The organism is Shimazuella soli (genome assembly GCF_022511585.1).
Lineage (GTDB): Bacteria > Bacillota > Bacilli > Thermoactinomycetales > Thermoactinomycetaceae > Shimazuella > Shimazuella soli.
On sequence record NZ_JAKWBN010000001.1, the window covers coordinates 802,663 to 860,333 of the forward strand.

The following is a 57,671-nucleotide window of genomic DNA, read 5'->3' on the forward strand; positions in this document are numbered from 1 at the left end:
AGCCACATGATCAAGGAACCAAGTGCGTTCCCGAAGCTGCTGTAGTCAATCTTCATGCTGATCTCCTTCCACGAACTTTCGTTACTTCTATCTTAAGATAGGGAATGGATAAAAGTAAATGTTAAAAATAAATAATTTTATAGAAATCTTTAATACTCACGCCTTTTGGAGATCACACTAGCCTTTTGCCACAAAAATGGATATGATAAGGACGTAATGTTTTCAAGGAGGAAAAAGGCACAATGACATTAAAAATGCATGAAATACGTGAACTTATTCGTTTAATTGATGAATCTTCTATTGATGAATTTGAGCTTGAAAAAGATGGAGAGAAAGTAGCGATCAAGAAAGCGAAAGCGGAAGTGATCACCCAGCAAGTGACCGCACCTGCTCCTTTTGTTCCGCAAGCAGCTCCACAAGCTGTTGCCCCAGCACAAGTAGCAGAGACAGCGCTACCTGCTGCATCTACCCCTGCTGAGGAATCAACAGACAGCAACTTACATAAAATTGTTTCACCAATGGTAGGGACGTTTTATCGTGCGTCTTCTCCAGATGCTGATCCATATGTTAAAGAAGGAGATACCATCAATAGCAATACAGTAGTTTGTATTGTGGAAGCAATGAAGTTGATGAATGAGCTGGAAGCAGAAGTAAGTGGTACCATTGAGAAAGTACTAGTGGAGAATGGACAGCTAGTTGAGTATGGTCAACCCCTATTTCTCGTGAAACCTTCTTAGGGAAGGAGGAGACAATGATGTTTAAAAAAGTATTAGTAGCCAATCGTGGAGAGATTGCAGTTCGAATTATTCGGGCATGCCGTGAACTTGGGATTGCGACTGTTGCGATCTATTCTGAAGCAGATCGAGAAGCCCTCCATGTTACCCTTGCAGATGAAGCATATTGTGTCGGTCCAGCTATGTCCCGTGACAGCTATCTGAACATGACCAATATTATGAGTGCGGCAACATTGTTAGAAGTTGATGCGATTCATCCAGGTTACGGATTTTTGGCAGAAAACGCTGCTTTTGCAGAGTTATGTGCGAGCTGTAATATTACCTTTATCGGCCCGTCTCCAGAAGCGATTGTGAAAATGGGAGACAAAACCACTGCACGTGAAACGATGATGGAAAGCGGTGTACCAGTTGTTCCAGGTACAGAAGGTGTCATCGAAGATATCCAAGTAGCATTAGAGACAGCCAAAGAGATCGGTTTTCCTGTTATCGTCAAAGCGACAGCTGGCGGTGGCGGTAAAGGAATGCGTGTTGTGCACAGCGAAGAAGAATTAGTGAATGCAGTTAATCTCGCGCAAAAAGAAGCAGAAGCTAATTTTGGAAATCCCGGTGTATACTTGGAGAAATTCCTTGTGGAACCCAGGCATATTGAGATTCAAGTCTTAGCCGACAATCATGGCAATGTCATTCATCTTGGAGAACGAGATTGTTCGATCCAACGGCGTTACCAAAAATTGATCGAGGAAGCTCCATCTCCTGCTATTTCTCCCGAAATAAGAGAAAAGATGGGTCAGGCAGCGATCGCAGCAGCAAAATCAGTGAATTACTCCGGTGCAGGTACCATTGAATTTCTATTTGATCGTGACCAAAATTTTTACTTTATGGAGATGAATACACGAATTCAAGTAGAACACCCTGTTACAGAGTTAATTACTGGTGTAGACTTAGTAAAAGAGCAAATTTTAGTTGCAGCAGGGCATCCATTATCTGTGACTCAAGAAGATATCCAAATCAATGGTTGGGCTATCGAATGTCGTATTAATGCGGAACGGCCAGAGAAAAACTTTATTCCTTCTCCTGGGACGATACAATTTTATCTGCCTCCTGGCGGAACAGGCGTGCGAGTTGATAGCGCATGTTATCCGGGGTATACTATTACCCCCTACTACGATTCAATGGTTGCAAAATTGATCGTTTGGGGTAAAGATCGAAATGAAGCTGTGGCGAGAATGAGCCGAGCACTTACTGAATTTGCTATTCAGGGAGTGCATACCACCATTCCTTTCCATATCAAAATGATGTCTCAACCTAACTTTGTAGAGGGAGATTTTCATATTCAGTTTTTGGAAGGGATAAACTTGTTCGAAGAAGGTGAAATATGATGGAACGTGTAGGGCCTTTAGGAAAAGTGGAGATTGCACCAGAAGTGCTTGAAATAATTGCTGGAATGGCGGCTTCCAAAGTGGAAGGTGTCAGTGGCATGAAAGGTGGAGTAGTCGGGGATATCAACCAACTACTCGGACGCAAAAACTTACGACAAGGTATTCAAGTAGCTTTAAACGAGCAAACTGCAATTCAAGTATCGATTATTGTTGAATATGGATACCATATTCCTAACGTTGGTCAAGAAGTACAAGAGCAAGTGAAATCGGCGATTGAAGCGATGACAGGTATTGTTGTGGATCAAGTTATCGTGCAAGTAGAAGGAATTCGTGTTCCGCAACCTGAGAAAACGAAAGAGAAGCAAGAGAAGCCAAATCGTTTAAAATAAGTATCGTTATGCAAAAAAGTGTTGGTTCTTTTGTACTATAAAAGATTGTCATAAAGATACCGAGCCTTTTGGCTCGGGATTTTTTTGGAGGTGAAAGACCTATGAGTCGTCGGTTAGTTCGTGAGCTTGTTATTCAACGTCAATACCAACAATTAGTACACCCCGAAGATCAAGGGGATATCTTTGCACCAAATGAAGCAAAGCTTTCGGCTGAAGATAAAAGTTACTATGAGATCGTGCGAAATGGATTAGCAACACATTTGGAAGAGATCGACCCTTACATCCGTCGATATGTAAAAAGCGGATGGTCACTCGATCGTCTTTCTATCGTTGACCGAGCAGTTCTCCGCTTGGCAGTTTATGAGCTGCTCTATCAAAAGGATATCCCATCCAAAGTCGTTGTCAATGAAGCAGTTGATTTGGCAAAAGCTTTTAGTGGAGAAGAAGCTGGGCGTTTTGTTAATGGTATTCTTGGCAAGATAATCGCCGAGTTACAGGTGAAGAAATAACTTTTCCATATGTTCCGCCTCCCCCTTTTTCTACTATTAAGTTATTTTTACGGGCTCGATCGATATAATTTGCTAATGTTTCATTTGTTACCTTAGCAATTTCCTCAATCGGAGCATGATGCAAAATATTCATTTCTGACCCAAAATGCGATATAAGCTTGGAAATAGTCTTGTTTCCAACTTTCGGGATAAAATCTAAAGGTATTTGGTGAATATAGGATGGACGGTTGTTGGGAGATGTAGAAGGTTGATCTTTTATCATGGCAATACGATCTTTTACTCCTGTTACTTCTTTGATGCTGCCGCAGGCGGGACAAGTCTGTTTCGCTTTCTCTTTTTGAAGTTCACAGACCAAGCAAAAAGTTTGATAATATTTTCCTAGTCGTGGATTTAGTCCATAATTGGCAACAATTTTTCTGTCTCTCTTTTGTTTGAGCACATGCGTAAACTCTTGGAAACTAGGTTCTTCTACCAAAAATTCATTGTACTCTCTTCCGATTTTTGGTAAGGAATGAGCATCAGAATTTGTTAAAAAGGGCAGTGTTGCTAACTCACTGATCTGATCTGCCATATAGGTATCTGCACTCAGTCCTAATTCAACTGCGTCTAGTAAGGATATATCCAATAGGTTTCGGATTGAAGTTGTCGCACTTCCATATAGACTTTTAAATGGAGTAAAAATATGTGCAGGTACTACTAAACCTTGCAAGCTTTTTACTTTCTTCATAAAAGCCAATACAGGTTGATAGAGCCGCTGGGTGCTAAGTTGGACGTTTTTCATATGCAGTTGCAGCCATGCTGTAAACTGTTTGATTGCCTCTAGAGTCGGAAAATAAGCCAACATGTGAAAAGGTCCAGTATTTGGTTCCCTGCATTCTACTTCGACCCCTAACAAACAGACAGTATTTTGATATATTATCCCGCCATTTGGATGTTCTTGATAAATACCTTGGGTAATGCCAGCTTGGATCTCTTCTTGAACAGGTGGAGAATGTGCATCAATGATACCAATCATAGATAAACCTTTATTTCCACTGGCCTCTTGTACGACATGGTGAAATGTCATATTACGGGCAGCAGTTATTTTTACAGGTAAATTGCTTTCAGTTCTTCCTAGGTGGATATGAAGGTCAGCAAATATCCGGTTCATCTTCTACTCCTCCTAGCTAAATAGTTACACGTTTTCCAAACAAATGGTAAACTATAGATATTATTCTACTTAAACAAAAATAGATACAAAATTCCCTGTGAAGACATGCATATCGAGCGTTTAACATGAAAGGTTAGTGGATTTGCTCATATGGAATTATTATATAAAGAGGTGGAACGAGAATGCCAGCAAAAATTATTAGCGGAAAACAAATAGCAGCAGATATTCGTCAAGAGTTAAAAGCAGAAGTAAGTGAGTTGAGGAGAAATCAGATTTTTCCTAAATTAGTAGTCGTTTTAGTAGGAAATCACCCTGCATCTGAATCTTATGTAAAAGGGAAAATCCGTGCTGCCGAAGAGATTGGCATGGAGTCTGTCTTGATTCGTTTAGAAGATACAATCAGTGAACAAGAACTATTGGATAAAGTAGATGAGTTGAACAAAGATACTACCGTTCATGGGATATTGGTACAACTTCCGTTGCCAAAACAAATTTCAGAGCAGCGCATCATTGAAGCTATCGCTGCGGAAAAAGATGTGGATGGTTTCCACCCAGAAAGTGTTGGCCGGATGGTGATAGGATTAGAAACCTTTTTGTCTTGTACACCACAGGGAATCATCGAGTTACTTCAAAGATCTGATGTGCCAATTCAGGGAAAACATGCTGTCGTAGTAGGCAGAAGTAATATTGTAGGAAAACCTGTTGCCTTGCTGTTATTGCAAAAAGATGCAACAGTGACCATTTGTCACTCCAAAACAAGCGATTTAGCAGCTATTACAAAACAAGCAGATATTTTGATCGCTGCAGTGGGACGTGCAGAAATGATCACACGTGATCATGTAAAACCTGGTGCAGTTGTTATTGACGTGGGGGTAAATCGTACAGAAAAAGGATTAGTTGGGGATGTAAAGTTTGATGAAGTAAGTGAAATTGCATCTGCGATTACACCAGTTCCAGGTGGAGTGGGCCCTATGACGATTACCATGTTAATGGCGAACACGATTGAATCTGCAAAAAGGCATGCACGATAATGGCCAAAGAGGTATGGACGGTACGTCAGTTAGTAGCCCATCTTACCTCACTTGTTACAAAAGATCCAAAGTCGCAGTCCCTTCGGGTTGAAGGTGAAATTTCTAACTTTACTCATCATGCAAGTGGGCACATGTACTTTACTTTAAAAGATGAATCAGCAAGAATGCGAGTTGTCTTTTTTGCCCGGTTTGCAAGATATTTGTTATTTAAACCGAAAAATGGAGATAGAGTTACGATTCGTGGACAGCTCGATGTATATGATCGTGATGGACAAGTGCAGATTCGGGCCTTGGAAATGCGAAACAGTGGTCAAGGAGATTTATTTACTCGGTTTCAATCTCTCAAAGAACAGCTGGAGAAAGAAGGGGTTTTTCAGCGTGAAAAACTTCCTCTGCCTTCTCATCCAAAGCGGATTGGCTTAATTACATCTCCATACGGAGCGGCTGTCAGAGATATAATCACTACTTTGCAACGCCGATATCCACAAGCAAATGTTTTACTCTATCCTGTACAAGTTCAGGGCGATGTGGCAGCTTGGGAAATTTCTCAAGCTATTGAAGAAATGAATCGACGGGTTGAAGTGGATGTGCTGATTGTTGGGCGTGGTGGAGGCTCGATAGAGGAATTATGGGCTTTCAATGAGGAAATGGTCGTAAGGAGTATTGCTAATTCCACCATCCCGATTATTTCTGCCGTTGGTCATGAAACAGATACGACACTCAGTGATTTTGCAGCAGATGTACGGGCTGCTACTCCAACTGCAGCAGCAGAGTTAGCTGTACCAAATCAGGAAGACTTAAAGATGAGATTTTCCTCTCTTGCTTCGAGATTAGCTCTGCTACCTAAAAAACTGCTAGATTCTCGTCGTACTGAGGTTAATCGATTAATAGAACGACCGATTTTCCAGCATCCCAATCGTAGATTGATCCCTCACCAAGAGAAATTTCAATACTTGACAAAGCGTTTGAACCAAGGATTAGCAGCAAATTATTCGAGAGAGGAACGAAGATTAGAACGATTTATTCACCAACTGGAGTCTCGCCAGCCTCGAACACAAGTTACAAATGCTAAGGCTAAGTTGGAACGAATATCCAGGGAGAAAGACTTTCTGTTCCAGCAATCACTGGAACAAAAAGAAAAGCAGTTTGAAAGACTGGTTACACGCTTAGAATCTGTAAGCCCTCTTGCTGTAATGAAACGGGGATATTCATTAGTATATCGTTTATCTGGAAATAAGTTAGTTACCTCTGCTGAACAAGTGAACCCTGGCGATTTAATAGATGTACAACTCGCAGAAGGGAAATTAAAGTGTCAAGTATGGAAGAAGGAGGAAGAAACGTGAGCGATTTAACTTTTGAACAAGCAATGGAGCGATTGGAAGAAGTTGTAGCCCGATTGGAACATGGTGATATCCCTTTGGAAGAGGCGATTAAGCTATATGGAGAAGGTACAAAGTTAGCAGGCATGTGTCGCAAGAAATTGGATTGGGCAGAGCAGCAAGTGGAAATATTGGTAGAAGAGAACGGTGAATGGACGAAAAGGCCATTTCAGCCTATTCGAGAAGAAAACACATAAAATGAGTAAGTGAAGATGTTTTTTGAATGATGCGGTGAGGAAGGAAGATTATGATCATGACAGAGGCAAAAACATACATAAAAAACATGGCAGAAATAGTGCATCAAGAGCTGGATGTCATTAGTAAGGAATGGACAAGTATTCCTGCTACGCTACAAAAAGCAATGCGTTATTCCTTACTCGCAGGTGGAAAGCGGGTTCGTCCTGTTCTTACCATTGCTACAGCAGAAGCACTAGGTGGAAGCATAAAAATGGCTTTGCCTTTTGGCTGTGCAATTGAAATGATTCATACTTATTCTTTAATTCATGATGATTTACCAGCAATGGATGATGATGATTACCGTCGGGGAAAGTTGACGAATCATAAAGTATTTGGGGAAGCAATGGCTATTCTAGCAGGAGATGGTTTATTGACCGAAGCTTTTGGATTGATTGCAAAAGGAGCAAGAGAAGCTCATTTACCTGCCGCGGTTTCACTCGATTTGATTCAAGAAGCAGTGCGGTATGCAGGGACACAGGGCATGATCAATGGTCAGGTACAGGATATGGAAAGTGAATCTAAATCCATTACATTAGATGAATTGGAAGAAATACATCGTCGGAAAACAGGTGATTTAATTACTTATTCTATACGGGTTGGAGCATTGATTGCTGGAGCAAATCAAGAAACATTAGAAGCATTGATGACTTTTTCCTATCAGTTGGGATTGGCATTCCAAATCCAAGACGATATATTGGACGTGGTTGGAGACCAAGAAATCATCGGAAAACCTGTTGGCAGTGATGAACATAATAAGAAGGCTACATATCCTTCCTTACTTGGATTGGATGAATCGAGAAAAAGATTACAAGATTGTATACACATAGCGCGTGAATCGATCCTAAATAGAGAAGACTTAGATCCGACTCGGTTATTGGAACTAGCAGATTATTTACTCTTGCGGGACAGGTAAGGTTCACCTATGCTATAATGTATTTCAAAATCTAGTAATTTGAACACCTTTTTGTGACCAAAGATACATAGAAACGTTCTTCGTTACCGGTCTTCAAATAGACCGGCATTTTTCTGAACGAATATACAACTTTGAAAGCGAGGCGGTCTTTCTTGCTCCTCGAGCAGATCCAAACACCTACAGACTTAAAGAAATTATCGGAGGATCAACTTCCCCAGCTGGCGGAAGAGATAAGGCAGTTTCTCATTAACAGTCTGTCCAGTACAGGTGGACATTTAGCATCAAACCTTGGTGTAGTAGAATTAACCATTGCTCTGCACTATTTATTTAACAGTCCAGAAGATAAGTTTTTATGGGACGTAGGTCATCAAGCCTATGTACACAAGTTATTAACTGGCCGAGGAGACAAATTCTCTAGTCTTCGGCAGTACAAAGGTCTTTGCGGATTTCCTAAGATGAGTGAAAGTGAGCATGATGTTTGGGAAACAGGGCACAGTAGTACTTCTTTATCTGGAGCGATGGGAATGGCTGCTGCTCGAGATATCAAAGGGGAAAGTAACAAAGTAGTGGCGATAATTGGGGATGGTGCGTTAACTGGTGGTATGGCTTTAGAAGCACTTAACCATATCGGTCAAGAACAAAAAGATTTAATTGTCATTTTAAATGATAATGAAATGTCTATTAGTCCTAATGTAGGTGCACTACATAACTACTTGGGAAGACTGCGTACGCATCGTCATTACAATAAAATGAAAGCAGAAGTAGAACAAGTCCTGAAAAAGATCCCTACTATCGGGGGGCCAGTGGCGAAAACACTGGAACGAGTAAAAGACAGCATTAAATTTTTATTGGTTTCTGGTGTGCTGTTTGAAACACTTGGTTTTACTTATTTAGGCCCAGTTGATGGACACCATATGGATGAACTAATGGAGTGTTTGCGTCAAGCCGAACATACAAAGGGACCAGTACTTGTGCATGTTATAACGAAAAAAGGTCAAGGATATAAACCAGCAGAAGATGATTCAGTCAACTTCCACGGCGTAGGGACTTATAAAATTGAGTCTGGTGCTTTTCAAAAGAAAAAGGCGAATGCTCCAGCTTATCCAGCTGTATTTGGAGAGACGATGGTCAAACTTGCTGCAAAAAATCAAAAGATCGTCGCTATCACACCAGCTATGATCACAGGTTCCAAATTGGACAAGTTTCAGCAAACCTATCCAGATCGTTGTTTTGACGTAGGAATTGCAGAGCAGCATGCCACAACATTTGCAGCTGGGTTAGCAACACAAGGGCTGAAGCCTGTGTTATCCATTTATTCGACTTTTTTACAGCGTGCTTATGATCAATTGATTCACGATGTTTGCCGCCAACATTTAAATGTTGTTTTCGCAATTGATCGAGCTGGATTTGTAGGGGAAGATGGCGAGACACACCAAGGTGTATATGACATCAGCTTTATGCGCTCTCAACCTGGACTAGTCATTATGATGCCAAAAGATGAAAATGAATTGCAGCATATGCTTTATACAGCAACTCAATACGAATCAGGCCCGATTGCGGTGAGATATTCCAAAAGTGAAGGCGAAGGAGTCCCCATGGATGAGGATTTTCAATTAATCCCGATCGGAAAATCGGAAATGATTCGAGAAGGGAATCATGTGGCAATTCTTGCCTTCGGAAACATGGTTTCTTTGGCAGTACAAGCAGCAGAGCAATTGGCCCAAGAAGGAATTCAAGCGAAAGTAGTCAATGCACGTTTTGCAAAGCCTTTAGATGAAGAACTGTTGCTTTCTATCCATCAAGAGGGATTACCTATCATTACAGTCGAAGAGGGAACCAAAATTGGTGGTTTTGGCAGTGCTGTATTGGAGTTTTTTGCGGAACAAAACAAAAATCAACGAGTGTCTATCCTCGGTGTACCCGATTACTATGTAGAACATGGTAGTGTCAATGAACAACGAGCCGAAGTTGGTTTGACAGCTGAGGGAATTTGCGAGGTTGCAAGAAAAAGTTGTGTCCCTGATATTCAAAAGATCTGAGGTAATCGAATGGCTAAGGAAAGATTAGACATTCTCCTTGTACAGAAAGGATATTATCCCAGTCGGGAACAAGCCCAGCGGGCCATTATGGCTGGGCTTGTTTTTGTAGACAACGAGCCTTCGACCAAAGTGGGTACGAAGTATCCAGTGGATAGTTCGATTCAAATAAAAGGAGAAACCCATCCTTATGTAAGCCGTGGAGGCTTAAAACTGGAAAAGGCTCTTCACGTTTTTTCTATTGATATGAATGATAAAGTGGTATTAGATATAGGTGCATCTACTGGCGGCTTTACGGATTGTTCCCTGCAAAACGGAGCTTCCTATGTATATGCAATCGATGTTGGCTATGGTCAGCTTGCTTGGAAACTTCGTACAGATGAACGAGTAAAAGTGATGGAACGTACGAATTTTCGCCATGTACAAGCCGAAGACTTAGAAGGACCAATTCCGAATTTTGCAACTATTGATGTTTCTTTTATCTCCTTATCGAATATCATGCCAACTTTAAAGCGTTTATTACCTGATGGAAGTGAAGTAGTAGCTTTGATTAAACCGCAATTTGAAGCGCAAAAAGATCAAGTAGAGAAAAAAGGAATAGTGAGTGATGCAGCTGTTCATCATGATGTATTGAAAAGAATGATGGAAATGTTCTTTCAGGAAGGGTATGGAATCGCAGGTCTTTCTTCCTCGCCGATAAGAGGAGGAAAAGGAAATATTGAATTTTTAGCGTATCTGATAAAAGGGACGGATGAACGTTCTTTTTCTATAGAGGATCAGATCGAGCTGGTTTTACAAGAAGCTCATCGAACCCCCATGTTGGAAGAATAGTTTTCTTATGGAGAGAGGGAGGGAGCGTGTCACAATCAGGTGATTCCATTGTTTTAGTACTTATCATTCTATTAATTTTGTTTTTGATTCTAAGAAAATGGGTTTCTTTTCAATTTGCCAAAGACATACTATTGAACAAAGCACAAAAAGAACCTAAACAGATAAAAGGAGAAGTAGCAGATTTACTTCGAGAATATGGTTATGAACCCATTGAGGGAAAGAAAAAAATCCCTATCTCTATCGAATTGGATAAAGAGCCCTATGAGAGTAGAATGTTTATCGATTTTTTGGCGATGAAAGAAGATTTATTATATGTGGTGCTTGTAGCAAAAGAGAGAAAACCACTGCGTAAGACAGGAGCAGCCATCCGTGATCATCTTTTCCCATTTTTTTTGCTCTATCGACCAGCAGGAATTGTATATATCGATAAAGCAAAAAATAAAGTGTCGCTTGTACAGTTTTCTCATCCGGCGTTATTGGAATCACAAAAAAAATTTCCAATGGGTTATGTGATTACTTTTTTAATTGGTATGATTTTTATGTGGATAATACAAAAATGATAAGCGTAACCTTGGGGTGGACAGATGAAAACAATAGGCATCATGGCTAATCAAACAAAACCTACCGCACTGACGGTTGCAAAAAAGCTGACAGATCTGATTGAATACAAAGGTGCTACGGTATGTCTTGATACAGATTTGGCAAAAGTACTTGGTCAAGAAAATAAAGGAATTCCGTTGGATGACTTTCCGATCCATGTAGACTGTGCCTTTGTGCTCGGTGGAGATGGTACACTACTTGGAGTGGCAAGAAAATTAGCTGGTTCCCGCATTCCTATATTAGGTATTAATTTGGGATACCTCGGTTTTTTATCCGAAGCAGAACCAGAAGACCTCTCTGCATCCGTTGATCGAATATTAGCGGGAGAGTATTGTGTCGAAAAAAGACTCATGCTAGAAGCAGAAGTGATTCGCCAAGATGAAGTAGTCAAAAGAGGAATTTCCTTAAATGATATCGGAATAGCAAAAGGTTCTTTTAGCCGGATGATTACGTGTACCGTAAAAATGGACGGAACCTTTGTCAGTACTTACTCTGGGGATGGGGTTATCATTTCTACCCCAACAGGTTCCACTGCTTACTCCCTTTCCTGCGGAGGTCCTATTGTTTGGCCGGGTTTGGAGTGTATTTTACTTACACCAATCTGCCCACATACATTAACTTCACGTCCTATGGTGCTTCCAGCAAATAGTATTTTAGAAATCGAGGTTGCAGCCAATCATAACGAAATTGGTGTTACAATAGATGGTCAAGAAGGATTTACGTTAGAACGTGGAGATATTGTTCGAATTGGGAAATCACCTTGTTCCACACATTTGATCAAATGGAAAGAGCGTACTTTTTTTGAAGTAATCCGCAAAAAATTGCAAGAGCAGTAGGAGCGAATTTCATGAAAGCACAACGTCATATTCGTATTCGGGAAATTATTACAAGCAAAGATATTGAAACGCAGGATGATCTAGTAGCAGAGTTAAAAAAAGCTGGCTATAATGTCACACAAGCGACAATTTCCCGTGATATCAAAGAATTGCATCTCGTAAAAGTTCCACTTAGCAATGGGGCTTACAAATATTCTTTGCCTGCCGATCGTCGCTTTAACCCATTGCAAAAATTAAAGCGTTTATTACAAGAATCTTTCGTTGGGATAGATTTTGCGGAAAATCTTGTCGTCATGAATACATTGCCAGGTAATGCACATGCCATAGCAGCCTTATTGGATAATCTAGACTGGGATGAAATATTGGGGACGATTGCTGGAGATGATACGATATTGATCATTTGCCGATCCAAACCAATAGCGGAAGAAATAGTTCAACGGTTCTTAGACATGTTGTAGGGGAAGATGAGTTTATGCTAAAAGAACTGTCCATCCATCAATTTGCCATCGTAGAAAATATAAACCTGACTTTTGATCAAGGTTTCCACGTCTTGACGGGGGAAACTGGGGCAGGGAAATCCATTTTAATAGATGCTCTAGGACTGGTCATCGGAGGCAGAGCTTCTAGTGATTTTGTTCGTCATGGTTCTTCAAAAGCAATTATTGAGGCTAGTTTTGACTTCCCAGCAGATCACCCTGCTATCACATTGTTAAAAGAATGGGATATTGAGGCAGAAGAGGAGTACCTCATCATTCGCAGAGAGATTGCAATAAGTGGGAAGAGCACTTGTCGAGTAAATGGACGTATGATCACTTTAGCCATGTTAAAACAATTAGGGAATCACCTCATACATATACATGGTCAACATGAGCATACGGGATTGCTACAAGTAGAAGAGCATCTTGTCTGGCTGGATCAGTTTGGTGGATCTAAAATCTTAGATAAACGTAAAGAATACCAAAATGTATATCGTCAATATCAAGAGATAACAAAACAAATCGCACAGCTCGATCTCGATCAGCAAGAAATGGAACGGAGAGTGGATATGCTTCAGTTTCAGGTATCTGAAATAAAAGATGCCAGATTGGTGGCTGGGGAAGAAGAAGCATTACAAGAAGAAGAAAAGCGGTTAGCCGGCGGGGAAAAACTAATTTCCCGGGTATCAGGAGCCTATCAGATTTTATCGGCTGAAGGCGGTGGAATCACTCAGCTGCGTCGTGCGGTATCCTATTTGCAAGAAGTGGCAGGATTAGATTCCACAATCCAAAGCATTTTAGAAAATATAGAAGCAGCTACTTTCCAATTAGAGGAAGCTGCCCGGGATTTAAGCAGTTATCAAGATAGTTTAGATTTTTCACCGGAGCGGTTATATGAAGTACAAGATCGAATTCATACAATCCGGCAATTGCAACGAAAATATGGAGAGACCACTTCTGATATTTTGAGCTATCTGGAGCGTGCAGAAGAAGAATTAGAGCGGCTTTTGAATGTAGAAGAAAATAAAGAACATCTATATGTGAAACAAAAACAGTTGAAAAATGAACTATTGCAAAAAGCAGCAGAGTTGACGCAGTTAAGAAAACAAGCAGCTTCCGAACTGGAAGTACAAGTTGAAGCGCAACTAGCTGATTTGATGATGGGTTCTAGTGTTTTTCATGTCTCCTTTTTTCCTGATCCTTTCCAGAAAGCAGCAATTACTGCTACTGGGATGGATCAAGTTGAGTTTCAACTTTCTCCAGGTCCTGGAGAACCCCTCAGGTCCTTAACCAAAATTGCCTCAGGTGGGGAGTTATCTCGGATCATGCTGGCATTAAAATGTATATTTAGTGGGCGTGATCAAGTACAGACTCTAATCTTTGACGAAGTAGATACAGGGGTGAGTGGCCGGGCAGCTCAGGCGATTGCAGAAAAAATAGCCTTACTTGCTTCCGAAAATCAAGTATTATGTGTTACCCATTTGCCGCAAGTAGCATGTATGGCGGATGTCCATTTTTATGTATCCAAACAGATCAGTGAACAAAAGACGAGTTCTGGGGTTGTAAAGCTAGATAAAGCAGGGAGAATCATGGAATTATCTAGAATGCTCGGTGGGGCTGAAGTTACAGCTAGAACAAAGCAACATGCTGCCGAAATGTTATTTTTAGCGAATAAGGTCAAAACAAGACAGTAACAAAAATGTTCCGAACTGTTTAGGGGCTAGGAAGCATTTGTTACTTATAAGGCAACAGCATTGCGGGTAAATTATTCACAAGCCTCTCAAGTGCGAAGGAATAGGTAGAACTCGCAGGAGAGTGGTAATGTGCAGCAAAAATGGTTGAAGCGATGTCTAGGCCTTATTTTTGTCCTTCTCCTAACCGTTGTCAGTTTGTCGCCGACTTGGCAAGATTTCATGGCATTTCCAAGTAAAATTCGGATGGTAAATGGAAAACTTTTAATAAAACCTGCTCATTTACCGATCCAATATAGTACCGATGAAGAAGGTATTCATTATGCTACCCTAAACATTGGAAAAATACCCGTCAAACGCGCAACTGTCCAGATAGTTCCTCCTGTGAAAGTAATTCCAGGCGGTCAATCCATAGGGATTAAATTGAAATCCAAAGGGATCATGGTAGTAGGACATAATTTGGTTCAAACATCTGCTGGCAATGTTTCTCCTGCTGAAAGAGCTGGGATTCAAGTAGGAGATACCATTTTACGTGTCAATGGTCAAGCAGTTACAAGTGTAAAGACACTTGGTCTGCTTGCTATGGAAGCAGGAAAGGCAAATAAGTCCTTACATTTTATTGTATCGAGAGAAAACAAACAGCATCAAGTTAGTTTAAAACCACTTATGGATCAAAAAGAACAGACCTATCGAATGGGGATGTATGTACGCGATACAGCAGCTGGTGTCGGGACATTAACCTTTTTAGATCCAATTGCGCACAAATATGGGGCGCTTGGTCATGTGATATCGGATGTGGATACAGGACAACCGATCATAGTAGGACAAGGAAAAGTACTTCGTTCTCATGTTACTTCCATTCAGAAGGGTGAATCAGGCGAACCAGGTGAAAAGCGTGCGATCTTTACAGATGAAGATCAAATACTTGGTAATATTGTCCGGAATACTCCCTTTGGAATATTTGGGGAGATGCGCGAATTACCAAATAAAGGGTTATATAATAAGCCGATAGCTGTTGGATTACAAGAAGAAGTAAAAGAAGGTCCAGCAAACATATTAACAGTGGTAAATGGACAAAAAGTAGAATCTTTTAAAATTCAGATCGTGAGTGTGAATAAACAGCGCTCTGCTTCTACAAAAGGTCTTATTCTAAAAGTGACAGATCCACGACTCTTGAAACTAACTGGGGGGATAGTTCAAGGGATGAGTGGAAGTCCGATTATACAAAATGGTAAAATAATAGGTGCGGTGACTCATGTTTTTGTTAATGATCCTTCTGCTGGATATGGTACTTTCATCGAATGGATGCTCAAGGATGCGGGAATACAAACCATTGCGGATACCTTAACAGGTGCCGCTTTTTTCTGTAGGTATTCCATTTTTTGAAATGATAGCTTTTTATGGTAATTATAGGAAGAAGGAAAGAAGAATTCATTTGTCGAAAATGTTAAACAACAGTTTTGATAAGAGAAGGGGGAGAGTGATTTGATTAAATTGATTATTGCGGATGATAATCGGGAGTTTACGCAATTATTAAAAGATCATTTTAACAGTCAAGAAGATATGGAAGTATTAGGGGCAGCTCATAATGGTGGAGAGGTGCTGGAACTGATAAAGGAGCAAGTTCCAGATGTACTCGTATTAGATATTATCATGCCTCATTTGGACGGATTAGGGGTATTGGAACAACTCCAACAAATGAATTTGTCACCGGCACCAAAAATTGTCATGTTAACTGCTTTTGGCCAAGAAAATATTACCCAGCGTGCCGTGGAATTAGGAGCATCTTACTACATTTTGAAGCCATTTGATATGGATGTGTTGACGGAGCGAATTCGCCAAATGATTGGACAATCTGTCTCAACAACTCCCCGGGTACGTGCTGCGATTCCTGTACCATCGCGCCTTGGCAACTTAGATGCAAATATCACCACTGTCATTCATGAGATCGGAGTTCCAGCTCACATCAAAGGCTATTTGTATTTAAGAGAAGCAATCACCATGGTGTATAATGAAGTCGATTTGCTCGGAGCGATTACAAAAACGTTGTACCCTCGAATTGCCAAAAAATTCAATACTACCCCTAGCCGTGTGGAGAGAGCAATCCGTCATGCTATTGAAGTTGCTTGGAGTCGCGGAAATATGGATTCCATTAAAAATTTATTTGGTTATACGATAAATGTTACCAAAGCAAAACCTACCAATAGCGAATTCATCGCGATGGTAGCCGACAAATTAAGGATTGAACACAAAATGGCATAGCTGAGTAATAACGTGATTTTTGGCAAGAAACATTATTAGAATATTGGCGCAAGTATAGCAACAAATATTCTATTGTTTCCAATCAATATATGAAAGCGGTTCAACTATACACCAACCTTTCTGGAATATCCGGTAAAAGGTGGTGTATTTTATTTTGGATAATTTTAGCTTTATTAAATTCCATAATGAAGGATGGTGCTGCTTTGAAAGACCTAGAGTTCTTTTTAAAAGGATACAAACCGAGCTACTACAATACCGAATTAGATGAAGAGTTTACAAAACACTTACCAGAGCTTATGAAATCGTATCCTTATATTGATAAGGGAATAGAATTAATGGATGATGTTCAGTACTATTTGTTTTTTCAAAATGATGATTTAAAAATGGAATTTGAAGATAAGATGAAGGGTGTTCTAGTTCGTTCTCCTGAGTTTCATGAGATATTAGGGAATGCTCTTGGATATCCACCAAAAGCAGTACGTTTTTATGGACAAGCACAGAGGGATACAAGCCTTAAAAAGAAAAAAGTAGGTCTTCACTATGCCAGTATTTCTTGTTCATCGAGTATTGATGATATTGTTGAAAATGCATTCTGGCTATGGAATACATATTTTTTTGAGGATTCACAACAGAAATCTTTAAAGGTAAGAATTGATACGAAAATGCATAAGGTTTCTTATAGAGACAAGGAAACATTAATCAAATTACAAGATGCTTTCTTTGCGTCAGCTATGTAGCCCCTTTGAGGGTTTTTTTATTGTCTCTATTATGTCCTTCGATCAATTTTGAAAATGCAAATAATAATTAAATATTAGGAGCTATTCCAATAAATGTTGGATATAGTTTTCTCAAGCAATCCGCCATGCGATCGAAGCTGCTTGGAGTGGCGAAATATGAATTCCATTAAAAATTTATTTGGTTATACGATAATGTTACCAAAGCAAAACCTACCAATAGCGAATTCATCGCGATGGTCGCCGATAAATTAAGGATTGAACACAAAATGGCATAAAATTCGAAAAGTAAAATCGAAATATTAGGAAATGTATCCCCTTTCAATTTTGAAAGGTTTTTTTAAATTTTTGTTAATAGCGGGAAAATAAATTTGCTTTATCATAATGAATGGAACTATAATCAGATTAAGCAAGACAGGTACCCGAGAGAAAGGAAAAACATGGGTATTCCTGGCGCAGTTGAGCCCGACAAGCGGGAACTCTGCATCGAGTCGTGGCAGGGTGTCCTCGATGGGCTCACGCTCGTTGACGAGAAGCTCAGCGGACACGACATCATCGACCTGTCGATCTACCTCAACAAGAAGCGCTACGGTTACTCGGCCAGCGAAGGCAAGGAGAACCGAGGTGACTACGAGGAGGCGCTGCAGGTCGTCACCAGCCTCTTCGAAGGCATGGCGCACATCGACCGAGACATGATGCTCGACTTCATCGGTCGTCAGAAGGAGATCTACAGCCATCTGATGCCGAAGTACGGGTCCATCGTGCTGGCGATCCAGTCGGACTGTGGCACCGCAACCATCGACGAGAGCGGTTGCTACTTCGTTCTCACCTTCTTTGGTGAGGACGCGCGACGGGACTTCGGGTACATGGACACCCACAAGGGTGAGTTCAAGCTCCTCGACCTGATCGACAAGGCGAAGGACTGCTTCATGCACTTGGATGACTGGGTGGCGGCCATCGCTGCTGCAGTCGCCAAGCTCGTCCGCAAGAAGCACGAGGCACTGAAGAAGCGCATTCAGCACTTCGTGACTCGGGAGGTATCGGAAAGGTGGCTGGCGCATCAGCTGAAGAAGCTGAAGCGGAGGATTCCCAAGGAGTCCAAGGAGTTCACCCAGATTCTCGAAACCCCGAGCAAGCTCGGCTTCGACCGTCAGAAGGGCTACAACCCCGATCTGGAGCCCGAGGAGGGGATGGAAAAGTACCAGCGGATCTTGGCTCGCGAAGAGGTGGCCAAGCGGGTGCTTTTCTACCTGACACAGGATATGCTCTACTGCAACAACCCGTTCGGCAGGGCATACATGAAGTGCTTCGGCATGAACGAGCTGATCCCCGAAACCTGCGAGAAGCTGTCGTCCATGCGCGGCATCATCTCGATGACGGGAGTCGCCGCATTCGATGGTGAGATCGGTGAGCACTTCGCCGGGATCAAGAAGTACAAGCATCTTCAGGAGATCGTGTATGCGACTCAGGGAGGTCTCGTCGGAGCAGGTCTGGCCTTCGGTCCCAAGGAGAGGATCCCCATGGAGATCCTTCTGCCTCCGCGACCCGAGGGTGCCGTCGACCTGAACGTCGAACTCGCCGCGTAAGCGGGGAAACAACTAAACAGAGATAAAACAACTAAAAAACAAAAAAATAGGGATAGAAATATCCCGTGAAACGGCCGGGTTCACTCCATCACAGAGGGACCCGGCCGCACGCGTTGTCTTTCATTTTATCCGCACAAACTCTTTCCGCATCAATATTGTTCGATGCCGCTTCTTTGCTTCCCGAATCTTCTTGAAAAATTCTCCAGCTTCTCGGTATTGTTCCCCTAATAATGCACGTCTGTATGCTTTTTCTAGTGGTGCTACCTCTTCTTTGTAGAAGATATTTGCTCGATTGGTGTAGCGTGCTTTGGCTTTTCGTTGATTTTCTTTATCTCTTGTTTTTCTTTTCTTGCTCATCATCCCTCATCCCCTCTATAAAAAAATAGCCAATAGTAGGGTGAATGGTGGTATATGGTGGGATGTGTATAAAAGTGTGTTCTGTTCCTCATTGTTTATCTTTATTATATAGGAAAATGCTTTTCTATTTCCCTTAATATGGTGTCCAAGCCAATTTTTTTGCTTTGCGATACCGTTCCTGCACTGCTGGCCAGTTGACGACATGCCACCAGTTTTTAATATATTCTTTTCGTTTATTGGGGTATTTCAAATAATAGGCATGTTCCCAAACATCTAGAGGTAAAAGCGGGATGACATCCCATTGGGAGAGGTTTTGGTGTTTCTCTGCTTGTAATATCTCCAAGCGATGTGACCTTGGACTGTAGACGAGAATTGCCCACCCGCCTCCTTCCACTTTTTCCGCAGCTTGGGAGAAATGTTTTTTAAATTGGTGAAAGCTGCCAAAATCGCGGCTGATTTCCCTTTTTAAGGAACCGCTCGGTTCTCCGCTGCCGTTTGGACTCATTACTTCCCAAAAGATCGTATGCAAATAGTGTCCAGCACCGTTGAAAGCAAGTTCCCTCTCCCAATGTTTTACGAGGTCATATTGATTGGTGATTCGCGCTTTTTCTAGCATTTTTTCCGCTTTATTTAAATCATCTACATATTTTTTATGGTGTTCATCATGGTGTATATACATGGTCTGTTCATCGATGTAAGGTTCTAAAGCGTTGTAAGCATAAGGTAAGGGGGGTAATGTATGCCCTCCAATAGGGACAGGGTCATATGTATGTGTTTCAGTTGTTTCTTCACTACTGAGGTATGCTGTTTCCAAATAAGGTTCGTAGGTGTTTTCTTCTTGAAAAGTAGCATATTCCTTTTCGATATCTACTAACTTTTTCAAATATTGATAATAGCTATTTGGATCGGGTGAGGAAGTCTTCACTTCTGCTTCCAATTTTTTTAGTCTTTTTTTCAATGACTTATGACTACTTGTCTCTAAATCAAAAGGGTCTTGTAATAACCATTGCTGATGAAAACGGATCGTTTCGAGAATAGGTTCTTTTAACCATTTTTCATACCACTCTTGATACGTCGACATACGAAATCCCTCCCAATAGGAAAATATGCAGTTGCATCTAAAACATGCATAAAAAAAAGACCCTTTGCAGCCAAGGATCTAAACTTTATCTAGAAAAGCATGTTTTTCTTTTTTATATTCATCCGTTTTTTTCAGCAGTTTAGGTTGAATTTTGTTTCGCTTTTTATCACGGTAAAAAATAAATCCTCCCACAATCGCTAGACCAAGTAAAAACAAAATCAATCCGAGCACAAAAGTGAAAATGGGGAATGATTCACCTGCTGCTGTGGAAAAGAGAATGTCACGCATGAGTGTCCAGCCATAAACACTGATTCCCCCAGGGATACACATGAGAATAATGGCAATAAGTCTTTGAAAAACTTCCTTTTGCATTGTCGAGTCACCTACCTATATTCACGATCATTTTACTTCATTTCCGGCACGATATCCACCTGTGTGGTATGATAGGAGTGTGCTGTTTTCCATACATAATTCGGCTAGGTACTCTACTTGAGCAAAAATAGATACAAATTAATCCCAGCGAAGATATACTAGGCTGTAGCGTCCTTTGTGTATTTTACAACAGACGCGGAAGACAAGTATATCGAGCGGGGAAAGAACAAAATATTAGTAAATTTGCTCATCTGGAGTTAGTAGTTTGACTCATTCTCTTGTTTTCTCTAGGATATAAAAGGATCTAGGTATTCAAAAAGTCTTTTTCGCGAACCATAATAAGACAATCCAGACAGAGAAAAGAGGAATACGTTTGAGTAAGTTAACGACATTTCAAGCAATAGTAGCGAAGGCAGAATCACTTCCTTCGGTCACAGTTGCAGTAGCAGCAGCTGATGACCGTGAAGTCTTGGAAGCAGTCCTAGATGCAAAAAAACACGGGATTGCTCAGTTTCAATTGTACGGGAAAAAACAAGAGATCGAACGTATTAGTAGGGAAATAGGGCTTACTCTAACTGCTGAGGAATTTATTACCGATACAACTAATGTACAAGCTGCTTGTATTGCAGCAGTGTCAGCAGTGAGAGAAGGAAAAGCAGATGTTGTGATGAAAGGTATGGTACAGACTGCTGACTTCCTTCGGGCAATTTTACATAAGGAAAAAGGTTTACGAAGTGGAAAGGTATTAAGTCATGTGGCTACCTTTGAAGTTCCAGGTTATGATCACCTCATCCATGTGACAGATCCTGCTTTAAACGTAGCACCTACACTGCCTGAGAAGTTTCAAATTGTGGAAAACATGATTGAATTGTGTCATGCATTAGGGTGTGAGGAACCAAAAATAGCGGCTCTTGCAGCGGTTGAAGTCGTCAATCCCAATATGCAAGCGACGCTTGATGCTGCTGCTCTTGCCCAGATGAATCGTCGCAAGCAATTAAAAGGAGCGATCATCGATGGTCCTTTTGCCTTAGATAATGCAGTATCTGTGGAATCAGCAGAACACAAAGGAATCGAAAGTCCAGTCGCAGGGAAAGCGGATGTCCTTTTGGTACCTGATATTGAAGCTGGCAACATTCTTTATAAATCGATGGTCTACTTTGCAAAAGCGAAGATCGGCGCTTTGGTATTGGGGGCTAGAGCTCCAGTGGTGTTAACATCGCGTGCGGACTCTGCGGAGGCAAAACTTTATTCCATTGCCTTAGCAGTCGTACAAGCAGCAAATTCAAATCGTTAGAAATGAAGGGGTCTCCTCATGGAATTGTTTAATCGATTACAAGAGAGTAATTATGAACAGTTAGTATTTTGCCAAGATGAAGTTTCAGGTTTAAAGGCAATCATTTGTATACATGATACTACGCTAGGGCCTGCACTAGGCGGGCTTAGAATGTGGAATTACCAATCGGATGAAGATGCGATTGAAGATGTTTTACGATTGGCAAAAGGAATGACATATAAGGCGGCCGTAGCTGGATTAAACTTAGGCGGAGGCAAAGCTGTTATTATCGGAGATTCACGGAAGGATAAGAGTGAGGCTCTTTTTCGTATGTTTGGCCGCTATGTAGAAGGGCTAAATGGAAGGTATATAACGGCTGAAGATGTTGGTACAACGGAAAACGATATGGAATTGATTCACTTGGAAACCAGCTATGTTACTGGTTATTCTTCAGCATCCGGTTCTGCTGGAAACCCTTCTCCGGCTACTGCTTATGGAGTCTATCAAGGGATTCGCGCAGCTGCTCAAGAAGCGTTTGGTAACTCTTCGCTTGAAGGGAAAACAATTGCAGTACAAGGTGTAGGAAATGTGGCTTTTCGTCTGCTCGGATACTTAGCTAAAGAAGGAGCCAATCTAGTTGTAACCGATATTCATGAAGAACAAGTGGCAAGAGCAGTTGTCGAATATGGGGCAACTTCTGTTTCGCCTGATGAAATTTATGATGTGGACTGCGATATTTTTGCACCTTGTGCACTTGGCGCTGTCATCAATGACAAAACCATTGATCGCTTAAAGTGTAAAATCGTTGCAGGAGCTGCGAATAATCAGTTGCATCAAGCCAGACATGGCGAGTTATTACAACAAAAAGGCATCCTGTATGTACCGGATTATGTGATCAATGCAGGTGGAGTCATTCATGTTGCAGACGAGTTGACTGGTTATAATGAGGATCGAGTCATGCAAAAAGTTGCAAATATTTATGACACCGTTCTCGATATATTTGCGATTGCAAAGCGTGAAGGACTCACTACACATCTTGCTGCGGATCACCTCGCAGAAGAGCGAATTGCTAAGATGAAACATGTACGAAGCCGGTTTAATCGAAAGGCCAGACATGCTTTAAATTTAGAGAAAAACGGAAGATAGTATGGAGAAAAACTAGCCCAATCTAAAAATAGGATTGGGCTGATCAAGTGCAATTTTTATTTCTTAAAATAAGATTCATAATTACAAATCTTATTTACATGCGTGATTCAAACGCGCTAACGTAGAGCCATTATCAAAATTTACATAATTACATAGCAGAAAGAAGTGGGTGCATGGCACAGCATTATGACTTAGTCGTGATAGGCGGAGGTCCGGGTGGTTATGTAGCAGCAGCACATGCTGCTCAAAAGGGATGGAAAGTAGCATTGGTAGAAAAAGAAAAAGTAGGAGGAATATGTCTGCATAAAGGGTGTATTCCAAGTAAATCGCTGCTGAAAAGTGCCGAGATGTATCACGTGATAAAAGAAAGCACCTCGTATGGAGTAGAAACAGAGAGTGTTCGCTTAAACATGGAATTGGTACAAAAGCGAAAAGCAGAAGTGGTAGATCGGTTGTACCAAAGAGTAAATAATTTGTTGCGTGGTCGTAAGGTTGACATATATCATGGTACAGGCAGGTTAATGGGACCATCGATCTTTTCCCCACTTGCAGGTGGAGCGATTGCTGTAGAAAAACAAGAAGGTGAAGCAGAAATGCTCGTCCCTAAATTTGTATTACTGGCAACAGGCTCTCGTCCTAGGATGCTTAGGGGATTAGAAGTGGATCATACCCATATTCTCACATCTGACGATGCTTTGGAACTTCAAGAATTACCCGCATCGATGTTAATCGTAGGCGGTGGAGCCATTGGTGTTGAATGGGCTTCTATGTTAAGTGATATGGGAGTGCAAGTAGTTCTAGTGGAATATGCGGACAGAATCCTGCCTTTGGAAGATGAAGAAATAAGCATGGAGATGAAACGGATACTTGAGAAACGAAATGTTACCATATGGACAAATGCACATGTCGAGGCGCATAGTGTACATATAGAAGATGGGCAAGTAACGCTTTCTATAATACGAAATGATTCAGACACAGAGCACACGATCACCATTAATCAAGTGTTAGTATCTGTTGGGAGAGATGCAAATACAGAGGATTTAGGCTTGGATAATACCAATATTCAAGTAGAACGCGGGATTATCCAAGTGAACCATTCTTACCAAACCGCAGAATCCCATGTTTATGCGATTGGTGATGTTATCGGTGGATATCAATTGGCTCATGTTGCATCTCGTGAAGGAATACTTGCTGTAAATCATATGATGGGAGAGGAAATAGACTTAGTAAATCCTAGTCAAGTGCCACGATGTACGTATAGTCGCCCGGAGATAGCAAGTATTGGATTGACGGAAGAAGCAGCAAAAGAACAAGGTTATGATGTTGCAACAAGCAAATATCCTTTGAGATATCTTGGTAAGCCTTTAGTATATGGAAATGCAGACGGATTTATAAAAATAGTGGGAGACAAAAAAACGCAAGACTTGCTAGGCGTTCATTTGATAGGTGTACAAGCTACAGAGTTGATTGCAACAGCTAGTTTAGCTAAATTTTTAGATGCTTCACCTTGGGAAATCGGACAAGTTATTTTTCCGCATCCTACTTTTTCTGAAGTATTTGGGGAAGTAACGCAAGGATATAAATAGACAAACAAGGGAGGGGTTTCAGTTTGAAACACTTGGAACTGGGGTTAACAGATGAGCAGGTTCGAGAAATGTATCGATATATGCTGTTAGCTAGAAAAGTGGATGAAAAAATGTGGCTTCTAAACCGTGCAGGAAAGCTGCCTTTTGTTGTCTCTTGCCAAGGACAAGAAGCGACACAGATTGGAGCAGCATATGCGTTAGATCGGCAAAAAGACTGGCTGTGTCCTTATTATCGTGATTTAGGTATGGTGTTGTTATTTGGTCAAACAGCCCGTGATCAAATGTTGTCGGCTTTTGCCAAAAAAGATGACCCAAATAGTGGGGGACGTCAAATGCCAAATCACTTTGGCGATCGTCGTTATCGGATTTTATCTGGGTCTAGTCCTGTTACGACGCAAATGCTCCATGCTGTAGGAATTGCATATGCAGGTAAAGTAACAGGAGAAGATCATGTGGTACTGACATCATGCGGCGAAGGTTCTAGTAATCAGGGAGATTGGCATGAAGCATTGAATTTTGCAGGTGTTCATGATCTTCCTGTGGTGTTTTTAGTAGAAAACAATATGTACGCCATATCTGTGCCACTTAGTAAACAACTGGCTGGGGAAAATGTTGCTGCTCGTGGACAAGGTTATGGAATGCCCGGAATACGTGTGGATGGTAATGATGTTTTTCAAGTATATGAAGTAATGAAGCAAGCGGTAGAACGGGCGAGAAAGGGAGAAGGACCCACACTGATTGAAGCAGTCTCCTATCGTCTTACACCACATTCGAGTGATGACGATGATTTGACTTATCGGACAAAAGAGGAAATAGAAGAAGCAAAAAAACGCGATGGTTTATTTGTGTTGGAAACTTACTTGGATGAGCATCAGTTGTGGACAGCTGATGAGAAAGAGGCGTTGAGTAAAGCCATTGACACAGAGATCACCGAAGCGATCAAATTTGCGGAAGCGGCAGACCATCCGAATCCAGAAGATTTATCCAAGCACGTTTATGCCGGATAGAGAGGAGAGAAATTTAAATGCCTGTAATTTCTTATATCGATGCTGTTACAGAGGCAATTTCCGAAGAGATGGGTCGCGATAAAAGTGTCTTTGTCCTAGGGGAAGATGTCGGGGTAAGAGGTGGTGTGTTTCGAGCTACTAACGGGTTGATAGATTTATATGGCGAGGATAGAGTTTTAGATACCCCTTTGACAGAATCAGCCATTGTAGGAGTTGGAATTGGTGCAGCAGCCTATGGATTAAGACCTATTGCCGAAATCCAATTTGCTGATTTTATTATGCCCGCAGTTAATCAGATTGTCAGCGAAGCTGCTAAAATGAGATATCGTTCCAATGGTACTTGGCAATGTCCGATGGTTATTCGCGCCCCTTATGGTGGAGGAATTCATGGTGCACTGTACCACTCCCAAAGTGTCGAAGCATTATTTACCGGGGTACCAGGTTTAAAAATTGTTACTCCTAGTACACCCTATGATGTAAAAGGGTTGCTTCTTTCTTCTATACGAGATAATGATCCAGTGCTTTTCTTTGAGCATAAGAAGTTGTATCGTTTAATAAAAGATGAAGTACCAAGTGAAGAATATACGATTCCTCTAGGAAAAGCAGATGTGAAACGAGAAGGAAACGACGTTACCGTTATTACATATGGTCTGATGGTACATTACACATTGGACGCAGCTAAAAAATTAGCGGAAGAGGGGATTGATGTGCATGTATTGGATTTACGTACACTGATTCCGCTCGATAAAGAAGCTGTTCTAGAAGCAACAAGAAAGACAGGAAAAGTACTTATAGTACATGAAGACAATAAAACGAGTGGATTTGGTGCAGAGGTTGCAGCAATTATTGCCGAAGAAGCATTTTTCGATTTGGATGCACCAGTTAGTCGACTATGCAGTCCAGATGTGCCATCTATGCCATATAATTCGAAACTTGAGAAGGCATTTATGCTGAATCCAGAAAAAATAGCAGCAGCCATTCGCGAACTAGCAGAACTGTAGTTGATGAGGAGCGGAATAAATGACTATTGATATTGTCATGCCTCAGTTAGGTGAAAGTGTAACAGAAGGAACCATTTCTCGCTGGTTGAAAAAGCCAGGAGATGAAGTAGAAGAATATGAGCCAATCTGTGAAGTAGAAACCGATAAAGTGAATACGGAAATTCCTTCTCTGTACAATGGTAAAATGGGAGAAATCTTAGCTCAGGAGGGACAAACTGTTGCTGTAGGTGAAATCATCTGCAAAATGGAAGTCGAAAGTGAAACAGTCTCACAGGCGGTTGAATCTGATAAGCCTATTTCTAAAACCCAAGAACGAAACGAAGCAGATACTTCAATGAAACATCGCTATTCTCCTGCAGTTCTTCGTCTCGCACAAGAAAATCAGATTGATCTTACAAAGCTATCAGGCAGTGGAAAAGGTGGACGAATCACACGCAAAGATGTCTTACATGCGGTGGAAAACAAATCTGCTGTGTCCATACCTGCTAAGAATGTAACTGCACCAGTGGAGAAGAGAAAAGTAAAGGAGACTCCACCACTTGAAATATTAGTGGAAGATAAAATTGTCCCTGTTTCATCGATTCGTCGTACAATTGCAGAGCGAATGGTAAAATCCAAAACGGAGATTCCTCATGCATGGACCATGATGGAAGCGGACGTCAGTGGTCTTGTTGCCTTGCGCAATAAGTACAAAAACGATTTTGCTGCAAATGGAATTCCTTTAACCTTCATGCCATTTTTCATCAAGGCGACAGTAGATACATTGCGTGAGTTTCCTTATGTGAACTCGGTCTGGGCCGAGGATAAGATCGTTTTAAAGAAAGATATCAATATCTCTGTAGCGATTGCTGCAAATGATGCCCTATATGTACCTGTCATTCATCAAGCAGACGAAAAAAATATTTTTGGGATTGCACGATCTTTGCAGCATTTGATTCATAAGACGAGAAACGGAAATTTGGGAATCGCTGATACGCAAGGGGGAACATTCACGGTTAATAATACAGGAAGCTTTGGCTCCATTGCTTCACAACCGATTATTAATCAGCCTCAAGTAGCTATTTTATCTTTTGAATCGATTGTAAAAAAACCTGTGGTAATCGATGACATGATTGCAATTCGCAACAGAATGAATCTCTGTTTATCGTTGGATCATCGTGTATTAGATGGTTTGACTGCTGGGCAATTTTTAGCACGAGTAAAAGAAAGATTAGAGTCATACCAAGTCGATACTGCTTTATAGGAGAGTAAATTTTGTTTAGAAAAGAGTGTTCATCATGTTTGAGGTACAACGCCTTGGAATGGTGGCTTATCAGCCAACATGGGACGAGCAAAAAAATATCGTACGTTCCGTAGATGAAGGAAAGATAGCCGATCAATTATTGTTGTTGGAACATCCTCATACCGTGACGATGGGACGAGGAAGCCACTTGAGTAACCTGCTTCTATCTACTCAAGATTACAAAGCTAAAGGGATCAATGTAGTAGAGATTGATCGAGGTGGAGATGTTACCTATCATGGACCAGGTCAACTAGTTGGTTATCCGATCTTTTATTTAGGCGATCAAAAGCACGATGCTCATTCCTATCTTCGGGATATAGAAGAAGCACTTATCCTCGCGCTGTCTTCCTTTGGAATCAGTGGGGAGAGAATGGAAAAACATACTGGAGTATGGGTAAATGAAGAAAAAGTAGCAGCTATCGGAGTGAAATTCCATAAAGCGCGTAACAAAAAAGGATATATCACCAGCCATGGTTTCGCCCTAAATGTTAACACAGATCTTCGGTATTTTTCGACGATTGTACCTTGTGGAATTTTAGAATATGGGGTGACTTCTATGTCTCGGATTTTAGGTAAAAAAGTAGATATGGACATGGTTATGAATGAAGTTGAGATGGCGATGAGAGAAATTTTCACATGAAAAAAACCGCGGTAAAAACATTTTTACCGCGGTTCCATCTTACTCATTATCCACTTTCTTATTGAATTCCAACAAATAAATCATAGAGGGACAGGAGAGTCACCACAACTACACCTAAAGTGAATACTCCTCCAATATAAAAGCCTGCTGCATTACCAGTCCGCTTGTTGTATGTAGTGCCGATAATTGCAAGAATACTGGTGATTACAAGTAGTGGTACCATAAAATATTCCATAAATGATTTCACCTGCTTTCCGTAAACATCCACATAAAAGAGTATACTCATAATAGTAGAGAAAAAACAATCCCGAAACAACTTTTCATGACTTCTTCATCATAAGGTTCACTTTGACCAAACGGAGGAAAAAGAGATGGAACGTAAAGAGAAGTTTGAAACGCTTTCAGGTATTCCGTTAAAGACAGTATATGATGAATCTGATTCTCCTAAACATACAAGCCAACCAGGCGAGTATCCTTATACAAGAGGCATCCATCAAAAGATGTATCGAAGCAGACTTTGGACGATGAGACAATATGCTGGTTTTGGCTCCGCTGAAGAAACTAATGAAAGATATCGTTATTTATTGGAGCAAGGTCAAACAGGACTCAGTGTGGCTTTTGATCTTCCTACACAAATTGGCTATGATTCGGATGATCAGATGAGTATTGGTGAAGTTGGAAAAGTTGGAGTGGCTATTGATTCACTTCAAGATATGGAAAAATTATTTGAAGGAATTCCATTGGATCAAGTGAGCACATCCATGACCATTAATGCACCTGCATCCATTTTGTTAGCGATGTATATCGCCACAGCAGAGAAACAAGGTGTAGACCCTAAGTTTATCAAAGGTACGATTCAAAATGATATATTAAAAGAATATATTGCACGTGGTACTTATATTTTTCCTCCAAAACCATCAATGAAAATCATTACGGATATTTTTCAATATTGCATGGAGCATACCCCTCAGTTTAATACGATAAGTATCAGTGGCTATCATATTCGTGAAGCGGGCTCTACCGCGGTACAAGAGGTTGCCTTTACATTGGCAAACGCCATAGCTTATGTGGAAACAGCATTAAATGCAGGTTTGGATATTGATTTGTTTGCCCCTAGACTCTCTTTTTTCTTTAATGCTCACAATCACTTTTTTGAGGAAATTGCTAAATTTCGTGCTGTTCGCAGAATGTGGGCGAAAATCATGAAAGAACGTTTTGGGGCGAAATCTCCAAAATCATGGCAATTACGGTTTCATACGCAAACTGCAGGTTCGACACTAACCGCCCAACAACCCGATAACAATATTGTTCGAGTCACTTTGCAAGCGCTTGCAGCAATATTGGGAGGCACGCAAAGTCTTCATACCAATGCTCGTGACGAGGCATTGGCGCTCCCTACTGAAGAGTCAGCTCGAATTGCACTTCGTACCCAACAGATCATCGCCTATGAAAGTGGAGTAGCTGATACGGTCGATCCTTTCGGTGGATCCTATGTAGTAGAAAGTTTAACGGATCAAATAGAAGAAGCAGCCCTTGTATATTTAAGTCAAATTGAAGAATTAGGAGGTGCTGTTTCAGCAGTAGAACAAGGTTTTATGCAGCGGGAAATACGGAAAGCAGCTCTTGCTACCCAGCGGCAAATCGAATCTCAAGAGCAGATTATCGTTGGGATGAATCAGTATCAATTGGATAACGAGGTTGTTCCAGAACTGCTTCGAGTAGACCCTTCTTTAGCTAAGAAGCAAATAGCATCGCTCCAAAAGCTAAGGGAGCAAAGGGATAATAAACTTGTTCAAACCGAATTAGCTCAATTGAGACAAGCAGCTGGCAGTAGCGAAAATGTGATGCCTTATATTTTAAATGCCGTACGCGCCTATGCCACGGTAGGAGAAATATGTAACACTTTGCGAGAAATTTATGGGGAATATGTCATCTAGAAAGGAGTGAATGCTGTGCAAAGACCTATCCGTGTATTAATTGCAAAACCGGGCTTGGACGGACATGATCGTGGTGCATTGATCATTGCTCAAGCATTGCGGGATGAGGGAATGGAAGTAATTTATACAGGTATTCGCCAAACACCGGAGCAAATCGTTGCTTCTGCAATTCAAGAAGATGTAGATTTGATTGGTCTTTCTTGCCTTTCAGGTGCACATAATGAACTTTTCGCCGAAGTGATACGTCTATTAAAAGTGCAGGGAGCATCAGATATTCCGATATTTGCTGGTGGTGTTATTCCGGCGGGGGATATTCCTTATCTCAAACAATTAGGTATCAAAGAAATTTTCCCACCAGGCAGTACGATTAAAGATACGGTAGCTTTCGTTCGAAACCTGTTTTCTAGGGAGGGATAGCATGAGTATTCAAAAGATCAGTCATATTGGTATCGCAGTAGAATCGTTAGAAAAATGGATACCTTATTATCGAGATACACTTGGACTATCTTTTCTTGGAAAAGAATTTGTTGCGAGCGAAAAGGTACAAGTAGCTTTCTTTCAAATTGGCGAGAGCAGACTGGAATTACTAGAACCAACAGATGATTCTAGTCCCATTGCCAAACATCTGCAAACTAGAGGAGAAGGATTTCATCATATTGCCTATGAGGTAGACGATATCACTAAATCTCTCTCAGACCTTGAGCAAAAGGGGGTTTCCTTGATACATAAAAAGCCAAAAAGAGGAGCCCACCAGTCACAAATTGCTTTTTTACATCCTTCTTCAACAGGAAAAATATTAACAGAACTCTGCCAATCGCAATCACGGGAGGATTTAGCTGATGCAGAAAAAAATTGATGAACTAAACGCAAGACGTGCAAAAATTTTTGCAGGCGGGGGAGAGAAACGTATTGCATCTCAACATAGACGTGGAAAATGGACGGCACGGGAACGAATAGAGATGCTCCTTGATGAAGGGACTTTTGTGGAATTAAATCCTTTTGTCCAGCATCGGATCACTGCTTTTGGAATGGATAAAGAAGAAGCTCCTGGAGAGGGGGTGGTAACGGGAAGTGGAAAGATCGATGGTAGACTAGTCTATTTATTTGCCCAAGATTTCACTGTATTTGGAGGGGCTCTTGGGGAAATGCATGCGATGAAAATTGCCCGAGTGATGGATTTGGCTGCCCAAAATGGAGCGCCGATCATCGGACTAAATGATTCAGGCGGGGCCCGAATTCAAGAAGGTGTACTATCTTTGGACGGATATGGACATGTTTTTAAACGAAATGTGCTTTATTCCGGAGTAGTCCCACAAATCTCTGTCATCCTAGGTCCCTGTGCAGGTGGAGCCGTATATTCTCCTGCTTTAACTGACTTTGTCTTTATGGTGGAACAGAAGAGTCAAATGTTTATTACTGGACCAAAGGTGATCGAAACGGTGACCAAAGAGAAAATATCAGCAGAACAACTTGGCGGTGCAGATATACATGCGAGTGTTAGTGGGAACGTACATTTTACTTTTCCGTCAGAAGCAGAAGTTTTTGAAAATGTTCGCCGTTTATTAAAATATTTACCAGATAACAATCAAGCTTTACCTCCTGTTGCCGATAAGCCAAAACAAGAAGATTGGTTAGAAGATTTAATAAATGTAGTGCCGACGGAAGGAATGAAAGCCTACGATGTAAAAAAAGTAATAGAGCACATTTTTGATGATGGTGAGTTTTTAGAAGTACATCAAAAATTTGCTCGTAACTTGGTTGTAGGATTTGCCCATTTAGATGGAAAACCAGTAGGTGTGGTAGCCAATCAGCCAAAATTTATGGCAGGGGGGTTGGATATTGACGCATCTGACAAACTGAGCAGATTTGTGCGATTTTGTGATTGCTTCCAAATTCCACTCATCACTTTTGTAGATGTCACTGGTTTCTTTCCTGGTGTTGGTCAGGAACACCGTGGTATCATTCGGCACGGAGCAAAGATTTTATATGCTTATACGGAAGCTACTGTTCCGAAGATTACGGTGATTCTCCGCAAAGCTTATGGCGGGGCATATGTCGCTCTCAATAGTAAGTCGATTGGGGCAGATATCGTATATGCTTGGCCATCAGCAGAAGTAGCTGTTATGGGGCCAGAAGGTGCAGCCAATATTATTTTTCAACGTGAAATTGACGAGAGCAATACCCCAGAAGAGATGAGACAAGCCAAGATAAGTGAGTACAAAGATCAATTTGCGAACCCTTATGTAGCTGCTGCGTACGGTATGGTAGACGATGTAATTGATCCAAGAGAGACAAGATTAAAATTAAAACAATCGCTGGAGATGCTAGAGCGCAAACAAGCCCATTTACCACCAAAAAAACACGGCAATATCCCCTTGTAATAATTCTGTAAAATAAGTATAATATATCTGTAATATTAATGCGCTGTCCTTCTCATATATGCGATGAAACAATGTAAAAATGAACATATAAATTACTATACCAGTCCGTTTTAAATCTGAGCAAATCTCCTCCTCTACAAAAGGAGCATATTCGTATTTGCGAAAACATGGTCTATTCGATCGGGGGACAACGAAACGTGATTTTATCTATAAAAAATGGAAAACAAAGCTATGTTATTGGTGTCGTAGCAGACAAAAGAAGAAAGGAGAGCTACATGTACCTATTTTGACTTGCATGAGTAGGTACAATACGGCAGGACTTGTCGGAATTAACGCCTCTGGAGTGTTACACCAACGCTATTTATTAGCGACACGTCGAAAGAGGAAAAATGTAGAGTCATGGGATAAAGAACGGAAAAATTGATTCTACATTAAAAGGTAGCATACAGTACGGTGGTAAATAAAAATCGGTTGATCGACGAATTTATGCGGTTGGTGCAAATAGACAGTGAATCGGGGAATGAACGAAAAATTTGTGATTTTTTGAAGGAGAAACTTTCTTCTTTGGGGCTAGATGTTGTTGAAGATGAATCTGCTAGATTTACGAAACATGGTGCAGGAAATTTAATTGCTACTTATACAGGTAGTATTGCAGATGCTCCAACGATCTACTTCACTTCACACATGGATACCGTTGCGCCAGGCAAGAGGGTAAAGCCCTCTATACTCGGAGATTATATCGTGACAGATGGGACAACTGTATTGGGCAGTGATGATAAAGCTGGCATCGCTGCAATTGTAGAGGGGATTCGAATCTTACGAGAGTACAATATCCCTCATGGTAACTTACAATTTGTCTTTACAGTTGGAGAAGAGTCAGGTTTAGTGGGAGCTCGTCATTTAGATAAATCGTTAATGGAAGCGGAGTATGGATTTGCTTTTGATGCAGGTGGTCAAGTAGGAGAAATCATCACCTCAGCACCAGCCCAAGTAAAAATCGAAGCAGCGATTCACGGGAAAGCAGCTCATGCAGGTTCTAGTCCAGAATCCGGCATAAGTGCGATCCAAGTAGCAAGCCAAGCGATTTCCCGTATGAAATTAGGGAGAATCGATGCGGAAACGACAGCCAATATTGGCATGTTCCAAGGCGGAATCGCGACGAATGTCGTACCAGAATATGTGAAAATTTATGCCGAAGCCAGAAGTAGAAACGAGAAAAAGTTGCTCCACCAAGTGGAAGAGATGGTTATGGCTTTTGAACTTACAGCCAAACAAATGGGTGCAACAGCGGAAGTGGAAACAAAATCATTATACCCTGGTTACTCTTTTTCGGAAGATGACCTTGTTGTCCAAAAGGCGATAGCAGGTGTCAAAAAAGTAGGCCGTACTCCACACTTAGGTGTTAGTGGCGGTGGCAGTGATGCCAATGTGATCGCGGGTTACGGTATTCCAACTGTTAATCTCAGTATTGGGTACGAAAATATTCATACTACGAATGAGCGGATGTCCATTCCGGAGTTAGTAAAAGCAGCAGAACTGGTCGTTGCACTTGTAGAAGAGAGTGCCCAATGAACGAAGTAACAATAAGCGCAGTTGCCTATACTTTATTGCTTTAATGTAAAAAATGGGACTTATATATTCTTACAAAAAGGCTAATCCGATAAACGCATTCGGGTTAGCTTATTTATTTTCCCTTTCATACTATATTGACAATGCTGAAAAGTGATGATAGTCTAAATTCAGATGGTTTTCTTCTGTTGAAGTTGATGAGGCATCCTTTTACCTTAACCGATCAAGACCCCGCCTTTGGTTTCTTGTATACAGGAAATCAAAGGGGGATGTCTTGGTCGGTGGCCACGATTAACGGCATCGTTGGGTGAGGGGACAGGCAATTCTCTTATCCTTCATGTGGCTGACTCAGTTCCAGAGTCTCCCATCCAGGGGCGTTGATGCTGGGTCGCCAAACCCAGAGGAACCATCAGCTTCTTCCACTTTATTTAATTATTTGGAAGAAACCAGACACACATCCGTGATGTCTGGGCTCGAATTTAATTTCATTCGATATAGATAAATCAAAAAACAGTCTTTGTGTATAAGCAAAGGCTGTTTTTTGATTTACAGTGTTTCATTGTTCTTAGATCGTCTATTGATTCTGGATTTATTTTTTTAATCTCTTTATATTTTTTATATAGATTTTCATTTCGAATTGGTTTAAGATAGATTTTATTGTATTTCCGAATAGGAAAATGATACCTCCTATGATTGAGAGGAAACTCGAAATACTAATACATATCTACCCAAAAAGGGGTTCGAATGAACATGTTAGGTTTTGTTAAACGACTCATCATTGGACGACCGCTACGAACCGAACAATTAACAGAAGAAAAAATTCCAATCTGGAAAGCGCTTCCTATATTATCTTCGGATGCTTTGTCTTCGCTTGCTTATGGAACGGAACAATTACTTACTGTGCTCGCTCCATTGGGATTATTTGCACTCTGGTATTCTTTGCCGATTACAGCAGCGATCGTATTTTTATTAGCGCTCTTGATCCTCTCCTATCGACAAATTATAGCCAGTTATCCAGATGGCGGCGGAGCCTATATTGTTTCAACGGATAATTTAGGTTGGCAATCTGGGCTGGTTGCAGGTGCTTCTTTGTTGATTGATTACACGCTTACGGTGGCAGTGAGTATAACTGCTGGTACAGATGCTTTAACCTCTGCTTTTCCAGCATTACATAAACACTCAACACTTATATCTGTAGTTTTTGTCTTTATCATTATGGTACTGAATCTTCGTGGGTTACGAGAATCAGGAACGATTTTCTCGTTTCCTACTTATTTATTTATATTGGGGATTATTGTTCTCGTTGCAGTAGGACTATTTGGAGTCATTTATCATGGATTGCCAAGTGATGTGCCTCCAGTTCATAAGAAAATTCCAGAAGGACTGACTTGGTTTCTGTTGCTCCGTGCTTTTTCCTCTGGATGTACGGCGTTAACTGGGGTAGAAGCAATCTCGAATGCTACTCCTACTTTTCGTAAACCGGAAACGGTAAATGCGGCTAAAACGTTATCCATGCTAGGTATTTTATTAGGGATTTTATTTGCAGGAACCAGTTTATTAGCCTTTTTGTATCATATCACACCAAAGGAAACAGAGACGGTATTGTCTCAGATTGCAGAGCATACATTCGGTAGAACATTGCCTTATTATTATATTCAGGCAACGACTGCCCTTATTTTGATACTAGCTGCCAATACTAGTTTTTCTGGTTTTCCCTTGCTTGCCTCGATCATGGCAAAAGACAAATTTATGCCGCGGTTTTTCTCTGCTAGGGGTGATCGGTTAAATTTTTCCAATGGAATTATTACTGTTGCCCTTGCAGCAATTTTTTTGATTGTTGTATTCCAAGGAGATATTGATCGTTTGATTCCTCTATATGCTATTGGCGTATTTCTATCTTTTACTTTGGCTCAGCTAGGAATGGTAAAACGGTGGTTAAAACGAAAACCAAAAGGATGGCAATTGAAGCTAACGATTAATGCACTTGGCTGCGTTGTTTCTTTTATTGTTCTTGTAATTTTTGCTGTCACTAAGTTTTCTGAGGGTGCTTGGATTGTAATCGTCGTTATTCCATTGTTTATCCTTATGTTTTATAAGATTCGAAAGCACTATGAAATGGTGGCAGATCAACTGCGATTTGATGAAAATCTAAGGTGTGAGCCGCCAACAGATCACTTAGTTGTTCTTCCGATCAGTGGGATAAATCGAGTTGTCCAATCTTCTATTGCATATGCGAAAATGATCAGTTCCCATGTCATTGCTTTTTATATCGCTTTTGATGATGAAAGTGCTAAGAAGTTAGAAGAACGCTGGGAAGAGTGGAATCCTGGTATTCCTTTAATCGTTACAAAGTCGCGATATCGCAGTATTTTAGGACCGATGCTTCGTTTTTTAGAACATCTTCAGGTGAAAGAGTCTAATCGTCAGTTAACCGTACTTATTCCTGAGTTTATTCCGGGTCGTTGGTGGCAGCGTTTGTTGCATAATCAGACGGCGATTATTATCCGGGTTGTCTTATCAGTGAAGAAGGGAATTGTGGTTGCCACGATGCCTTATCGGTTAAAAAGTAAAAAAGATCAAGAAAGATGCTGAGTCTCTATGACTCAGCTTTTTCCGTTCGGTGTATAGTTTTTTATGTCATACTATCTGTTAATAAGATCTATGTAAACTTTCAATGGGAGTGGATCATTTTATTGTAAAACGGTAACCCTGAGGAGAGGAGGATAGATAGGATGGGACGGATTTTACATATTGTCAGCCACTACGGCTATACAGGTATTTTTGGATTATTAATGTTTGGTCTTTTGGGAATTCCTGTACCAGATGAATTTTTGATGACCTTATCCGGATATCTGGTGAAAATTCATCAGCTGCATTATATATGGACGATACTAACTGCTATTGCTGGAAGTATGTTTGGTATGACCATCAGCTTCTCAGTCGGTCGGTATTTAGGATTACCATTTCTCCATCGCTTTGGAAAACGTATAGGACTGACGATGGAAAGATATGAAAAGGTAGAAGCATGGTTTGAACGATTTGGCAAACGAACCATCATTTTTGGCTATTTTGTTCCTGGGGTACGACAAGTGACTGCGATCTACGCTGGCATAAGCAGGTGGTCCTATGGAACTTTCTTCCTCTATGCATTGACTGGAAGTATCATTTGGGTGATGGTATTTGTGAACCTTGGAATTTTCTTTGGCGAGCATTGGAAAGAATATACCTTGCTATTACATAAAAGTATCTTTTGGTTGATCTTAGTCATCATTCTAATTGGATTTGTTGTGTGGATGATAAAGAAAAGAAAACACACTTAAAAAGATCTTTACTCTTTTTTGAGGATAAGATCTTTTTTATTTATCTTAGAAATGTTTTTATTGACATTCTTCTCAGCTTTTTGTAAATTGAGTTTAAGAGATATATAGTAGTCTATTGTAGACTACTAAAGTATGAGGTGAAAAAATGGAAGATGTACTTCCTATTTTGCGCAGCTTAGGTTTTTCCGAAATGGAGGGGAAATGCTTTGTCACCCTTGCCCAAAATAAATCACTGACCGGATATGAAGTCGCAAAGAAGTTAGGGGCTTCGCGTTCCAATGTGTATTCTAGTTTACAAAGTTTAGTGGACAAAGGATATGTATTATCTATAAAAGGTGAGACGTCCAATTTTAAAGCTATTTCTTTTGAAGAGTTACAGAGTAAACTCCGCAGAAACATGGATGAGTCACTCAATAAACTCGAAACTGTATTTCCTGAGTTTCTTGAGTCCTATGATGACTTTTTTACTCTCGACAGCCAAAAACAGATTCTGGAACGCATTCAATTTGAATTGAGTCAAGCCAAAGAGGAAATTTTGTTTGATTGCTGGGCTGAAGAAGTGCATTGGTTTCGTGATTTATTGATCGATGGGGAAAATCGGGGGCTTCGTGTGATGGGATCTGTATTGGGGGATGTAGAACTGCCTTTAAAAACGGTCTTGATTGAACCGAGAGAGGATTCTTGGCAGCAAACATTAGGCAGGAAATTTTCTGTGTTGATTGATCGAAAAGTGACAATTTTAGGTGTACATCACAAAAAATTTGCAACAAAAGCACTTTTTACGGAGCATCCAGGCATGGCGAATTTGCTCTTTAATAACTTTTATCATGATGTCGTTATACATGAGATAACAAAGGATTTTGGCACACAGCTTGAACAAAAGTATGGACGCAATTTTAATAAAATCATCCAAAAATATTTTAAGGGGAAATAGAAAATGAATTACACCATGATCGTTTTAACCGAATTTTATCCTGCTTGGTTAGCACTTCCACGTGAAGAAAGACGAGAGTATGCAAAAGATTTATATGAAATCATCGATGAATTCAAAGATAGCGTTCAGGTGCGTATTTTTGATGCGGAAGCCTTGCCAGGAGCTCATTATACCGATTTTATGATATGTGAAACGACAGATTTAAAAGCTTATCACTTTATGTGGGAAAAAATCCGAGATTCACGTGCTTATAGCAAAGGGTATTTCAAAATAAAAGATGTGATTATGGGCATGGAAAATGCTTTTGAAGCGTTTGAAACAGAAGAACTTCAGATGCCTTCATTAAGAAAAAAATGATGACGAAGAAGAATGTCTAGAAAGATATTAGAAGTAGAATGAAATGGATATTAGTAATATGTGTGACAGACTGTTTATTTTCCGCAAAACAGTGGAGAAAGCAGTCTGTCATTGTGTATGAAGAAAAATTTATTTCGTACCTTCTCTGGTTTTTAGGACGATGAAACCACAATTCAGTTCGGTGCGTCATTTTCAGCCGAGTTGTAAACGAATAAATGCGCTATTTTTTATTTAGGAAATTCAAAAAAGAAAATTTTCAAATGAAATATCTGAAGGTGAAGTTCAAAATATCTCTCCGAACATAATAAACATACTATTGCAAATCTTGTGATATAGTTAAGTTGAAGAGTTAACATGTGAAATTTGTCAGGAAAGAGATTTACGGAGAGAAAATGTTATTTGATTTCATTATTTCACTTGAAAGGGAATGTAAAATTGAAAAAACTAATGAAACCTTTGGTGATAACAAGTTTAACTTTGGGAGGATTATTATTTAATAACGTTGTCCCAAATATGGTTGAAGCAACTTCAGTCTATATGTATACGGAAAAGCAACAAGTACAACAAATCATGAAACTAGCCAAGCAAGGAAAAGCAACGAATACTGGTAATTTCCGCCTTTTATCTACAGGCAAGAAAGATATTATAAAACAATGGGGAAAGCCGGATAAACAGAGTAAGTATATGATTTTCTATCAGAAAAAAGAAGCTCGTTTCAATCTTAACGCAGATAGTTCATATGATGACAAAGATCTTGTGATCGGAATTGACTCTTACGATTCAAGAAATAAATCCATTCACCTAAAAACAGTAGAACGAACACTGGGGAAACCACTCTATACGGTTCAAGAACAAGGGAAATATGTCATTTATTATGAAGCAGGGAAATATCTTCTCAGTTTTACTTTCTCTCGTCCTAGTAAGAAAAACGCTAATCCTACATTCCTAGCTGTCCATGTTGAAACAAATAGCAATTGAAAGATAATCTATAATGAGTCATCTACGAACAATGATTATATACAATGGTTTGGCTTATCGTCACATGTTCCAAGAAATCTAACTTATGGTTAAGGCTGAGTAAATTTGTTCAGCCTCTTGATCATACTCATCAAGGATATTTTGTAGTTGAATCTTGAATCTGACCAATATACATGACAGGTTAAGATGAAACTCTATTATCTTTGATTGTGGCTAGTAATAAATTTTTTGGTTTATATTGGGGAGAGATATCAAAACAAAAGATGTTATTATGAGCATGGAAAAATGCTTTTCAAAGTATAAATGACCCCAATAAGTTGCTTTAATGAAGGGGCTGAGTTATATTCACTCAGCCTTTTTTTCGTACAGCTCATCAAGATGTCGTAGTTGCTTCTGCATCTGTTTGAGCAGTAAGAACAAGACATACATAGATAATTCAAAGTGAAACTCCAGTATTTTTTCATCATCTTCTTGTAATAAAATAGAAGAGATGATATAGATATGTTCAGCAGTCAGCAGTGTTTTTGTCGTCTTTTGCTGCAAACTATCGTTCATCATTTGAATTATTTTCTCGCAATCACAAGGGTCTGTGGTGATGAGCTGAAACAGATAGTCTTCCTTGTAAGTATTTACGAACTGACAAGCGAGCATCTTTATTGCTTCCACTCGATCTCCTCCGGAGAAGAGGGACGAGATAACGATATTGGTTCTGGAAGAAAGGGGGATTTTCCAATGATTACTGTACACTGATCAGACAGATTGAATTGTTCTACATCGGATAAGACTAACTCGATGGTATTACCATCCATCAGTTTTAAGAAAATCGTTTTATTTTTTTGTTGTTTATATACTGGCACTTCAACATCTACAAATTCATACTCCACTCGCTTTTTTTCTCTACTTATCGATAATTTGGGACGTATGTAGACGGGCAAGTGAAACAAAAATTTCACCCTCTCTACAAAGGTATTCACTTCTTGATAAGTGCCATCAAGTGATAATTTCAAATTCATGGAACAGCCTCCTAAATTGCCTTATTTTATAAAAATAATAAATCAAATATTAGATATTTTCAATTTTTATATTTTTCAGTCGTTTACTTGGCAAATTGTCGAAATATAGCAGGAAAATGCTGTCATTCATCGAAATAATAGGCAAATAAAATTGCACTATTGGCAAAAAGGGGTACGATCGATGGATTTGGAAAAAATGGCAGTTGATATGATTCAATGGGGCAAAACTGGTCACTTATTTCGAAGCATGCGTAAGGAAATGAAGATCAATCAAGAAGAACTAGCAGATGAATTTATTTCTGCATCTACGATTTCGAATATTGAATTAAATGTACGTAATGTTCATCCAGAGAAATATATTTACCTTGCAAAGAAGTTAGGGATATTAGAAAAAATACTTGGATTGGTGACAGAGAAAGAAAAACATGAACAAGAAGTACGAGCGATGATGTCTGAGCTGGAGGAGTTAATGCATGTTGATCCAAAAATGGCAGTGGAGCGGGTTAATCAGTTAGATATTGGGGATGTTCCGATCGTAGCACCTGTGAAATGTTATATTGAAGGTGTGCATCATTATTATGAAAAACAATGGGATCATGCCCATGCTTGTTTTCAAAAGACAATTGGACATGTGAATTCACTTCCTGAGTTAGAAAATTCAAACTTATATGCAGCCAGTTTGAATCAAATAAGTCGAGTTTTTCACTTTCAAGGTAAGTACACTGAAGCATTAGAGTGTGTAGAAAAAGGTTTAAAAGTATTTGTCAGAGATGGGGAACGAAGAGTAAATTTGTATCATTTGCTATTAAATAGGTCTATCTACTTAAATAGATTGGAAAAAGTGGAGCTTGCTTATGAAGCGATAAAAGAACTCTATGATGAAATAGAGTTCCTGAAAGAAAATAATCGGTTTCTTGAAATTCCACTAGATATTGTAATTCACATGTATGTGATGTTTGGAATTATATTAAGAAAATTAAATCAGCCACAAAAAGCATTATCTTATGCAGATGAAGGTGCCATGATCGCATTGAATAATAAAAATTTTGATCAGTTATTAGACTTACGTGTTGTCTGCGGTAATGTGTACTTTATACTTGGTAATTTAACTGAAGCTCAGAAGTATTATATAAAGGCGTTGGAACTAGAAGGGAAGATAACTCCCTCTAAAAAGTATTTACTCATCCCTGCTTATCAGAGTTTAGGACTTACTTATTTGGAACTGAAAATGTGGTCACAAGCACAAGAAATGTTAGAAAAGGCAGTGGATATTAGTGATAGAGAGGGGCGTAAGATTTGGACAATTGATTTATTTATTTCTCTTGGGAGATGTTCTGCTGGTCAAAAACTATATAAAGATGCTGTAAACTACTATCAACAAGCTGAGAAGTTAGCACTCCAGCATGATAAAGGATCAAGTTTACACGAAATCATTGCATTATTATGTAGTTGTTATGAGAGGATAAATGATATTGAGAGCCTCCACTCTTATAAAGAAAAACTGTATGATGTGTCTATGGAGACATGGGGGTGTAAAGTATGAAATGTTTTGGAATTGAACCGGGTGACCCTACTGGAGAAAAAAAGTATTTTTGAATCCTAAATCTTAGGATTCTTTTTTTATGTCCATTTTTGCCAATCGTATATGGAGGAATGATTGGCATTTTTTGATTTTGAGGGCTTTTGGATGTGTTTATGATGATAATTATTGGCAGAAGGGTAATTATTATTATATTCATAAAATTATTAAAATTCCTTGAATTGGGGAAGGCGGATTGGTAAATTATACATAGAGAGTACGAGGAGGTGAACTTCATGCGCATTTTTAAAGTTATTCGCTGGAAAGCTCCAAAACCAAACAGTTGTCCTCGATGTGGTAAGAATGACCAGTTGGTTTGGGATAAAGGTGAATGGAAATGCGTTCGTTGTGACCATGTTTGTTAAATTATAGATATCGACAAAAGTTGTTCACTTTTGACAGATCACTTTCATATACAATGACTTCGATGAGAAGTTTAAAAGATATGGAGTGGTCTTTTTTATGGGAAAACAAAAACGAGAACACTTTGCCTTTCTTGATGGGTACAAACCTGCTCTATTAATTTCACCAAGAAACCCATTTTTCGAAACGGTTTTAGCAACAGACTTTCCAAGTATAACGCCTTTTGATGATGAACCGGGCAGTTATATCTTTTTTCAAACCGAAAAACAAAAAGAAGAGTATCAAAGAAAAATAGAAGGTGTAGCGTTACGTTCTTATGATTTTCATATGATTGTTGGAGAAACACTTGGATTTCCAATGAGAAGCGTCAAATACTATGCTGAAATGAGAGGTTTGGAAGACAAGCTCGGTCATTATCCAGAGATTGAGAGACAAGAAAAAATTGGAGTAAATTGGGCAGGTTTCTTTTTCTCTTCCCATATTGATTTTGTTGTTGAAGAGGTTCAATGGCTTTTCAATACATATCAACATGAAAAAGCGGTTGGTCTCCCACTCTGTCTTAGTAGGTTAGCAGAAGGATTAGGTTCTGTAGATATACCTTATGGAGATATAACAAAACTTTGTGCAGTAGTCCGAGAAATTCAGGAAGAAAGAAAACAAAAAGCAACCACAATCGCATAGTTAATTTGAAAATCCTTGTATTTTTGTACAAGGGTTGTTTTAACTTGTTTATTGTTTTGATACTTGCATTGCTGTTTCTTCAACATGTACTAACACAGTCATTTCTAAAGCGAGTTCTTTTTTAGCGTTTTCTTTATCTCTTATTCAAAATTACTTCCTTGCATAGAAAAGAATGATGTTAGAGTAAGACTATTGAAATAATGATTTAAATTAGAGTGAAGAAAAGTCGGTGTGATTGGATGTCTATTATCAACGAATTTACCACATATATGACGGAACGCTTTGACTCTATCAAAGCGATTGTCATCTTTGGCAGTTATGCCAGAAGGGAGGAGAAAGAGGGTTCGGATTTGGATGCATACCTTATTTTTGAACAAGTAAATCCTATTCTTCTCAAAGAGGTAGGTGAGGCATGCAGGGGTTTTTTTCCTCGTTTTCATAAGGAAATTTCTTATCCCATGTGCCTTACTACAGAAGATTTTTATCATCATATAAAAAACGGGAGTACTGATCCGATTAAATATTTTGAAGCTATGGTAGTGTATGGTGAGCTTCCAATAAATCCTCCTAGCAAGGAAAAGGTTAGTGAGTTTTGCTGTGAGATTATCATGGAAGCTATTCTTGATCTTCGTTCTCATCTTGTTCGAAATGAAACAAATGTAAAAAGGCTGATGCAAGTTGTGAAAACATTTGCCATTGCATTAAAGTTGGAGAGGTATTTGACAACAGGGAAATATCCCAAAACACTACATAAACTAAGAGAGAGTTTAGCAGGATCAGAGTTAGAAGTTATACCTCAATGGTTTGAAGATCATGATTTATTACAGGAGAATTTAGATCAGAATAGAGAAGATGTCATTCAGAAGCTCTTTTTATTGTTAAATAGAACACAAAATAGTTTAGGGACAACGAAATGATATTGACTTCTTTAATCTAAAATAGTGCTCATACCTAAGATAATAACTTTATCCACTGACTCATATATCTAGGATAACTTAAACCAGAAGAGGTGGATCAATTGGACAAATTAAATGAAGCACTCGAATATGAACAACATTTCTGGCTGCATATCCTTCGCGACCATTGTCAGTTTATTTTGGAGGCACTTGCACCCAAGGAAGAAAAGGAAATAAACAAGGCTCAAAAATTATATGCGTTATTTGATGACTTGTATCAGCATCGTCAATATGACCTTCCCGCAGTTTATGACGCCGTTTGTAAGTTGCGAAAGTTCAAGCTTCAGTTATTAAAACGATTATTGACGGAACAGATCTCCATTCATCTCACTCCTACTTTTCTCAACCATATGGTAAATGAACTAGAAGAATATATGCGGATACTGGATTGTTTCCAGCAAAATCAACTCCCGCCTAATCTCCATTCTCTCCATCATCACCTCCTATGGCTGCCTGATGCAGCAGGGCATGCCACAGCACTCAATGAAAATACAGACGGTGTGGAAAAAGAATGGCTAGAAAAGACCATTTATTTTACGGATCGATTTGAAGCTTTTTATTTAAAAGCAATTGAACTAGCTGGATATTTGCGTACCAACTGCAAGCAGTTTCCGGCACTCAGTCGTTTTAATCAAGACGTAGAACTTGAGATAAAGATTTTCCAAAATTTTTTGAACGAAATTGAAGAAATGACCTCAAACATAACACTGCTTGGAACGATTGCTCCGCTTATGGCGGATCATATGTATCGTGAGGAGAAATATTACTTGAATAAATTGGCACAGCCATCAGATAGGAAAGAAGTACAAAAGGTTAAAGATAATTAAAATTTCCATATATGGATAAAGAGAAGCAAAGCGACTTAATTTTAAGCCGTTTTGCTTTTTTAAGGAAAAATATAAAGTTTACACAATAGTACTCAATAACAACGTAAACACCAATCCAGATACAGATATAACAGTCTCTAATAAGGTCCATGTCGCAAAGGTTTCTTTCATACTCAGACCAAAGTACTCTTTAAACATCCAGAAACCTGCATCGTTTACGTGAGAGGCAATCAAGCTGCCTGCACCTGTAGCGAGTACGACTAGAGCGAGGTTAGCATCGGTGTGTCCTAGCATCGGGATGACAAGTCCAGCAGTGGTTAGAGCAGCAACAGTAGCAGATCCTAGGGAAATCCGTAAGATTGCAGCGATGATCCACGCCGGTAAAATAGGGGAAATCGCAGTACCTTTAAATAATTCTGCTACATAGTCACCTACCCCGCCATCAATCAATACTTGTTTAAATGCTCCGCCACCACCGATGATCAATAGCATCATGCCGATTTGGGTAATAGCAGTTGTACAGGAGTCCATCACAGTTTTCATCGGTATCTTTCGAGCGAGTCCCATGGTATAAATTGCAACTAATATCGAAATCAGCATGGCAGGAGCTGCGCTGCCAATAAAGCGAATACTTGTCAAAAATACATTGTCTTTTATACCCATTGTTTCCTGGAGCAAGGTAGTAATCGTGGCAATTGCCATTAAGATAACAGGAAGAATAGCAGTGAGTACACTGATTCCAAAACCAGGTGTATCTTCTAATTTAAATACTTTTTGTTCTCCCAAAGATGCAATGTTACCAGTCTTGTTAAAGGAATCAGGTACGAGTTTTTTAGCGAGCTTAGTAAATATTGGTCCAGCAATAATGACAGTCGGAATAGAAACGATGAATCCATAAAGTAATACTTGACCAAGGTCTGCTTTAAATTCACCCGCGATAGCGGTAGGACCTGGATGTGGGGGAAGAAAGCCATGTGTGACAGATAATGCAGTTGCCATCGGTATCCCCAAATACAAAATAGATACTTTTAATTCTTTTGAAATGGCAAATACAATTGGGATTAACAATACAAGTCCAACTTCAAAGAATAAAGCAATACCGATAATAAAAGAAGCGAAGACTACTGCCCATTGAATATTACGTTCGCCAAATTTATTGACAAGGGTCATCGCAATCCGCTGAGCACCGCCGGAATCTGCTAGTAATTTTCCAAGCATGGCACCAAGCCCAAAGATCAACGCTAGATGGCCAAGTGTGCCGCCTAATCCTTTCTCGATCGAGGCGACTACATCATTCATCGGCATTCCAAGGGTTAAGGCAACCCCAAATGATACAATGATGAGGGAAATAAACGTATTTAATTTTAAGCCCATGATCAATAGTAATAAGACTAGAATTCCAACTGCGACAATGAGTAGCGGCATGATAAATCCTCCCTATTTCTCTAGTTGTGTAGAAAACCCCTTTGGTATTTTGCGATTTGTGTATAATTTTCTTCTAGTACTCGGGAAAGATGAATGAAAATTGGTAATAGTTGTCGATATTCCTTGACGGCGTTCTCCTGTGGTGTGTGCTTATACGTATTACCAATCATTTGGGAAACGACTTCAAATGACTCGATTTTATCGGTGGCATATAATCCTAGAATGCACGCTCCTAGACAAGAACTTTCATAGCTTTCAGGTACAACTACAACAGATTCAAATATATCGGACATCATCTGCCGCCAAATATGGGAACGGGCAAATCCGCCGGTTGCTTTAATATGGGTCACAGGAGAGTCCATACATTCGATCAATGCTAGAAACACGGTATACAAATTGTAAATAACGCCTTCCAATGCTGCTCGAATCATATGCTCTTTTTTATGTGACATCGTTAAACCGAAAAAGGAGCCTCGAACGTCTGGATTCCACAATGGTGCCCGTTCTCCGGCTAGATAGGGGTGGAATAATAATCCCTCTGCACCAGGTTTTACGCGTTCGGCGATTTTCGTCAATACATCATAAGGATCAATCCCCAATCTTTTCGCCGTTTCTACTTCAGAAGAAGCAAGTTCATCTCGAATCCAGCGAAGAACCATTCCCCCATTGTTTACGGGACCGCCAATCACCCAATGATTTTCTGTTAAGGCGTAGCAAAATATCCTGCCTTTTTCATCTGTTCGCGGTTGTTCGATAATGGTGCGAATGGCACCACTTGTCCCGATGGTGACAGCAATTTCTCCTCGTCCTATGGCATTTACACCTAAATTGGAAAGGACACCATCACTAGCGCCGATAACAAATGGAGTAGTAGGGTCAACTCCGATCTGCTCTGCTAAATCTGGACAACAGTTACGATATATCGTGGTTGTCGATACGAGTTCTGATAGTTGATCAGAACTGATGCCAGCAACTTCTAAAGCCTCTGTATCCCAGTCCAGTGTCTTGAGATTCATCATACCCATCGCAGAAGCTAAAGAATGGTCGACTACATAGCGATCAAAAAAACGTTTGAAGATATACTCTTTGATGCCAATATATTTTTTTGTCTTGGCTGCTATTTCGGGATGATCGTGTACGAGCCATGCAATTTTAGCGAAGGGGGACATTGGATGGATGGGTGTTCCTGTTCTTCTGTAGATTTCATGACCATGGAACTCATTTTTAATTTTATGAGCCCATCCCTCACTTCGATTGTCTGCCCAAGTGATACATGGTGTCAGGGCTTTATCTTTTTCATCGATGGCAATAACACTATGCATTGCACTACTAAAGGAGAGGAATGCTGGTTTTTTATCTGCATGTTTTCTCGTTATATTGGAAATAGCCTGTAACACTGCCTGGAAAATCTCTTCTGGGTTTTGCTCCGCTGTTGACATATCTGGTGTATACAAAGGATAGCCAATATTTTCTTTTTGGATCACTTCTCCTTTTTCGGTAAACAAAACAGCTTTTGTGCTTGTTGTACCGATATCGATTCCTAACATATAGCTAGTCATTTTCTTGCTCTTCTCCTTTTACAAGCAATTGCTGTGATCTCCATAAGTCTTCCACTTTACCTTGAACATCATCAAAGTTTTTATGCAAAGACTTTATCATTAAGGTTCTGTCTTTTGTTTTTATCGCTTCAATATAGAGCTCATGATTTTTTATAATTCGTGTAAAGTCTTCGTATTTCTCCTTTATACGGACACGCATCGATAAAAGAATGAAACTTTCCATCACAGGTTTTAAATTATTCCAGATCATGAGCATATAAGAATGATCAATAGCACGAATAATAGTTTCATGGAATAGGACATCCTGATAGGAAAATTCATCTGCATCTTGATACTTGATTGCAACTTTCATCATTTCTAGTATTTTACTAAGTTCGTTTACTAAAACATTTACATTCATTTGTGCAAGTCTTTCAAAGACAAATGTCTCTATAAGTAGGCGAACATCATAGATTTCTTCTATTTCTTTTTCTGTTAAACCGATAACAACTGCACCCATTCTCTCTAAGCGGATAATATTTTCCGCAGCTAATGTTTTTAACGCTTCTCGGACGGGTGAACGACTCACAGCAAAATCTGCTGCTAGTTTGTTTTCAGATAAAATGGTACCGCTTTCAATTTTGCCAGAGATAATACGCATTCTTAGCTCACTAGCTACTCGATCACCAGCAGAAGCTTTGGTAAGCCATTTAATAGGATATAAATGCTCCTTTGTTTCATCCATGTAAGCACCTCCTTCTAACAATCAAGTATACTTGTATACAAGTATTATATCGGAAGACCCTATTTATGCAAGCGCTTTCTTTATTTCTTAAACAATGGAATTATATGTATTTTAAGATGATTCTAGATAAATCACTTCGAAGATATAATAAAAAACCTCCATAGACATGAAGATTCTTAATCCGCAGAATATGATCGCAGTACAGCTCGAACTGGACTCCCATCCCCTCCGACAATAGGAAGGGGTAAAGCGGAAAGCTCATAGTTTCCTGCTGGTACCTCTTTCAGTACAACTCTTTCTAATATGTGAATACCTGATTGATGCAAGGCGAGGTGAGAAGGTAGTGTCTCACTATCAGCAGGATCTACCGAGGGGACATCTACACCTATTAGTTTTATACCTAAAGATTGCAAGTAAGTTGCTATTTCAGGCTCAAGGTATGTGAATGATGTTGGAAAAGAAGTTCTATCTTTCCATGAATCAGTACGAATGAGAAGTCGCTGTGTATGATGTAGATGGAGGGATTGTAAGTCTTCGATTGTGATGGATTGCTTTTCAAATAGGTGAATTACTTTACATGGCCCAAAGTAAAGGGAGAGGTCTAATTCATGTGTTTTTTTTCCGCTATTATCAAAATGATAGGGTGCATCAATATGAGTTCCAGTATGGGTACTAAAAGAGACATGTCCAACATTGGCACAGCTGTCACTTTCAATGAGAGAGGTGAGTTCATAGTGGTATGTTTTATCGCCGGGCCATACTGTCATTCCGTTATATAAGGGTTCACTAATATCATAGATTTTCATTATTTTTCCCCTTTTTCTCATCCTCAAAAAGTTCAGGTTGAATTTCTATTTCTTCCTGTTTTTGTTCTAATTCTTGTAACTTAGCTAAAACTCGGCGCTTTTGATATAACATTTCACCAGCTTCGGCAACATCTTGAATCGTATATCGATTGATAATCGCGCCAAAAATCATCCCTAAAACAGGAACCATTTGAAATAATTTTTTCCAGCCATAGTTATCACGATAGGAAAGAATAACTTCTCTCCAACCTTGGAGCCTTGAAATTGCTTCTTGTTCTGTCGCTGTTTCCGTTAATTCTTTCAATATGGATTTTTTTCCAACAAAGTCCGAGTTAGAAAACTGTAAACATTTTACGATGAAAATGCGTTCTTCTTTTTTTCGAGGATCATAACCATATGTAATCGCCATCTCTTGTAAAACTTTTAACGATGTGCCAAGAAGCAGGGGAATGTCGATAGCCAGAGTGAAAATGCCGCCAAATCCTGTTGTAGCACCTTGGACAGTTGCAAAATTGGTATGATTATCTTTGTTATCTTTAGCTACTTGATTCATGAGAGAAAGAGGGACATCGGAAATTTTTTCTATCGTAACTTCTGAAGATGATTGTAAAAACAAATAAGGTGCGTATTTTTGCAAGATCTTATCTTGTGCAATCAAATATTGCCCGCCAGTTTGAATGTAACTTCCTAGTTCATCCAAAGCGATGCCAATATATTTTTGGACTAGTTTCGGTGTTAACTTGTCGAGAATAGCAAAAGGGATTCGACCAATCTTTTCCCAAAACCAGAGGTCAGATTGATCGTCTTCCCATTTTTTAATGTTTTGTAATGCTTCTTGTAAAGATTCTACTGTATCAGCTTGATATGCGTTCAGAATGTTCACCTCAAACTATTTACTTACTTAATAAGGCGAAGGTGTTTTCCTTTTCTCGTATTACGATCGATAAATTCTGCTAGCGTAATAGGAGACTTTGCCCACTGACGTAATTGTGCTTGGACTTGCCACGCTTTACCAGTAAGTTTTATACTTTTATTCAACTTTATTGTCCTCCATTCGTCGCTTTCCGTCCAGTGTTGCCAGAAAAAAGATATAATAAAAAATATGTTGAACTAGGAGGATACATAACTATGAAAAATTTAGAGGAAAAAACTATCTCAACAAAGCAAATATATGAAGGAAAAATCATCGATGTTCAATTGGATAAGGTGAATTTACCAAACGGAGGAACATCTTATCGAGAGATTGTGAAACATCCTGGAGCTGTAGCTATTATGGCTATTACCGATGAAAATAAATTGATATTGGTTCGGCAATTTCGTAAAGCTTTAGAAAAAACCATTTACGAGATTCCAGCAGGAAAATTAGATGCAGGAGAAGAAGCTGAATCTTGTGCTCGTAGGGAACTAAAAGAGGAAACAGGATATAGTGCGAAAAACTGGGAGAAACTTACAGGATTCTATACATCACCTGGTTTTGCCGATGAATATATACATATGTTTGAAGCCAGTGAATTGACAGTAGGAGAAACATCTTTTGATGAAGATGAATTTGTAGAATGTGTGGAATTATCCTTGGCAGAGTGCAGGGAAAAGATCGCTTCAGGAGAAATATGTGATGCTAAAACTATACACGCTATCACATTATGGCAGTTAAAACAGTGATAGAATTGAAAGTTTTGTGAAAAAACATCTTTTATGGTATAATGGAAGTATTCTGTTTATTACTTCGGGGTGATGGAAGTGACACAAGAGACACAAAACAGAAACATTTCCCTCACAGCAGCACGCTATACACTTAGGCTATGGGTATTGTATGTACTTCCTTTTGTTTCAGGATTAATCATTACCAATTTCTTTGAATGGTCTTATTTTTGGCCTATGCTACTACTTCTAACAACATTATTGGTGATTGTCTTTAATCTAGTAGTAGTGTTAAATGATTGGTATCGAAAACCAATTGCTCGTTATCCCATTATCTTTCAGCTCTATGCTGCTTGTTTTTTTGGGATTATGATACTTGGCAAAGCCTTAGGTGATGCATTGCTCTACGGATTACTCACCTTCGTATTTCTTGTCAACACACTACTTGGTTATTATTATCGGAGGAATATAACAGCATGCGGGATTGTTTCTCGTATTATATTAGTATTGAATACGATTTTTCCCATTACATATGCCTTGCTGTATCTTTTTTATCACTCTGATATATCCATGTTTTTAGAAGCACCTGGGATGATTAGTTCCATTTGTCTAGGTTTAACGTACTTCTGTGGTGTTATCGTCGAGAGTATATACCGATTTTAATTTATTTTTTCTTTTACAGGTAGCTCAAATGAAGCTACCTGTTTTTTGTTAATAAAAAAGTAACAATTTTCGTAATTTGTATATTGATTTATTTTCCGTTTTCTTGGAAAATATTCGTAGCTATTTAGCATGTATTTTTTTGAAATAATTGCTCTATTTGGAGGTCCAAACATGCAGCGTATTTCTTATATGATCATGGCAGTAACTCTTTTTTTTATTCTCCCGGGTTGTGGTTTGGTAACGTTTCCATCAAAAGAAGTATCAAAGGAAAACCAACCAACATCACAGAAAAATAAACAGCCGCCTCAAAAAAATATGTTGCGTTTTTCTAATAAATCAACCAATGGGCAGACTCAAATGGTCATGAAAAAGGATGATAAGTTGTACATTCATACTATTCAAGAGAGGATTATCACTGTTATCAATAAGGACAAGCCTAAGATACCCACTAAAGTTGTAGTTCCTATAAAAGTTGTTCAGGCGCCAGAATCCTCAAAAAATAATCCTTCATCAGACCCTTCTACACCCACCAAAGAAGAAACACCACCAAAAGATGGAGAAGAACAACAACCACCACAAGATGAGAAACATCAAGCAGCAATGAAAAAAGCAGAAGAACTTAAGGGCACGGATCAACAGGTGACGGCTGATCAAGGAAATGTATATGAAAATCCAGATGAGAAATCGAACATCATCCAGCAGGTTATCAAGGATCAAAAACTTCATATTGATAATACAAAAGTAGATGATGATGATTCGGAAATTTGGTGTTTTGTAAGTGGAAATGATGGACAAAAAGATATTACTGGCTGGGTTTCTTATCAAATTTTGGAACAGAATTGATAACTCCGCACGGCAAGTAATCTTCAAAATGTTTTTGGCTGCGTTGATGCCTCGATCATGGCGCCTGTTACAATTTGGGCATGTCATTCACGTAGCTGTAGTTGCTTCACTTCTTTTCTTCCTATCATATCTGCTCATTTAGATTCATAGAATAGGAGAGAGTAGAAAGGCGGGATTAAAGATGAAGCGAAAAAAACATTTTGTTCATATGCTTGCGGAACATATTCTAGCACAGAAATCTATCTATTTGTTTGTAGGTGTTCTATTTTTAGTGGGGGTAGTGTTTGGTGCTGTAATTGTTAACACATTAGATGCAAACAAAAAAGGGGAGTTACTGCAATATTTACATTACTTTTTTCGTGGTCTAGCTCAAGATGATATTGCTGACCCGAGTGTGGCATTTCAACATTCTATTGGAGATTACTTGAAAATGCTTGCTTTGATGTGGATCCTTGGACTTTCTGTAATTGGTATTCCTATCATGTTGGTTTATTTATTTTTCAAAGGTTTGGTCACTGGATTTACAATTGGTTTTTTGATCAATCAACTATCGTGGAAAGGTTTTTGGTTTGCAATTGCCGCAGTAGTTCCGATCAATATCATTGTCATTCCAGTTTTACTCGTGTTATCTGTAGCAGGAATTCAGTTCTCTATCACGCTTGTTAAAAATCGATTCATTCACAATAGGGGGCCAATTTACCCGCAATTTGTTCGATATTCTTTACTTGCAACAGCATTGACTATTTGTTTGGTGTTGGTTGCAGCAACGGAAGCTTACATTTCTCCATCCTTGATGAAAAATGTTATTCCGTTATAATGATTCTTATTTGATAGTTCTTTTCATTTAGTTTGACTTCCCCCTGATTTCTCACCTATAATGAACATATGGCATAGGGGGTGTGTCTGTGGAAAAACGGGTAAATCAAATTAAACAACAACTATCTGCCCATAACTACAAGTTAACCCCCCAACGGGAAGCAACTGTCCGCGTTCTGATCGAGAATGAGGAAGCACACCTCAGTGCAGAGGATGTCTACCTGTTGGTGAAGGAGAAGGCACCAGAGATTGGATTAGCTACTGTATATCGTACTCTGGAGTTGTTAAGTGACCTCTCTGTCATTCATAAACTTAACTTTGGCGATGGTGTTACTCGATATGAATTTCGGGCTGAAGGGGCAGAACATCATCATCATCACTTGATTTGCTTAAACTGTGGAGAAGTAGACGAAATTATGGAAGATTTATTAACACCGATTGAAGCGAAAGTAGAAGAAGAATATCAATTTCAGATAGTAGACCATCGACTAACTTTTCATGGTGTCTGTAGACGCTGTAAAGAAGTCGTTGCAGATCCCAAAAAATTAGTAGGTGCGCGTGTTACGTGATGGAGAAGAGATCATTAAAAGATCTCTTTTTTTATCGACTAAATTAATTTAAAAAGTGGTAAGATATACTTGTAATGCAAAGGAGGAAAAAGTCATGATAGTTGGTATTCCAAAAGAGATAAAAAACAATGAGAACCGTGTTGCCATTACCCCTGCTGGGATTGATGCTTTAACTCGTGCTGGCCATAGTGTAATAATTGAAACAAACGCCGGTATTGGAAGCGGTTTCACAGATGAAGAATATGCAGAACATGGGGCAGAAATATTAGGTTCAGCAAAAGAAGTATGGTCAAAAGCAGAAATGATCATGAAAGTAAAAGAGCCCTTAGCCGCTGAATATGAATATTTTCGTGAGAATTTGATTCTCTTTACATATTTACATCTTGCTCCAGAATTAGAGTTAACAAAGGCACTAATGGAGAAAAAAGTCACAGCTATTGCTTATGAGACGATTCAGCTGGATAATGGAGCATTGCCCTTGCTCACACCTATGAGTGAAGTTGCCGGAAGAATGTCAGTCCAGATAGGTGCTCAATTTTTGGAAAAGCCACATGGTGGTAAAGGAGTGCTCTTAGGTGGTGTCCCAGGTGTACCGGCAGGTAATGTAGTCATTATCGGCGGGGGAGTAGTAGGAACAAATGCAGCTAAAATGGCGATTGGACTCGGGGCGAATGTAACGCTATTAGATGTAAATCCGGAGCGTTTACGCCAATTGGATGATATTTTCGCTGGCCGGCTTAATACAGTGATGTCTAATGCTTACAATATAAGAGAAGCAGTCCGTAAAACGGATTTGTTAATTGGAGCAGTTCTCATACCTGGAAGAAGAGCTCCAAGGCTAGTTACAGAAGATATGGTAGCTGAGATGGAGGCTGGCTCTGTTATTGTAGATGTAGCGATTGACCAAGGAGGCTCGATTGAAACCATAGATCGAGTGACAACACACAGTAATCCAACATACGAAAAATATGGGGTTGTTCATTACTCCGTTGCAAATATGCCAGGAGCAGTTCCTCGTACATCCACGATTGCTTTGACAAATGTCACGATTCCATATGCAGTCCAAATCGCAACTAAAGGTGCTCAAAATGCTATTGCTTCCAGCCGACCCTTAGCAAAAGGGGTAAATGTAATGAATGGGCAGGTTACTTATGAAGCAGTTGCTGAAAGTCTTCAGCTTCCCTACACACCATTAAATGATGTCATGAATCTAGCAGTTCTCTAACATAATTTATCACCCTTCTCCATAAAGTGAAGTAATGAATGGATAAAGGGTGATATTTATGGTTTTATCGCTTAGAAAGATAAAGAGAATTAGTTTGTTTTTTTGCTTATTTTTTTTGTTCTTGTTTATCCTTGTCCAACTGTTTCAACTATTTTCAAATGTATTTCCATTACGATCACCATACCAAAAACCATATGGTAATGCAGTAAAAGTTTCTACAAATGAAGCCATGGAGCCGATTTTATCTCCTAAAATGAGTTGGCTAGATCGATTAGTTGTTTTTTATGGCATGGGTGAATGAGGTCAAAGCATGGTAATAGGGGATACGGTGCATGCTAAGGCTATGCGGTGAATCCCTTTTTTGATAGATTAGAAAGTGCACGATACATAGAGGTAAGAAACTCAAAATCTATCTTTGAAAAGGAAGAAGCACCAGAGAGGATTTTTGACTATGGTTTATAGAGGTGAAGAATGTGTCCATTTCACGAGTAATACTAATTGTTTTAGATAGTGTTGGAATAGGAGAACTACCAGATGCGGATAATTTCAATGATGTTGGCTCGCATACATTGTTACATATTTCTCAGCATCAAAACGGGTTACGACTGCCTAATATGCAAGAGATGGGTTTAGGAAATATTGAAGAACTTGTAGGAGTAAAACCTGTAAATAATCCAACAGCTTTTTATGGGAAAATGGTAGAAATATCAAGAGGAAAAGATACGACTACAGGACACTGGGAGATGATGGGATTAGAAACGAGTACTCCGTTTCCAAGTTATCCAAATGGGTTTCCTATCGAACTTATTCAAGCATTAGAAGAAAGAGTTGGTCGCAAAGTCATTGGTAATTGTGTTGCATCAGGTACCCAGATTATTGAAGAACTTGGAGCAGAACATATGGAAACAGGGAATATTATCGTCTACACCTCTGCTGATAGTGTTTTCCAAATCGCTGCCCACGAAGAAGTAGTTCCATTGAAAGAACTGTATCATATCTGTGAAGTTGCCAGAGAGCTTACTTTAGAGGATCGTTGGTCAGTTGTTCGGGTAATTGCCAGACCATTTGTAGGACAACCAGGCAAATTTATCAGGACGGCAAATCGAAAAGATTATAGTGTGAAACCACCACATAAAACAGTTTTAAACTATTTGCAGGATGCTGGAATTGAAGTTGTTGCAGTCGGCAAAATATCTGATATCTTTGATGGGGAAGGTATTAGCAAATCTGTACATACAGAATCTAACATGGATGGGGTAGATAAGCTGTTAACTTGTTGTGATGAAACAAAAGAAGGACTCATCTTTATCAACTTGGTTGATTTTGATGCGAAGTTTGGCCATCGGCGTGATCCAGTAGGATACGGGAAAGCACTGGAAGACTTCGATGCTCGTCTTCCAGAGATTATAGGAAAATTAACGGAGCAAGACTTACTGATTATTACTGCTGACCATGGAAATGATCCAACATTTCATGGGACAGATCATACAAGAGAATACACACCAATACTAGTTTATAATCCAAACCAAACTGCTGAAGGGGAAAGCCTGGGAATTCGTAAAACATTTGCAGATGTCGGTGCAACGATTGCTGATATTTTTCAAGTAGAGTCGCCTCTTGGGGAAAGTTTTTATCAGAAAATAAAGGGATGAGCGAGATGACACTATTACAGGAAGCAGTAGCTTTCATACAGAAAAAGGTAAAAGTCGAGCCAAAAATTGGGTTAATTTTGGGATCAGGATTGGGGATGCTTGCTGATGAAATTCAAAATGCTGTTACCATCGCATACGATCAGATTCCCCATTTCCCCGTTTCCACGGTAGAAGGACATGCTGGGGAATTAGTAGTAGGTGAATTAGAAGGGCAGAAGGTTATTACCATGCGTGGAAGATTTCATCTTTATGAAGGGCATGCACTTGAATCCGTTACATTTCCTATACGGGTGATGAAAGCACTTGGTGTAGAGACTATTTTGGTGACCAATGCT

The 57,671-nt window shown here is 39.6% G+C and carries 64 protein-coding genes and 1 pseudogene (2 of these 65 only partly in view); 51 read left to right on the forward strand and 14 right to left on the reverse strand.

All coding sequences use genetic code 11. The features are described 5' to 3' along the window. On the reverse strand, nt 1–56 hold the beginning of the coding sequence (locus MK805_RS04345) for a hypothetical protein (RefSeq protein ID WP_240874022.1). It extends 238 nt beyond the left edge of the window; only the first 56 of its 294 coding nucleotides appear in the window; the start codon lies at nt 54–56; its stop codon lies beyond the left edge, outside the window. A gap of 186 nt (nt 57–242) precedes the next feature. Here MK805_RS04345 and accB point away from each other — a divergent pair, with 186 nt between their 5' ends. From accB to nusB, 4 genes are all read left to right on the forward strand, one after another. After that, a complete protein-coding gene (gene accB / locus MK805_RS04350) occupies nt 243–737 on the forward strand; it encodes an acetyl-CoA carboxylase biotin carboxyl carrier protein (RefSeq protein ID WP_240874024.1) in 495 nt (164 codons plus the stop codon). A gap of 17 nt (nt 738–754) precedes the next feature. Next, a complete protein-coding gene (gene accC, locus MK805_RS04355; protein WP_240874293.1) occupies nt 755–2,113 on the forward strand; it encodes an acetyl-CoA carboxylase biotin carboxylase subunit in 1,359 nt (452 codons plus the stop codon). Continuing rightward, on the forward strand, nt 2,110–2,502 hold the full coding sequence (locus tag MK805_RS04360) for an Asp23/Gls24 family envelope stress response protein (RefSeq protein WP_240874025.1): 393 nt from the start codon (nt 2,110–2,112) through the stop codon (nt 2,500–2,502). Before accC ends, MK805_RS04360 begins: the two co-directional genes overlap by 4 nt. A gap of 101 nt (nt 2,503–2,603) precedes the next feature. Next, nucleotides 2,604–3,011 (forward strand): transcription antitermination factor NusB, encoded by a 408-nt coding sequence (gene nusB, locus MK805_RS04365; RefSeq protein WP_240874027.1) that lies wholly within the window; start codon nt 2,604–2,606, stop codon nt 3,009–3,011. Here the strand turns inward: nusB and MK805_RS04370 are convergent. Continuing rightward, nucleotides 2,962–4,161 carry an endonuclease Q family protein gene (locus MK805_RS04370; RefSeq protein WP_240874028.1) on the reverse strand — a complete coding sequence of 400 codons (1,200 nt, stop codon included), beginning with the start codon at nt 4,159–4,161 and terminating at the stop codon, nt 2,962–2,964. The two genes, nusB and MK805_RS04370, sit on opposite strands and share 50 nt — an antisense overlap. A gap of 182 nt (nt 4,162–4,343) precedes the next feature. On the opposite strand from MK805_RS04370, the gene folD reads away from it, so the two are divergent. From folD to MK805_RS04445, 15 genes and pseudogenes are all read left to right on the forward strand, one after another. Then, nucleotides 4,344–5,192, forward strand: a complete 849-nt coding sequence (folD, locus tag MK805_RS04375; protein ID WP_240874031.1) for a bifunctional methylenetetrahydrofolate dehydrogenase/methenyltetrahydrofolate cyclohydrolase FolD — start codon at nt 4,344–4,346, stop codon at nt 5,190–5,192. Further along, nucleotides 5,192–6,535 carry an exodeoxyribonuclease VII large subunit gene (gene xseA / locus MK805_RS04380; protein ID WP_240874032.1) on the forward strand — a complete coding sequence of 448 codons (1,344 nt, stop codon included), beginning with the start codon at nt 5,192–5,194 and terminating at the stop codon, nt 6,533–6,535. The genes folD and xseA overlap by 1 nt, the downstream gene beginning before the upstream one ends. Continuing rightward, nucleotides 6,532–6,768 (forward strand): exodeoxyribonuclease VII small subunit, encoded by a 237-nt coding sequence (xseB, locus tag MK805_RS04385; RefSeq protein ID WP_420833040.1) that lies wholly within the window; start codon nt 6,532–6,534, stop codon nt 6,766–6,768. The genes xseA and xseB overlap by 4 nt, the downstream gene beginning before the upstream one ends. A 50-nt stretch (nt 6,769–6,818) precedes the next feature. Beyond that, nucleotides 6,819–7,721: a polyprenyl synthetase family protein gene (locus MK805_RS04390; protein WP_240874034.1), complete on the forward strand. Its 903-nt coding sequence runs from the start codon at nt 6,819–6,821 to the stop codon at nt 7,719–7,721. Between the two features lie 152 nt (nt 7,722–7,873). Beyond that, nucleotides 7,874–9,760, forward strand: a complete 1,887-nt coding sequence (gene dxs, locus MK805_RS04395) for a 1-deoxy-D-xylulose-5-phosphate synthase (RefSeq protein WP_240874035.1) — start codon at nt 7,874–7,876, stop codon at nt 9,758–9,760. Between the two features lie 9 nt (nt 9,761–9,769). After that, nucleotides 9,770–10,588: a TlyA family RNA methyltransferase gene (locus MK805_RS04400; protein WP_240874036.1), complete on the forward strand. Its 819-nt coding sequence runs from the start codon at nt 9,770–9,772 to the stop codon at nt 10,586–10,588. A 26-nt stretch (nt 10,589–10,614) separates the two neighbouring features. Next, a complete protein-coding gene (locus MK805_RS04405; protein ID WP_240874037.1) occupies nt 10,615–11,148 on the forward strand; it encodes a hypothetical protein in 534 nt (177 codons plus the stop codon). Between the two features lie 24 nt (nt 11,149–11,172). Then, nucleotides 11,173–12,024, forward strand: coding sequence for an NAD(+)/NADH kinase (locus MK805_RS04410; RefSeq protein WP_240874038.1), 852 nt, complete (start codon nt 11,173–11,175; stop codon nt 12,022–12,024). A gap of 11 nt (nt 12,025–12,035) precedes the next feature. Next, nucleotides 12,036–12,482, forward strand: coding sequence for a transcriptional regulator AhrC/ArgR (gene ahrC / locus MK805_RS04415; RefSeq protein WP_240874039.1), 447 nt, complete (start codon nt 12,036–12,038; stop codon nt 12,480–12,482). A gap of 14 nt (nt 12,483–12,496) precedes the next feature. Continuing rightward, nucleotides 12,497–14,194, forward strand: a complete 1,698-nt coding sequence (recN, locus tag MK805_RS04420; protein WP_240874040.1) for a DNA repair protein RecN — start codon at nt 12,497–12,499, stop codon at nt 14,192–14,194. Between the two features lie 129 nt (nt 14,195–14,323). Continuing rightward, nucleotides 14,324–15,577, forward strand: a complete 1,254-nt coding sequence (spoIVB, locus tag MK805_RS04425) for a SpoIVB peptidase (protein ID WP_240874041.1) — start codon at nt 14,324–14,326, stop codon at nt 15,575–15,577. 99 nt (nt 15,578–15,676) lie between these two features. Further along, the gene (gene spo0A / locus MK805_RS04430; protein WP_240874042.1) at nt 15,677–16,453 is read left to right on the forward strand and encodes a sporulation transcription factor Spo0A; all 777 of its coding nucleotides are present in this window, start codon (nt 15,677–15,679) and stop codon (nt 16,451–16,453) included. 203 nt (nt 16,454–16,656) lie between these two features. Then, nucleotides 16,657–17,190 carry a hypothetical protein gene (locus MK805_RS04435; RefSeq protein WP_240874043.1) on the forward strand — a complete coding sequence of 178 codons (534 nt, stop codon included), beginning with the start codon at nt 16,657–16,659 and terminating at the stop codon, nt 17,188–17,190. A 112-nt stretch (nt 17,191–17,302) separates the two neighbouring features. Continuing rightward, a pseudogene (locus MK805_RS04440) lies at nt 17,303–17,465 on the forward strand (sporulation initiation factor Spo0A C-terminal domain-containing protein); the annotation flags it as partial. A 162-nt stretch (nt 17,466–17,627) separates the two neighbouring features. Further along, a complete protein-coding gene (locus tag MK805_RS04445; RefSeq protein ID WP_240874044.1) occupies nt 17,628–18,773 on the forward strand; it encodes a hypothetical protein in 1,146 nt (381 codons plus the stop codon). Between the two features lie 120 nt (nt 18,774–18,893). Here the strand turns inward: MK805_RS04445 and MK805_RS04450 are convergent, their stop codons facing one another. From MK805_RS04450 to MK805_RS04460, 3 genes are all read right to left on the reverse strand, one after another. Continuing rightward, complete coding sequence (locus MK805_RS04450; RefSeq protein WP_240874045.1) at nt 18,894–19,133, reverse strand: hypothetical protein; 240 nt, start codon at nt 19,131–19,133, stop codon at nt 18,894–18,896. Nucleotides 19,134–19,263: 130 nt separating this feature from the next. Further along, nucleotides 19,264–20,211, reverse strand: coding sequence for a superoxide dismutase (locus tag MK805_RS04455; RefSeq protein ID WP_240874046.1), 948 nt, complete (start codon nt 20,209–20,211; stop codon nt 19,264–19,266). A 78-nt stretch (nt 20,212–20,289) separates the two neighbouring features. Continuing rightward, nucleotides 20,290–20,583 carry a DUF2627 family protein gene (locus tag MK805_RS04460; RefSeq protein ID WP_240874047.1) on the reverse strand — a complete coding sequence of 98 codons (294 nt, stop codon included), beginning with the start codon at nt 20,581–20,583 and terminating at the stop codon, nt 20,290–20,292. 346 nt (nt 20,584–20,929) lie between these two features. Between MK805_RS04460 and yqiS the strand changes: the two genes are divergently transcribed. The 7 genes from yqiS to lipB all read left to right on the forward strand — a co-directional run bounded on the left by yqiS (nt 20,930) and on the right by lipB (nt 28,518). Beyond that, on the forward strand, nt 20,930–21,877 hold the full coding sequence (gene yqiS, locus MK805_RS04465) for a phosphate butyryltransferase (RefSeq protein ID WP_338057480.1): 948 nt from the start codon (nt 20,930–20,932) through the stop codon (nt 21,875–21,877). Between the two features lie 18 nt (nt 21,878–21,895). After that, nucleotides 21,896–23,002, forward strand: a complete 1,107-nt coding sequence (locus MK805_RS04470; protein ID WP_240874048.1) for a Glu/Leu/Phe/Val family dehydrogenase — start codon at nt 21,896–21,898, stop codon at nt 23,000–23,002. Nucleotides 23,003–23,175: 173 nt separating this feature from the next. After that, a complete protein-coding gene (lpdA, locus tag MK805_RS04475; RefSeq protein ID WP_240874049.1) occupies nt 23,176–24,588 on the forward strand; it encodes a dihydrolipoyl dehydrogenase in 1,413 nt (470 codons plus the stop codon). A 68-nt stretch (nt 24,589–24,656) separates the two neighbouring features. After that, nucleotides 24,657–25,595, forward strand: coding sequence for a thiamine pyrophosphate-dependent dehydrogenase E1 component subunit alpha (locus MK805_RS04480; protein ID WP_240874298.1), 939 nt, complete (start codon nt 24,657–24,659; stop codon nt 25,593–25,595). Between the two features lie 17 nt (nt 25,596–25,612). Beyond that, nucleotides 25,613–26,596, forward strand: a complete 984-nt coding sequence (locus tag MK805_RS04485) for an alpha-ketoacid dehydrogenase subunit beta (protein ID WP_240874050.1) — start codon at nt 25,613–25,615, stop codon at nt 26,594–26,596. A gap of 19 nt (nt 26,597–26,615) precedes the next feature. Beyond that, nucleotides 26,616–27,839 (forward strand): dihydrolipoamide acetyltransferase family protein, encoded by a 1,224-nt coding sequence (locus MK805_RS04490; RefSeq protein WP_240874051.1) that lies wholly within the window; start codon nt 26,616–26,618, stop codon nt 27,837–27,839. A 34-nt stretch (nt 27,840–27,873) separates the two neighbouring features. Further along, nucleotides 27,874–28,518 carry a lipoyl(octanoyl) transferase LipB gene (gene lipB, locus MK805_RS04495; RefSeq protein ID WP_240874052.1) on the forward strand — a complete coding sequence of 215 codons (645 nt, stop codon included), beginning with the start codon at nt 27,874–27,876 and terminating at the stop codon, nt 28,516–28,518. A gap of 58 nt (nt 28,519–28,576) precedes the next feature. Here lipB and MK805_RS04500 read toward each other — a convergent pair whose 3' ends face one another. Further along, on the reverse strand, nt 28,577–28,804 hold the full coding sequence (locus tag MK805_RS04500; RefSeq protein ID WP_240874053.1) for a hypothetical protein: 228 nt from the start codon (nt 28,802–28,804) through the stop codon (nt 28,577–28,579). A gap of 85 nt (nt 28,805–28,889) precedes the next feature. Here MK805_RS04500 and MK805_RS04505 point away from each other — a divergent pair, with 85 nt between their 5' ends. The 11 genes from MK805_RS04505 (at nt 28,890) to MK805_RS04555 (ending at nt 39,994) form a co-directional block, all read left to right on the forward strand. Beyond that, on the forward strand, nt 28,890–30,455 hold the full coding sequence (locus MK805_RS04505) for an acyl-CoA mutase large subunit family protein (protein ID WP_240874054.1): 1,566 nt from the start codon (nt 28,890–28,892) through the stop codon (nt 30,453–30,455). Nucleotides 30,456–30,470: 15 nt separating this feature from the next. Further along, entirely contained in the window at nt 30,471–30,872 is a 402-nt protein-coding gene (locus tag MK805_RS04510; protein WP_240874055.1) for a cobalamin-dependent protein, read from the forward strand. Nucleotide 30,873: 1 nt separating this feature from the next. Beyond that, nucleotides 30,874–31,311, forward strand: a complete 438-nt coding sequence (gene mce, locus MK805_RS04515; protein ID WP_240874056.1) for a methylmalonyl-CoA epimerase — start codon at nt 30,874–30,876, stop codon at nt 31,309–31,311. Then, a complete protein-coding gene (locus MK805_RS04520) occupies nt 31,295–32,836 on the forward strand; it encodes an acyl-CoA carboxylase subunit beta (RefSeq protein WP_240874057.1) in 1,542 nt (513 codons plus the stop codon). The genes mce and MK805_RS04520 overlap by 17 nt, the downstream gene beginning before the upstream one ends. A 157-nt stretch (nt 32,837–32,993) precedes the next feature. Further along, entirely contained in the window at nt 32,994–33,260 is a 267-nt protein-coding gene (locus MK805_RS04525) for a hypothetical protein (RefSeq protein ID WP_240874058.1), read from the forward strand. Between the two features lie 29 nt (nt 33,261–33,289). Further along, nucleotides 33,290–34,408 (forward strand): M20/M25/M40 family metallo-hydrolase, encoded by a 1,119-nt coding sequence (locus MK805_RS04530; RefSeq protein WP_240874059.1) that lies wholly within the window; start codon nt 33,290–33,292, stop codon nt 34,406–34,408. 747 nt (nt 34,409–35,155) lie between these two features. Further along, nucleotides 35,156–36,997, forward strand: a complete 1,842-nt coding sequence (locus tag MK805_RS04535) for an APC family permease (RefSeq protein WP_240874060.1) — start codon at nt 35,156–35,158, stop codon at nt 36,995–36,997. A 140-nt stretch (nt 36,998–37,137) separates the two neighbouring features. Then, nucleotides 37,138–37,725 (forward strand): DedA family protein, encoded by a 588-nt coding sequence (locus MK805_RS04540; RefSeq protein WP_240874061.1) that lies wholly within the window; start codon nt 37,138–37,140, stop codon nt 37,723–37,725. A gap of 145 nt (nt 37,726–37,870) precedes the next feature. Continuing rightward, on the forward strand, nt 37,871–38,659 hold the full coding sequence (locus MK805_RS04545) for a TrmB family transcriptional regulator (RefSeq protein ID WP_240874062.1): 789 nt from the start codon (nt 37,871–37,873) through the stop codon (nt 38,657–38,659). 3 nt (nt 38,660–38,662) lie between these two features. After that, a complete protein-coding gene (locus tag MK805_RS04550) occupies nt 38,663–39,016 on the forward strand; it encodes a darcynin family protein (protein WP_240874063.1) in 354 nt (117 codons plus the stop codon). 459 nt (nt 39,017–39,475) lie between these two features. Then, nucleotides 39,476–39,994 (forward strand): DUF4309 domain-containing protein, encoded by a 519-nt coding sequence (locus tag MK805_RS04555; RefSeq protein ID WP_240874064.1) that lies wholly within the window; start codon nt 39,476–39,478, stop codon nt 39,992–39,994. A 345-nt stretch (nt 39,995–40,339) separates the two neighbouring features. Here MK805_RS04555 and MK805_RS04560 read toward each other — a convergent pair whose 3' ends face one another. Together MK805_RS04560 and MK805_RS04565 are read right to left on the reverse strand one after the other, a co-directional pair. Continuing rightward, complete coding sequence (locus MK805_RS04560; protein ID WP_240874065.1) at nt 40,340–40,660, reverse strand: hypothetical protein; 321 nt, start codon at nt 40,658–40,660, stop codon at nt 40,340–40,342. Next, nucleotides 40,648–41,007 carry a hypothetical protein gene (locus MK805_RS04565; protein ID WP_240874066.1) on the reverse strand — a complete coding sequence of 120 codons (360 nt, stop codon included), beginning with the start codon at nt 41,005–41,007 and terminating at the stop codon, nt 40,648–40,650. The genes MK805_RS04560 and MK805_RS04565 overlap by 13 nt, the downstream gene beginning before the upstream one ends. Before the next feature lie 181 nt (nt 41,008–41,188). On the opposite strand from MK805_RS04565, the gene MK805_RS04570 reads away from it, so the two are divergent. The 5 genes from MK805_RS04570 to MK805_RS04590 all read left to right on the forward strand — a co-directional run bounded on the left by MK805_RS04570 (nt 41,189) and on the right by MK805_RS04590 (nt 45,413). Further along, nucleotides 41,189–42,550: a tetratricopeptide repeat protein gene (locus MK805_RS04570; protein WP_240874067.1), complete on the forward strand. Its 1,362-nt coding sequence runs from the start codon at nt 41,189–41,191 to the stop codon at nt 42,548–42,550. Nucleotides 42,551–42,822: 272 nt separating this feature from the next. Next, a complete protein-coding gene (locus MK805_RS04575; protein WP_240874068.1) occupies nt 42,823–42,951 on the forward strand; it encodes a transposase in 129 nt (42 codons plus the stop codon). 97 nt (nt 42,952–43,048) lie between these two features. Continuing rightward, complete coding sequence (locus MK805_RS04580) at nt 43,049–43,630, forward strand: hypothetical protein (protein ID WP_240874069.1); 582 nt, start codon at nt 43,049–43,051, stop codon at nt 43,628–43,630. A gap of 239 nt (nt 43,631–43,869) precedes the next feature. Next, nucleotides 43,870–44,547, forward strand: a complete 678-nt coding sequence (locus MK805_RS04585) for a nucleotidyltransferase domain-containing protein (protein WP_240874070.1) — start codon at nt 43,870–43,872, stop codon at nt 44,545–44,547. A gap of 92 nt (nt 44,548–44,639) precedes the next feature. Further along, nucleotides 44,640–45,413, forward strand: a complete 774-nt coding sequence (locus MK805_RS04590) for a DUF2935 domain-containing protein (protein ID WP_420833041.1) — start codon at nt 44,640–44,642, stop codon at nt 45,411–45,413. A gap of 78 nt (nt 45,414–45,491) precedes the next feature. Here the strand turns inward: MK805_RS04590 and MK805_RS04595 are convergent, their stop codons facing one another. From MK805_RS04595 to MK805_RS04620, 6 genes are all read right to left on the reverse strand, one after another. Further along, complete coding sequence (locus tag MK805_RS04595) at nt 45,492–46,838, reverse strand: GntP family permease (RefSeq protein WP_240874072.1); 1,347 nt, start codon at nt 46,836–46,838, stop codon at nt 45,492–45,494. Between the two features lie 20 nt (nt 46,839–46,858). Further along, nucleotides 46,859–48,397, reverse strand: coding sequence for a gluconokinase (gene gntK / locus MK805_RS04600; protein ID WP_240874073.1), 1,539 nt, complete (start codon nt 48,395–48,397; stop codon nt 46,859–46,861). After that, entirely contained in the window at nt 48,390–49,121 is a 732-nt protein-coding gene (locus MK805_RS04605; RefSeq protein ID WP_240874074.1) for a GntR family transcriptional regulator, read from the reverse strand. Before MK805_RS04605 ends, gntK begins: the two co-directional genes overlap by 8 nt. A 176-nt stretch (nt 49,122–49,297) precedes the next feature. Further along, nucleotides 49,298–49,927, reverse strand: a complete 630-nt coding sequence (gene kynB, locus MK805_RS04610; RefSeq protein ID WP_240874075.1) for an arylformamidase — start codon at nt 49,925–49,927, stop codon at nt 49,298–49,300. Beyond that, the gene (locus MK805_RS04615) at nt 49,914–50,810 is read right to left on the reverse strand and encodes an EcsC family protein (protein WP_240874076.1); all 897 of its coding nucleotides are present in this window, start codon (nt 50,808–50,810) and stop codon (nt 49,914–49,916) included. Before MK805_RS04615 ends, kynB begins: the two co-directional genes overlap by 14 nt. Nucleotides 50,811–50,824: 14 nt before the next feature. After that, nucleotides 50,825–50,965 carry a Z-ring formation inhibitor MciZ gene (locus MK805_RS04620; protein WP_240874077.1) on the reverse strand — a complete coding sequence of 47 codons (141 nt, stop codon included), beginning with the start codon at nt 50,963–50,965 and terminating at the stop codon, nt 50,825–50,827. Nucleotides 50,966–51,055: 90 nt separating this feature from the next. On the opposite strand from MK805_RS04620, the gene MK805_RS04625 reads away from it, so the two are divergent. From MK805_RS04625 to MK805_RS04665, 9 genes are all read left to right on the forward strand, one after another. Continuing rightward, complete coding sequence (locus MK805_RS04625) at nt 51,056–51,589, forward strand: NUDIX domain-containing protein (protein WP_240874078.1); 534 nt, start codon at nt 51,056–51,058, stop codon at nt 51,587–51,589. A gap of 78 nt (nt 51,590–51,667) precedes the next feature. Continuing rightward, entirely contained in the window at nt 51,668–52,231 is a 564-nt protein-coding gene (locus MK805_RS04630) for a hypothetical protein (protein WP_240874079.1), read from the forward strand. Nucleotides 52,232–52,402: 171 nt separating this feature from the next. Next, nucleotides 52,403–53,074 (forward strand): SH3 domain-containing protein, encoded by a 672-nt coding sequence (locus MK805_RS04635; protein ID WP_240874080.1) that lies wholly within the window; start codon nt 52,403–52,405, stop codon nt 53,072–53,074. 181 nt (nt 53,075–53,255) lie between these two features. After that, nucleotides 53,256–53,891: a stage II sporulation protein M gene (gene spoIIM / locus MK805_RS04640; protein ID WP_240874082.1), complete on the forward strand. Its 636-nt coding sequence runs from the start codon at nt 53,256–53,258 to the stop codon at nt 53,889–53,891. 88 nt (nt 53,892–53,979) lie between these two features. Then, nucleotides 53,980–54,459 (forward strand): ferric iron uptake transcriptional regulator, encoded by a 480-nt coding sequence (gene fur / locus MK805_RS04645; protein ID WP_240874083.1) that lies wholly within the window; start codon nt 53,980–53,982, stop codon nt 54,457–54,459. Between the two features lie 94 nt (nt 54,460–54,553). Beyond that, the gene (gene ald / locus MK805_RS04650; RefSeq protein WP_240874085.1) at nt 54,554–55,684 is read left to right on the forward strand and encodes an alanine dehydrogenase; all 1,131 of its coding nucleotides are present in this window, start codon (nt 54,554–54,556) and stop codon (nt 55,682–55,684) included. A gap of 58 nt (nt 55,685–55,742) precedes the next feature. Next, the gene (locus MK805_RS04655; protein ID WP_255724466.1) at nt 55,743–55,985 is read left to right on the forward strand and encodes a DUF4227 family protein; all 243 of its coding nucleotides are present in this window, start codon (nt 55,743–55,745) and stop codon (nt 55,983–55,985) included. Nucleotides 55,986–56,157: 172 nt separating this feature from the next. Continuing rightward, a complete protein-coding gene (locus MK805_RS04660) occupies nt 56,158–57,336 on the forward strand; it encodes a phosphopentomutase (protein WP_240874087.1) in 1,179 nt (392 codons plus the stop codon). 5 nt (nt 57,337–57,341) lie between these two features. After that, on the forward strand, nt 57,342–57,671 hold the start of the coding sequence (locus MK805_RS04665; protein WP_240874088.1) for a purine-nucleoside phosphorylase. The gene runs 483 nt beyond the window's last position; only the first 330 of its 813 coding nucleotides appear in the window; the start codon lies at nt 57,342–57,344; its stop codon lies off the right edge, out of view.

Excerpts from the sequence above, each read along its gene's own strand:
- MK805_RS04360 (WP_240874025.1), top strand. The coding sequence starts at position 2,110 with ATGATGGAACGTGTAGGGCCTTTAGGAAAAGTGGAGATTGCACCAGAA.
- MK805_RS04570 (WP_240874067.1), top strand. The coding sequence starts at position 41,189 with ATGGATTTGGAAAAAATGGCAGTTGATATGATTCAATGGGGCAAAACT.
- MK805_RS04490 (WP_240874051.1), top strand. The coding sequence starts at position 26,616 with ATGACTATTGATATTGTCATGCCTCAGTTAGGTGAAAGTGTAACAGAA.
- MK805_RS04485 (WP_240874050.1), top strand. The coding sequence starts at position 25,613 with ATGCCTGTAATTTCTTATATCGATGCTGTTACAGAGGCAATTTCCGAA.
- recN (WP_240874040.1), top strand. The coding sequence starts at position 12,497 with ATGCTAAAAGAACTGTCCATCCATCAATTTGCCATCGTAGAAAATATA.
- nusB (WP_240874027.1), top strand. The coding sequence starts at position 2,604 with ATGAGTCGTCGGTTAGTTCGTGAGCTTGTTATTCAACGTCAATACCAA.
- lpdA (WP_240874049.1), top strand. The coding sequence starts at position 23,176 with ATGGCACAGCATTATGACTTAGTCGTGATAGGCGGAGGTCCGGGTGGT.
- mce (WP_240874056.1), top strand. The coding sequence starts at position 30,874 with ATGAGTATTCAAAAGATCAGTCATATTGGTATCGCAGTAGAATCGTTA.
- MK805_RS04370 (WP_240874028.1), bottom strand. The coding sequence starts at position 4,161 with ATGAACCGGATATTTGCTGACCTTCATATCCACCTAGGAAGAACTGAA.
- MK805_RS04575 (WP_240874068.1), top strand. The coding sequence starts at position 42,823 with ATGCGCATTTTTAAAGTTATTCGCTGGAAAGCTCCAAAACCAAACAGT.
- MK805_RS04585 (WP_240874070.1), top strand. The coding sequence starts at position 43,870 with ATGTCTATTATCAACGAATTTACCACATATATGACGGAACGCTTTGAC.
- lipB (WP_240874052.1), top strand. The coding sequence starts at position 27,874 with ATGTTTGAGGTACAACGCCTTGGAATGGTGGCTTATCAGCCAACATGG.
- MK805_RS04400 (WP_240874036.1), top strand. The coding sequence starts at position 9,770 with ATGGCTAAGGAAAGATTAGACATTCTCCTTGTACAGAAAGGATATTAT.
- MK805_RS04550 (WP_240874063.1), top strand. The coding sequence starts at position 38,663 with ATGAATTACACCATGATCGTTTTAACCGAATTTTATCCTGCTTGGTTA.
- gntK (WP_240874073.1), bottom strand. The coding sequence starts at position 48,397 with ATGACTAGCTATATGTTAGGAATCGATATCGGTACAACAAGCACAAAA.
- MK805_RS04520 (WP_240874057.1), top strand. The coding sequence starts at position 31,295 with ATGCAGAAAAAAATTGATGAACTAAACGCAAGACGTGCAAAAATTTTT.
- MK805_RS04445 (WP_240874044.1), top strand. The coding sequence starts at position 17,628 with ATGGGTATTCCTGGCGCAGTTGAGCCCGACAAGCGGGAACTCTGCATC.
- xseA (WP_240874032.1), top strand. The coding sequence starts at position 5,192 with ATGGCCAAAGAGGTATGGACGGTACGTCAGTTAGTAGCCCATCTTACC.
- MK805_RS04505 (WP_240874054.1), top strand. The coding sequence starts at position 28,890 with ATGGAACGTAAAGAGAAGTTTGAAACGCTTTCAGGTATTCCGTTAAAG.
- MK805_RS04605 (WP_240874074.1), bottom strand. The coding sequence starts at position 49,121 with ATGGATGAAACAAAGGAGCATTTATATCCTATTAAATGGCTTACCAAA.
- MK805_RS04455 (WP_240874046.1), bottom strand. The coding sequence starts at position 20,211 with ATGTCGACGTATCAAGAGTGGTATGAAAAATGGTTAAAAGAACCTATT.
- MK805_RS04565 (WP_240874066.1), bottom strand. The coding sequence starts at position 41,007 with ATGAATTTGAAATTATCACTTGATGGCACTTATCAAGAAGTGAATACC.
- MK805_RS04390 (WP_240874034.1), top strand. The coding sequence starts at position 6,819 with ATGATCATGACAGAGGCAAAAACATACATAAAAAACATGGCAGAAATA.
- MK805_RS04535 (WP_240874060.1), top strand. The coding sequence starts at position 35,156 with ATGTTAGGTTTTGTTAAACGACTCATCATTGGACGACCGCTACGAACC.
- MK805_RS04410 (WP_240874038.1), top strand. The coding sequence starts at position 11,173 with ATGAAAACAATAGGCATCATGGCTAATCAAACAAAACCTACCGCACTG.
- MK805_RS04500 (WP_240874053.1), bottom strand. The coding sequence starts at position 28,804 with ATGAGTATACTCTTTTATGTGGATGTTTACGGAAAGCAGGTGAAATCA.
- ald (WP_240874085.1), top strand. The coding sequence starts at position 54,554 with ATGATAGTTGGTATTCCAAAAGAGATAAAAAACAATGAGAACCGTGTT.
- folD (WP_240874031.1), top strand. The coding sequence starts at position 4,344 with ATGCCAGCAAAAATTATTAGCGGAAAACAAATAGCAGCAGATATTCGT.
- MK805_RS04580 (WP_240874069.1), top strand. The coding sequence starts at position 43,049 with ATGGGAAAACAAAAACGAGAACACTTTGCCTTTCTTGATGGGTACAAA.
- kynB (WP_240874075.1), bottom strand. The coding sequence starts at position 49,927 with ATGAAAATCTATGATATTAGTGAACCCTTATATAACGGAATGACAGTA.
- accB (WP_240874024.1), top strand. The coding sequence starts at position 243 with ATGACATTAAAAATGCATGAAATACGTGAACTTATTCGTTTAATTGAT.
- MK805_RS04480 (WP_240874298.1), top strand. The coding sequence starts at position 24,657 with ATGTATCGATATATGCTGTTAGCTAGAAAAGTGGATGAAAAAATGTGG.
- MK805_RS04450 (WP_240874045.1), bottom strand. The coding sequence starts at position 19,133 with ATGATGAGCAAGAAAAGAAAAACAAGAGATAAAGAAAATCAACGAAAA.
- MK805_RS04470 (WP_240874048.1), top strand. The coding sequence starts at position 21,896 with ATGGAATTGTTTAATCGATTACAAGAGAGTAATTATGAACAGTTAGTA.
- accC (WP_240874293.1), top strand. The coding sequence starts at position 755 with ATGTTTAAAAAAGTATTAGTAGCCAATCGTGGAGAGATTGCAGTTCGA.
- spoIIM (WP_240874082.1), top strand. The coding sequence starts at position 53,256 with ATGAAGCGAAAAAAACATTTTGTTCATATGCTTGCGGAACATATTCTA.
- MK805_RS04545 (WP_240874062.1), top strand. The coding sequence starts at position 37,871 with ATGGAAGATGTACTTCCTATTTTGCGCAGCTTAGGTTTTTCCGAAATG.
- MK805_RS04635 (WP_240874080.1), top strand. The coding sequence starts at position 52,403 with ATGCAGCGTATTTCTTATATGATCATGGCAGTAACTCTTTTTTTTATT.
- MK805_RS04540 (WP_240874061.1), top strand. The coding sequence starts at position 37,138 with ATGGGACGGATTTTACATATTGTCAGCCACTACGGCTATACAGGTATT.
- MK805_RS04625 (WP_240874078.1), top strand. The coding sequence starts at position 51,056 with ATGAAAAATTTAGAGGAAAAAACTATCTCAACAAAGCAAATATATGAA.
- MK805_RS04595 (WP_240874072.1), bottom strand. The coding sequence starts at position 46,838 with ATGCCGCTACTCATTGTCGCAGTTGGAATTCTAGTCTTATTACTATTG.
- MK805_RS04655 (WP_255724466.1), top strand. The coding sequence starts at position 55,743 with ATGGTTTTATCGCTTAGAAAGATAAAGAGAATTAGTTTGTTTTTTTGC.
- ahrC (WP_240874039.1), top strand. The coding sequence starts at position 12,036 with ATGAAAGCACAACGTCATATTCGTATTCGGGAAATTATTACAAGCAAA.
- MK805_RS04460 (WP_240874047.1), bottom strand. The coding sequence starts at position 20,583 with ATGCAAAAGGAAGTTTTTCAAAGACTTATTGCCATTATTCTCATGTGT.